Origin of the sequence: Seminibacterium arietis (assembly GCF_042675725.1) — a bacterium.
Lineage (GTDB): Bacteria > Pseudomonadota > Gammaproteobacteria > Enterobacterales > Pasteurellaceae > Seminibacterium > Seminibacterium arietis.
This window is the reverse complement of record NZ_JBHTJN010000011.1, coordinates 57,672-115,342: the sequence shown is the minus strand read 5'-3', so window position 1 is coordinate 115,342 and position 57,671 is coordinate 57,672. Positions and strand designations below refer to the sequence as shown.

Here is a 57,671-nt window from a genome sequence, read left to right as displayed (position 1 = left end):
AACTACGAGACAGAAAAAAGTAATTAATCGTTTAAAAGAAATTGCTCCCGTTTTTTATATGCATACAGATTACACTAAGTTATATGAAAGTTTTCAGCAAAACGTGAATGCATTAGGACAAATTTTCTCTAAACAGGATATAGCAAAAGAAAAATTAGCTAACCTTGAACAACGAATGAAAAGTTTAGCAGAAAAAACTAAAGGTAAGACAGCATTGGTCACATTGGTAAATGAAAGTAAAGTGAGCGTTTATGGTGACGTCTCTCGTTATGCTGTAGTGTATAATAATTTTGGTTTTACTCCAGCAGACAATGCTATTAAATCTTCTTTCTACTCACGGCATGAGTGTTGGATTCGAATATATTCTGGAAAAAAATCCTGATTATTTATTTGTAATTGATCGTACAGCCGCAATAACTGAAAAACTAAATAATGCTCAAAAAGTACTGGATAATGCTATTATTAAGAAGACAGAGGCTTATAAAAATGACCAAATTGTTTATCTCAACTCAATTAATTGGTATTTAACGTTTGGTGGATTAGAAAGCATGGGAATTATGATTGACGAAATTGAAAATGCTATTAAAAAATAACGAGTTCTGATTAATTTATTCTAATTAAATAAGTGCGGTTAAATAATTTAATATTTTTTACCGCACTTTGTTGATTCAGGCTTTTTTAACTAGCTAGCCAATCACTTTAGGTAAATAACCTGCTTCGATCAAGAAAGGAACGCACATAATTAGCAATCCAAGTAGCAGAGCAATAACTAATCCAATTGTCCCACCAAAAGCTCTGTATGACATATCTGGATAACGTCGTCTAGCTATCCATACCATACCAACAGGAAGTACAAGCCCATAGAATGTGAATAGTTGTCCTGCATAACCAAGAGCAGCAATAAATCCATCTGGATAAAAAAGAGCAAACGCTAGTGGAGGAATAAATGTTAATACTCCTAATCCGATACGACCAGCTCTAATATTAATACGTTGAAGCAAATCATTTAAACAATCAAATAGAGAGATAGCAACGCCTAAAAACGAAGTGATCAAAGCCAATGTTGAAAAAATTCGTACAGCACTACTGATAAGTTTACTGTTAGTTGCTTGATAGGTTGCAGCAATTAAGCCATTTAAAGTTGGATCCGAATTAATGATCTCTATAAATTGTGACTGTGGGAAAACACCATGAGTAGCACATTGCCATAAAATATATGCAACTAATGGGATTCCTGTGCCTAAAATAATAGCAATACGTAAGCGACGAATATCACCATCTAAGTAATTATTAATAGTTGGAATAATAACATGGAAGCCAAAAGAAGTGAAAAATACTGGACTAGCAGAAATAATCAAAAAGTCTTTTAATGGCATTGCCACAATATTTTCACTTTTGACTAATGGCAACATCATCGTTAAGACAAGGGCAAATGCAACTAGTTTAATGATGAATAATAATCTAGTGAGAGCATCAACAGCACTAGTACTGATGACGATAAATATACCAAGTATTATAGTAAATAATATAATAGAAATAGGTTTTGCAGAATCACCAAGAAAGTCAAATAAACCAGCTAGTAATGAGCCTCCTCCAGTAACATAAGCAGCTAAGATAGCGTACATAAAAATTACGAGAGATAATGTAGTAATAATACGTCCGCCCATACCGAAATATTGTTCTGCCAAAGTTGCGATACCCGCTTCTTTACGTTCAGCTTTTTGATAAACTTCAACGAATAATAAAGCACTATAAGAGAGTAAAATCCAAAGTGAAAATAACAATATTAGTGTGTAAGTGAAGCCCATTTCCGCTGATGTAAGTGGCATTGCTAGCATCCCCGCACCTATGGTTGTACCTGCAACCAATAAAGCACTACCGAAAGTTTTATTTTTCATGAATAGGTTCCTAAATTTTATGGATAACAAATTTTTTATTTAGATTCAAAATGCAGTTAGATCCCAACGTAGAGTGATGATTGTAATTATATTTTTACATCTGTCAATATTTTATTACACCTTGTGCAAGGTTAGCTTGATGTTTCTTAGGCATTTTAAAGTCGGACACTGATTATAATAGAATAAATAGGATTTATTACATGAGCAAGAAATTTTGTGGTAAAATTCGCAAAAATTTTGTTATAGATAATTTGGGAAAGAGTATGAAAACATTAGAAGGGGTAGTTGTTGCTCCTAATGCGAAAGTTGCTGTAATAGTGGCTCGTTTTAACAGTTTTATTAATGAAAGTTTGTTAGAGGGGGCATTAGATGCTTTAAAACGCATTGGTCAAGTAAAAGACGAAAATATTACTTTAGTTAGAGTACCAGGTGCCTACGAGTTACCTTTAGCAGCACGCCGTTTAGCTGAAACGGCTAAATTTGATGGTATTGTTGCATTAGGAACAGTGATTCGTGGAGGAACTGCCCATTTTGAATATGTCGCTGGTGAAGCGAGTAGTGGTTTGGGGCAAGTTTCTATTCAGTCAGATATTCCCGTCGCTTTCGGTGTACTAACAACTGAGAATATTGAACAAGCTATTGAACGAGCTGGTACTAAAGCGGGGAATAAAGGGGCAGAAGCAGCCTTAGTTGTATTAGAGATGATTAACTTATTAAATGAAATTAAGACGGTATAATTATGAAAGTACAACCTAAAAAATCTTCTCCGCGTCGTAGAGCTAGGGAATGTGCTGTTCAAGCATTATACTCTTGGTATATTTCTCAAAATTCTATTGATATTATTGAGCTGAATTTTGTAACAGAGCAAGAAATGAAAGGAGTGGATTTACCTTATTTTCGCACGTTACTTCGACATACAGTTCAATACATTGATGATATAGAAAACATTCTATCCCCTTATTTGGATCGAGATATGAATGAATTAGATCCAATTGAACGAGCGATTCTATGTTTAGCTAGTTATGAACTGAAATTCCAATTGGATGTACCCTATAAAGTTGTTATCAACGAAGCAATTGAAGTAGCTAAAGTTTTTGGTGCAGAGGAAAGTCATAAATATATTAATGGTGTTTTAGATAAGATTGCACCAGTGTTGTCACGTAAATAAAGCAATTGTTCGAGGGGAAGCATAGCGATGACTGATAGTGAATTTGATATTATTCAACATTATTTTTGTGCTTCTAAGAGACTGCCTCGTAAAGATGTACTTTTATCTGTCGGTGATGATTGTGCAATTACAGAGCATCGTGAAAATCAGAGAATTGCAATTACGACAGATACAATGGTAGAGAATACTCATTTTTTACCAGATATTAGACCAGCTGACTTAGCCTACAAAGCTGCTGCTACTAATTTGAGTGATTTAGCCGCTATGGGTGCAGAACCAGCATGGTTTTCTCTCGCTTTGATTTTACCTAAAATAGATCATCAATGGCTAACGGAGTTTAGCCATAGTTTTTTTGATGTTTTAGATCATTACAATGTTGATTTGATTGGCGGTGATACTACTAAAGGTGATCATCTAAGTATTACAATTACAGCTCAAGGTGTTGTACCTAAAGGGAAAGCATTATGTCGTCATAGTGCTAAGGCAGGAGACTGGATTTATGTTTCAGGCTTTTTGGGAGATAGTGCAGGTGGACTATCATTACTGTTGCAAACAAAAAGTGCGGTCACTAAATTTGAAAATGCTGATTGTCAATATCTTGTTAAACGTCATTTACGCCCAACGCCAAGAGTATTACTTGGTTTTGAATTGGCTGTTTCTTCTTTAGCAAATGCTGCAATTGATATTTCTGATGGTTTTGCAGCTGATCTAGGACATATTTTGCAACGCAGTCAGTGTTCAGCTGTGATTGATTTAGAGAAACTTCCTATTTCTCAATCTCTAATAAATGTATTTGGAAAAGTACAAGCTGAAAAATTTGCTTTAAGTGGGGGAGAAGATTATGAGCTTTGTTTTACTGTATCTGAATTAAATCGAGCAAAATTAGAGCGAGCTTTAACACATATAGGAGTTAATTATACTTGTGTTGGACAACTTAGACCTCAGCGTTCTTACCATAAAAAAACAATATTATTCAAGCGTAATGGTGAGCAAGTTGAACTTGATTGTAATTTAGGCTTTGATCACTTCAAAGTAGGATAATTTATGCAAAAAAAACACAATTCTAATTCTATTAAGCAGTTAAAACTGTCTAATCCAGTTTATTTTCTCGCTTTGGGTTTTGGTGCTGGATTAATTAGTAAAACACCAGGAACTTGGGGTTCTCTAGTTGGTTTATTGCTTGGCTGGGTAATATTGCAATTTATCAGTTTATCTTTTTTTATCATATTAACTATAATTTGTTTTGTTTTAGGTTGTTTGATATGCGAAAAAACATCGATAGCGCTTGGCGTGCATGATCACGGTAGCATTGTATGGGACGAGATCGTTGGTATTTTTATCGTGTTGCTAGCTATACCCGCTTTAACATGGCAATGGTGTCTGATAGCATTTGTTATATTTCGTTTTTTTGATATAACCAAATTTTTTCCGATTCGTTATTTTGACAATAAACTAAAAAGTGGTTTTGGTATTATGATCGATGATGTATTAGCAGCTATTTATAGTGTTATTGTGATTAAAATAATTTCTTTTTATTTCTTTTTATAACAATGGTTACGATTCTATTCATCAATTTTTTAGGATTGCTTAGTCCTGGACCAGATTTTATGTATGTTAGCCGTAAATCACTTAATGAAGGAAAATATCATGGTATGGCTGCTGCTTTTGGCATTGGACTAGGTATTTTCTTTTGGTCTGGAGCAAGCATACTAACTTTGTCTTTACTGAATAGCACAAATAACTTAGTACAGTATATTATTATGTGTTTAGGTGGAGCTTATTTAAGCTACAGTGGTTTGACAATAATTAAACATACCGCTAAAAATACAGCAATTGAGCATGGTATCAGTGATTTTAACCAATCCAATGACAATATATTACGTCAAGTCTTTAAGGGGTTATTAATTAATTTAAGTAATGCTAAAGTAATCGTATTTTTTGCTAGCGTATTATCTGGTTTTATAGCCGATATTTTCAGCTGGACAGATATGTTATTGATTAGCTTATTATTAGGATTAGAAACTTTTGTTTATTTTTCGATTATTGCCTTTTTCTTTTCTCGTAATAGCGTAAGAAATTTCTATGTGAAAAACAAAACTTGTGTTGATTACATTTCAGGATTAATATTTTTGTACTTTGGTTGTGGATTGATCTACACGGGAATTTCTACTTTAGTAACATTATCTTAATAAGTAAACGACAAGGAACAAATATGACAACATTGAACATTGCAATTACAGGTGCTGGTGGACGCATGGGAAGACAATTGATTCAAGCTGTTCACTGTGCTGAGGGAGTAAAACTAAGTGCTGCTTTTGAGCGTAAAGATTCCTCATTAGTTGGTACAGATGCAGGTGAGTTAGCTGGGATTGGATTTTTAGGAGTGGAAATTTCCGATAACTTAACAGCATACAAAGATAAATTTGATGTTTTAATTGATTTTACTCGTCCTGAAGGGACGCTAGAGCATTTAGAGTTTTGTGAAAAATATCAAAAAAAACTGATTATTGGTACAACTGGGTTTGACGAAGAAGGTAAATTATCAATTAGAAGAGCCGCTGATAATATTAGTATCGTATTTGCCTCAAATTTTAGTGTCGGCGTAAATTTAGTATTTAAGTTATTAGAAAAAGCGGCTAAAGTAATGGGGGACTATTGCGATATCGAAATTATTGAAGCTCATCATCGACATAAAGTCGATGCACCTTCAGGTACCGCACTTTCGATGGGAGAACATATTGCTAAGACATTAGGTCGAGATTTAAAGACTAATGGTGTGTTTGCTCGACAAGGTATTACAGGGGAGCGTAAAAGAGACGAAATCGGCTTTTCAACAATACGTGCATCAGATGTTGTAGGAGAACATACAGTGTGGTTTGCTGATATTGGCGAACGAGTAGAGATTTCTCATAAAGCATCAAGTAGAATGACTTTTGCTAATGGAGCTGTGCGTGCAGCTAAATGGATTTCAACTAAAGAAAATGGTTTGTTTGATATGACTCATGTTTTAGATCTAGATAATTTATAAATCAAGTTCTAGATCTTCTATTGCTTGACTACAGCAAAGTAAAATTTCATCTTGGTTTAAAAAAGCGAGGGGCTTTTCTTGGTAAGAAATTTCCCCTTTTTTTATTTTTGCTCTACAAGAACCACAGTAACCCGAGCGGCATTGATATTCGTGATGGATGCCGTGTCTTTCTAGGTTTTCTAATATAGACAGACTGTTGTCGAGTTCAAATCTAAGATTAGAGCGAAGCAAAGTTATTTTCATAGAATATACGACCGCACTTTTTTATTAGAAATGCAGCAGAAAATGATAAAATTACAGATCGAAATCATTGAAATCGCTAGTATCTACTTTTGAATCAATTTGACCAACTAAATAAGAGCTAACTTCTACTTCTTGTGGAGCTACTTGCACATTATCTGATACTAACCATGCATTAATCCAAGGTATAGGATTAGAGCGAGCTTCAAATGGTAGCGGTAGTCCTACAGCTTGCATACGGATATTAGTTACATATTCTACATATTGAACTAAAATATCTTTATTTAATCCAATCATAGAGCCATCTTTAAATAAATAGTCAGCCCATTCTTTTTCTTGTTCTGCAGCAGCTAAAAAGAGATCATAAGCTTCTTGTTTGCATTCTTCTGCTATTTCAGCCATTTCAGGATCATCTTGTCCTGCTGCCATAATATTTAAAATATGTTGTGTCCCTGTCAAATGTAATGCCTCATCTCGAGCGATAAACTTAATAATTTTTGCATTTCCTTCCATTAATTTACGTTCTGCGAAAGCAAAAGAACAAGCAAAAGACACATAAAAACGAATAGCTTCCAAAGCATTCACGCTCATCAGGCAGAGATAAAGCTGTTTTTTTAAATTTCGTAAACTCACTATGCAGTTTTTACCATCTACAGTATAACTTCCTTCACCAAATAAGCTATATAATTGGCTGTCACGAATTAAATCATCATAATAAATAGATATATCTCTGGCACGTTTGATTATTTCTTCATTGGTCACAATATCATCAAATACAATAGAAGGATCATTTACAATATTGCGAATAATATGAGTATAAGATCGAGAATGAATAGTTTCAGAGAATGTCCAAGTTTCGATCCAAGTTTCTAACTCAGGAATAGACACTAAAGGGAGCAGTGCGACATTTGGGCTACGACCTTGAATTGAATCTAATAAAGTTTGATATTTTAAATTACTAATGAAAATGTGTTTTTCATGTTCGGGTAGTGATTGGTAGTCAATTCTATCTTGTGATACGTCTACTTCTTCAGGACGCCAAAAGAAAGAAAGCTGTTTTTCAATTAATTTTTCAAAAGTCTCATATTTTTGTTGATCGTAGCGAGCAACGTTTACATTTTGACCGAAAAACATTGGCTCTTTGAGTTGATCATTTTTATTTTGTGAAAATGTAGTGTATGCCATAGTAGTATTCTTAATTGTTAGGAAATTAAAAGACAGTTCATTCTATCATGAAAAAAGAGAGAGATTCGAAGTTTTTGTAAATACTTTATGGCTGTATGATCATTTTTACGATAAAAAATTGCAATTGGAAAAAACTTATTGCATAATAGCGAAACTTGATTCTACTAAGTAGAAGAAATTCAATGGAGATCTTCTTGGTCTCTCGCAATGATATCTGATTTACTTGGTCAGGTTCGGAAGAAAGCAGCCAGAGTCAGAAATTTCGTGTGCCGAGATAAGCTGGGAAGGTCTCCGCCCAACATCATATTTTTTTATTAGTTTCCTTAATCAATACGTTCAATTAGTTGTCTGAAGTATCCATCTGGTTTATTACAGAGTTCAGTATAACTTCCTTGCTCAATCAATTTTGTGTCGTCAATAATACAAATTAAGTCAAATTGTTCAATAGCTGTTAAACGATGAGTGACCATTAGCAAAGTTTTATGCTGACAGTGTGCTAATATCAGTTTTAATATTTGTCGTTCAGTTTCACGATCTAAACCTTCCGTAGGTTCATCAAGTAATAAAATTGGTGCATCATTTAATAAAATGCGAGCCAATCCCAAACGCCGTTGTTCACCACCAGAAAGAGGACGCCCACCATCACCTAACCATAAATCTAAATCTTCTGGCTGCTCAAGCAAATTTTTAAGTCCAACTAGTTTTAGTATATCTCGCATTTTTTCATCGTTAATGAGTTGAGAATTGGCAATTTGCAAATTATTTCTCAATGTATCACTGAAAATATGTACTCGTTGGGTTAGCAAGCAAATATGTTGTCGTAAACTTTGTTCAGAATAAGATTGGATCGGTTTACCAGCAAGTAGAATTTCTCCTTGTATAGGATCGTAATTACGTACAATAAGCTGTAATAGAGTAGATTTTCCACTTCCAGTTTTACCTAAAATTGCAACTTTTTCTCCTTGTAAAACAGAAAAGCTAATTGTATTTAAAGCAATATCCTCACGTTCAGGATAAGTAAAGCAGACATTATTAAAAGTGATAGAAAGTGCGGTAGTATTTTCAATAGTTTCATTACCAGTAAACTGCACTAAAGGAGTTTGCTTTATGATTTCGTTCACTCGTTCAGCAGAAGCAATTAATTGACCTATATGTAAAAAGGCGGCACCTATTGGCATGAGAATTTCGAAAGCAGCGAGTGAGGCGAAAGTAAATAGAGCGATAATTGCTGTTTTATACCCTGACGTACTGAAATCTGCATCAGCAGCAAACCATAGGGTACAAGACAAAATGATACCATTAGCAAATAATAAAATTGCAGTAGATACCCCTGATAGTTTTGCTTCTTGCAGTTGATAACTTTGCCATTCTTTTTCAGTTTGATCTAGTTGTTGTTTTAATGATAGATGGGAATTGAAAAGCAGCAATTCTGCTTGAGCCTGAATGAATTCTACAAAACGAGTGCGATAGTCAGCAAGAGAAAGCGTTAGTTTATTACCAAATTTAGTACCTAGATGATAAAACAGTATTGGAATAACGAGAAGTAAGATAAGTAAACTTGAACCAATAAATAATGCAAGTGGAATATTGAATAGAGCAAGTCCTAATGTGATAAATCCAATAACTACTATTGCACTGATAATAGGTGCAAGCAAGCGTAGATAAAGTCCATCCAAAGTATCTACATCCGTCACTAAACGATTTAATAGATCGGTATTGCGATAGCGATTTAATACACTGGGGCTTAAAGGTATCAGCTTTTTGAAAACTTGTACACGAAGTTTTGCTAATATGCGAAATGTAGCATCATGTGTGACGACTTTTTCGAAATAGCGAGCAACAGTTCGACCAATAGCTAAACCTCTTACTGTTGCAGAAGGGTAAAAAAAATTGAATAATGAACCGCTTCCAGCAAGTGCTGTTGCAGCTAAGAACCAGCCAGAAATTGTCAGTAAACCAATGCTTGCGGCAAGCCCTGCAATCATGAGAATTAATCCTAAAAATAGCACTGCTTTAGCGTGAGTGAATAAACGCAGAAAAGATAGTAGGGCTTTCATTAGTGAATATCCTGTTTTCGTTGTGCTAAAAGGTCGGCAAAAAAGCCTTTATCTTTTAATTCGTCAAATTTTCCTTGCTGAATAATTTGTCCTTGTTGCATGACTAAAATATTGTCGCATCGCTTAAGATCTTCAATGCGATGAGTAATCATTAGTGTAGTTTGTAGCGAACTGAGCTTGCTTAATACTTGTAAAACTTGATTCTCAGATTGAGCATCAAGGCTTGCTGTAGGTTCATCTAAAAGTAATAATTGTCCTTTACGCAGTAATGCACGAGCTATAGCTAATCGTTGTGCTTGCCCGACTGAAAGTCCAATTCCCCCTTCTTTGATTAAGGCATTCAACCCTAATTTTTTAGTAAATTCTTTTGCTTGAGCCGCTTGTAATGCTTGATCTATTTCAGTGTCATCAACGCCAATGTTTCCAAGTAACAGATTTTCTTTAATAGTACCTTGTAATAAGAGTGGGTTTTGTCCAACCCAAGCAATACATTTTCGCCATTGTTCAAGATTGATACAACGTAGTTCAATGCCGTTGATAGTAAGTTTTCCTTGATAGGGTAGAAAACCGAGTAGTACATTGATGATAGACGTTTTTCCTGCACCGCTCTGTCCTACAAGAGCAGTGTGACTTTTTGCTGGAAGAGAAAAATTAAGAGGACGAGTTAATTTCTCCCCTTGTGGCGATAGAATAATCAAGTCTTCTACTATAATTTCTACCGCACTTTCTGACTCAATAGTTTGTGTAAAGTTAGATTGGGTAGTTAAATAATCGCCTTCTAGAAATTCAACAATTGTATCAGCAGCCCCGATTCCTGCTGCTCGATCATGATAGTAAGTGCCTAAATCTCTCAAAGGCTGATAAAATTCAGGTGCAAGAATTAAGCAAAAAAAGCCAACAAATAATGTTACAGGCGTGCTATAGCTACCAAAATTTAGTTCTCCTAAATAATTAAAGCCGAAATATACAGCCATTAACGCAATAGAAATAGAAGTAAAAAACTCCAGTACAGCAGAAGATAGAAAAGCCATTTTAAGTACATCCATTGTTGTTTCTCGGAACTCTTCAGTTTTTTCTTCAATGTGTTGAGTTTGTTCTAAAGTGCGGTCAAATAATCGTAAGGTTTCTAATCCTCGTAGTCGATCAAGGAACTGACTGCTTAATTTAGCAAGAGTATCCATATTGCGTTGACTACTATCTGCTGCAGCGAATCCTACTAGGATCATAAAAATAGGGACGAGCGGTGCAGTAAATAATAGGATTAAACCAGCCATCCAATTTAAAGGGAAAATAGCAATTAGAATCACAATAGGTACGATAGCTGAGAGTGCTTGTTGTGGTATAAAACGTGCATAAAAATTATGTAAGTTTTCTACTTGTTCCAACATTAATGTTGCCCAACTTCCCGCAGGTTTATTACTGATCGTTGCAGGACCAACTTGGTTTATTTTGTCAAAGATTTTTTGACGAATGATGTTTCGCAGTTTTTTTCCACTTTTGAAACCAATTTTTTCTCTTAACCACAAAATTAATGCTCTTAATGCAAAACTAAAGAGCAAACCAATAAAATAAGATATTAATTGAGTACGAGGTGTATTATTAATAATTACCTCATGTAGTAATGTAGCAAGCAAATAAGTTTGTATGACTAAAATAACTGAAGATATGCAAGCGAGAAGTATATTAATATTTAGTAAGTTTCTAATGGGCTTTTGTTGATTTCGCAACCACTTTTGCAAATATTTTTGGCGAGCTTTATCCATAAGTTTTCTGTTTATTTTTATTATGCTTTAAGTGCGGTAATTTTTATTTTTGTTTTACTGCGGTGATTATTTTATTACGATTTAAAAAACCACCGCTTTATATTTTAGCTTTGAGCATCTAAGAAGCGTTCAGCATCTAATGCAGCCATACACCCAGAACCAGCAGAAGTTATAGCTTGACGATAGTTGTGATCTATTACATCTCCAGCTGCAAAAACACCCTCTACTGAAGTAGCTGTAGCATTGCCTTCTAAGCCCGATTTTACTACGATGTAACCTTTATTTAAAACTAATTGTTCAGCAAAAATATCAGTATTTGGTGAATGTCCAATAGCAACAAAAACACCATCTAATTTGAGTTCTTCTGTTTTATCAGAACGGGTATCTTTTAGGCGAATACCAGTAACCCCCATATCATCACCTAATACTTCATCTAAAGTGCGGTCTGTGTGTAGAATAATTTTACCTTCTTCTACTTTTTTGTATAATCGCTCTATGAGTATTTTTTCAGCTCGAAAACTGTCACGTCGATGTACTAAATGAACTTCAGCAGCGATATTAGCTAAGTATAACGCTTCTTCTACAGCAACATTTCCCCCGCCAATAACAGCTACGGGTTTATTACGGTAGAAAAAACCATCACAAGTAGCACAAGCGGATACGCCTCGCCCTTTGTAAGTTTCCTCTGACTTTAATCCTAAGTAACGAGCGGAAGCACCTGTTGCAATAATAAGAGCATCGCAAGTAAAGGTATTTGCATCACCATAAAGTTTGAATGGTCGGTTGGAAAGATCTACTTTATTGATGTGATCAAAAATAATTTCTGTATTGAATTTTTCCGCATGTTGTAGCATACGTTGCATTAATTCAGGTCCAGTAGTATCAGTAAAATCACCTGGCCAGTTTTCAATTTCAGTTGTCGTGGTTAGTTGACCGCCTTGTTGAAGCCCTGTTACTAGAACAGGATTAAGGTTGGCTCGAGCTGCATAGATCGCCGCAGTATATCCAGCTGGTCCAGAACCTAGAATGAGAAGTTTACTATGTTTAATTGCCACTATAAAAGTCCTCGTTATACGCAATGATTGATTGTTCTATTATAGAGATTTTAAAGATTAAATCTATTAATAGAGTAACGAATATAGCAATCGGCGATATTTATGAGTCACAGGATCATGACTACCGATAGCAGATAAAATGGAGAGAAATTGTTGTTTAACTTCACCATTGGCAATATTTAAGTCTTGTTTTAATAGATTAAATAACAAAGCCAAGCTTTCTTCATTACGTTGAGTTTGATGCAGTTGTAATGCTAATTTAAGAGCGGTCTCTGTAGTAGGATTTTTTTCAAAATCTGCTTGCAATTGTTGAATTTCGGGAGTATTAGCTGCTTTCAGCAATAATTCAATTTGCGATTGTAGCCCATGCCAACGGCTATCTCTATCTTGCAGAGGAATTTTATTTAGGATTTCTTGTGCTGGCTCAATACGCTTGATTGCAATATATGTTTCGGCATAAAGAAACGCAATATCACTATTTTTATGTTCAGAAATATCCCATGCTTCTTTGAGTAGGGGTAATGCATTTTCGTAATCATCAACAGCAAGAAAATCTAGTGCTAAATTAAATTTAATTTCTTCTTCTTCTTCTTCTTTTGGTAGGATAAGAGATAGTCGTTGTTTTAAATCTTGTTCTGGAATGGCACCTTGAAATGCATCTATTGCTTGTGCTTCTTTAAATAAATAAGTTGTAGGTAAAGTCTGAATACGAAATTGTGCAGCAATTAGCTGTTCGATCTCACAATTAATTTTACCTAAAATAAATTGGCTTTGATACTTTTCAGCATAGCTCTCTAATAGTGCAGTAAATTCTACGGAATGCTGATCTGATGGCATGTGAAATAATAATACTAGCGGAGTAGATTGTGAACTTTGCAGTATTTCATTAAGGTTTTGTTCATTTATATCAATAATATAGTTTTTCATTACAGTCAAAATAGAATATGGAGTAAAATCGGTTAGATTCTAACAAAGAGCGGTATATTTTTGCAAATTTTAGAGAGAATTAAGAGTTGATATGAAACAAAAAGAATTATTGATTTATGGACGAGTGCAAGGAGTAGGTTTTCGTTACTTTACGTGGAAACAAACGAAAAATATAGGGATTAGAGGATTTGTAAAAAATTTAAATGATGGTTCTGTACAAGTGATTGCTAAGGGTAATACAGAGCAACTGACTCAATTCTGTCAAATACTTAAGAGAGGATCAATTTTTGCTAAAGTTAGTCAGATTATTGAAAAAGACTATTTAGGTGAGGTGAGTGGCGAAAAATTTTATGTTAAATACTAACCGCTCTTGTTTAGGAAGAACGGTTAGTATTTTAATTTTTGAGTTGATTTTTAAATTTAGTGTAGCTTAATGATAGGCTAAACATAATAGCTTGTAGTATGACAATACATGCTCCAGTGGAACCATTAATATGATAACTGACTATTGTGCCAAAAACGCTAGTAGTAACAGAAACAACGATGGCAATAACTAGCATCATATCGAAACGCTTAGTCAGCACAAAAGCAGTGATACCTGGTGAGATTAACATGGCAACTACTAATATAACACCAACGACTTGCATCGCAGTAACAATTGTTAGCGATAATAAAGCTAATAGGCTATAGTGTAGAACTCTAGGGGATAGACCACTGACTTTAGTGTGCGTAGGATCAAAGCAATAAAGCAAAAAATCACGTCGCTTTAGTACCACAATTAAAAAAATTATTGTGGAAATAATCAGCGTTTGAATTACTTCGGCTGTGCTGACTCCAAGTAAATTACCAAATAAAATATGAGTAAGGTGCTGAGCAGGTTTTGCTTTAACAAACATTACCAGACCGAGAGCGAACATTCCTGAGAAAACGATTCCCATAACAGTATCTTCTTTAATACGACTATGTTCTTTTAAATATCCAATAGTTAGCGAGCAAATTACTCCTGCTCCAAAAGCCCCCGCAATTAGTGGAATGCCTGTAGTATAAGCGATTACTACACCTGGTAAAATAGCATGAGAAATAGCATCGCCCATCAATGCCCAACTTTTTAAAATTAAATAACAAGATAATACAGCACAAATTACTCCTACTATTAATGCAGTCCATAACGCATTTTGCATAAAAGTATAGGCTAAAGGTTCAGCAAACCAATTAATAATATTATTCATCACGTTTCTCTAATTTTATGATCTTTTTTTGTTGTAGTAAGCCGTATTTCGGTGATAAACAAAAGGCTAATAAGAAAAGTGCGGTTTGAAAACACACAATTAATCCCCCTGTTGCTCCATCTAAATAGTAACTAATGTACGATCCAAGCACACTAGTTAATATGCCAATAGATACTGCAATTTTGACCAAAGTTTTAAATTTATCTGTTAATAAATAAGCAGTTGCACCAGGGGTAACTACCATAGCGATTACTAAAATTGCCCCTACTGTTTGTAAAGCAGCTACTACACAAGCACTTAATAATGTAAAAAATAGAACTTTGTAATAAATTGGTTGGAGACCAACGGATTTTGCATGCGTTTCATCAAAAAAGATTAATAATAAATCTTTCCAAAAAATGAGTAATAAAGCTAAACAAATACCAGCAATAATTGCTACTTGAATAATATCTTCATCTGCGATACTTAAGATGTTTCCCAAAATTATATCTTGTACATTAACGGAAGTGGGGTTTAACGAAACTATTAGCAGACCAATAGAGAAAAAAGTGGTAAAAATAAAACCGATAATAGCATCTTCTCGAAGCTTCGAAATAGCCTTAATCCATAAAATAGAAATTGCAGCTAAAATGCCAGAGAAAAATGCACCTAAAGCATAAGGCAGTTGGAGAGCATAAGCAATAGCAACACCAGGCACCACTGAGTGAGAAAGTGCATCACCAATTAAGGACCAACCTTTTAACATTAAGTAGCATGATAAGAATGCACAAATTCCACCAACAACACCACTTATTAAAATAGCTTTTAGCATATAATTGTAACTAAAAGGCTCAAGTAATATATCTAACATTTTGATATTCCTTAAGTATTTTTAGTACAATCTAAATTGTTGTCACGATTTTCTTTGGTGATAGCTATTGGAGGATCATTTTTAGTCTGACCATAGAATATGAGTGGTAATTCTTCATCACTAAGTACAGTTACTGAGCGATCATCTTCATCATCATGTAACTCATTGCCTTGTAATTTTACATTACGTAATACACCACCAAAGGCTAATTCTAAGTTTTTTTGCGTAAAGGTCGTTTTAGTACTGCCTTTAGCCAAAATAGTGCGGTTGATCATTACAACCTGATCGCAATAATCAGGTACTGAACCTAGATTATGAGTTGAAACTAAAATTAAATAGCCTTCATTACGTAATTGTAATAAAAGCTCCATGATGGCATTCTCTGTTTTAACATCAACACCAGTAAAGGGTTCATCTAATAAAATGATTCGACTTTGTTGCGTTAAAGCACGTGATAAAAACACTCGTTTTTTTTGTCCACCTGAAAGTTCGCCGATTTGGCGATGAGCTAGATGTTCTATACCCAGTCGTTGCATGGCACGATGTACCTGTTCTTTATCAATAGCTTTTGGGATTCGTAAGAAATTCATGTAACCATATCGTCCCATCATCACGACATCATAAACAGAAACAGGAAATTGCCAGTCTACATCTTCAGTTTGAGGAACATAAGCAATAAGATTTTGCTTTAACGCTTTATTAATGGGGAGACCACATAATTGGATGTTACCCCGTTGAGGGGTAACAAGTCCCATAAGGCTTTTGAATAAAGTGGATTTACCACTGCCATTCACTCCGACTAAGGCACAAATTGTACCCTCATTTAATTGGAATGAGACATCATGAATTGCCGTATGCCCATTATTGTAGCGTACGGTTACATCTTCAACATAAATGGAAGCCGGAGTGTTAGACATATTATTTTTCAAATCCTTTTACAATAGTACTTACAGTTACTTTTAGTAAATCGATATAAGTTGGTACTGGCCCACCTTTTTTAGAAAGAGAATCCACATATAACGCACCGCCATATTTTGCACCGCTTTCTTTTGCTACTTGTTTAGCTGGTTTTGGTGAAATAGTACTTTCGCTAAATACTACAGGAATATTATTCTTACGTACTAAATCAATCAAATTACGAACTTGTTGTGGTGTACCTTGTTGTTCTGCATTGATAGGCCATAAGTAAGCTTCTTGGAAACCATAATCTTTTGCTAAATAGCTAAATGCACCTTCGCTTGTAGCTAACCAGCGTTGAGTTTCTGGCACTTGAGCTAATTTTTCACGTAAAGGTTTATCTAAATCTTTAATTTTTTGTGCGTATAATTCTGCATTTTTACGATAAACATCAGCATTTTTTGGATCGTATTTTACGAAAGCATTTTTGATGTTTTCAATATAAATTAAAGCATTGCTTGTTGACATCCATGCGTGCGGATTAGGCATATCTTTGTAAGGACCTTCAGCAATTGCAATTGGTTCAATACCTTCAGTTACTACAACAGAAGGTCTGTCTTTAATGTTTTGGAAGAAACGCTCAAACCAACGTTCTAAATTAAGGCCATTCCATAAAATAAGATCAGCAGATTGAGCTTTTACAATGTCTTTTGGAGTAGGTTCATAATCATGAATTTCAGCACCAGGTTTAGTAATAGACTCAACTGTGGCTGCTTTACCAGCGATATTTTGAGCAATATCTTGAATAACAGTAAATGTTGTTACCACTTTAAATTTAGCGTGGCTTGGTAAGCTAAATAAGCTGAAAGCAGTTAAAGTGATAAGCATAATTAGACGTAACATAAATTCTCCTATAATTGAAATCTAATCGCACGACGAGTATAGCCAAAATATGCCTAGTTGTAAATACAAATAATTATCAAATAATTTACAATAGCATATATATTGTTTCAAATTTATAAACATTTTGCAGGTTTTGGTAATCCAGCAAGTTTTGTAGCCTGTTTGGCTGGACCTTGAGGAAAAAGTTTCTGTAAATAGCGACTATTACCTTTTTCCTGTCCTAGCTTTTGAGCTATCGCTTTCACCAGTAGGCGGATTGCTGGAGAGGTGTGGTATTCTTGATAAAAAGAGCGAACAAAATAAATGACTTCCCAATGTGCAGGCGTCAGCTTTAAATTGTCTCGTTGAGCAATCTGTAAAGCGACTTCTTCGTTCCAATCACTAAGATTAAGAAGATATCCATCTTTGTCAGTGTCGATAGAGATTTGATTGATTTTTAACATAATGTAAACAAGAAAAGAAATATACATAAAAGTATATTTCTTTGATAAATTAATTATTCATCTCGCATAATACCTAGTAAATTTAGCAAGCTAACGAAGATATTATACAATGATACGTATAAGTTGACGGTTGCTCGGATATAATTTGTTTCACCACCATGAATAATATTGCTTGTTTCATAAAGAATTCCCATTGATGAGAATAAAATAAATAAAGCACTTAAAGCAACATGAAGTGCGGTCATATTAAAGAAAATACTTGCAATCATACCGATAAGTAAAACAATAAATAAGGAAAACATCATACCACTAAGGAAAGACAAATCTTTTTTAGTAGTAAAGACGTAAGCAGAACAAGCAAAAAATACAGCAGCTGTTCCTCCCAATGCAAGCACAATTAAGTCACCTAAACCAGCTCCTACATAAGCATTTAAAATAGGACCTAGTGTGTATCCTAAAAAGCCAGTAAGAGCAAAAGTTGAAAGAATTCCCCAGCCACTATTAGCCAACGAATTGTTAAGAAATAATAAACCATAAAATCCAACTAGCATAACAATGATATTAGGGCGAGGTAAATTTAAGCTCATTGATACAAAAGCAATGAATGCTGAGAAAGCAAGGGTTAATGCGAGTAAGAAGTAAGTGTTTCTTAATACTTTGTTTGTTGTTAAAAGTGACTCTTTTTTTGTGTTAATAATAATTTGTGATTGCATGAAATCTCCTAGTAATAACAAATTCCTTGGTTTATTAAAGTAATAGTTGGATAATTAAAAGTCAATTAAGTTCAGTAATTTTTTATCTGATGGGAGTGATTTTTATCCTATGTGTATAAACAATCAGCTTTTGTTTTTATAATATATTAATTTTGATTTACTCGAACAAAAATTTATATTATATTATCCTTTCAGATAAATGGAGGAATGGTCGAGTGGTTGAAGGCACCGGTCTTGAAAACCGGCGAGGGTTTACGCCCTCCGTGAGTTCGAATCTCACTTCCTCCGCCATTCTTTAGCATGAAACCGCAAGTTATTTGTTTGAGATAGAGCTTGCGGTTTTTTATTTTCTGCTATTCTACTTTAATCAATTACTTACCTGATATTTTGACTTATCCTGATATGACGGCTTTGTGGTTCGAGCAGCAGCGAGAGATAGAACAAGATAATTTGACTGTAAACGAGTTTTTAGACGGTATTGAAAAATTCATTGAAGAACAATTAAATCAAGCTGAAAACATCAAAATAGAAGCAAAAGGCGAGCCGTGCGAGTGTGGAAAAGGTGTTTTAGTATTGAGAAGATCAGAAAAAGGCTCATTTTTCGCTTGTTCAGCTTATCCAGCATGCAAAATAACACTTTCAGCATTAAATAATGCCCCAATCACAGAATAAAAAAAGACAGCTCAAACAATCAGCAAACAATAAAAAAGCCCTTAAAAATCAAGGGCTTTTAATAAAAAATGCTTGCAAGCATCAGTAAACCGATGTATAATATAATCACTTTCAAGAAAGGCTTGAAAGTGAGTGTAAGGCTGATTCCTTGCGTAATTCGAAGAGATTAAAAAGATGAAATATTTAATATTAATTCTAATAATCTTTTTGTTAGTTTATAGCACCCCTGCTTACTAACAAAAAATAAATGATGAGGGAGAGAAATCCCCTCATCTCTTCGAATAATCAAATAATAGGATTTTTATATGGCATTGTCAACAAATGAAATAAAAGCACGTTCAGACAAAAAAAGAGGCGTGAAAGCACAAGCCTACAAATTACCGATCACGGTAGTGAATGAGATTAAGCAATTGGCGGAGCAACACGGCATACCGCAAAACCAATTAATCATTCAAGCCGTTGAACTATTTAAAAAATCAAAAGGGTGATATAATATTCACTCAAATACCGTATAAAGCCTATTTAAAAATAGGCTTTTTTTTGCCGTTTAGAAAGAACAGGAAGAAACACTAGAATGCGAAAACAACTCTTTTTGAGCAGCTATCGCAAGAAAATGACTACGGTCTCTATATAGAGAATTGTTGGCAACTCTATTATCAATACTACTCAATAGATATTGAGATAGGCTAATATTTAACCGTTATTTTTTCAAGGAAGTCAGATATATCAATATCAACTAATAACCATAAATTACAATGTTTATAATCTTCCTGTTTTTTATATTCATTAACTCCTAAATCTTTGATAGTCGAAAAATCAAACCCCGTTTCCGTCATATCTTCCAGTACAGAGTGAATGGCGTCAGTAACCGCAGGTAAAATATCATTAAATTCATCAACGGCACTAACACAACTGTAAAGCTCATTAGATAATGCAGGTACATAAAGACCTATTGCAGTTTTCTCATTTTCAGGATTTTCAATACCAATAGTAAATAACATAGCAAGCTCCTTATTAAGCTAGCGGAGCTAAAGCCCCGCTGCTTTTTTAAGAAAAGGATAAATAGCTCTAAAGGGTTGGCTGCAAGCCTATAAAAACAGCCACTAAAAATAACGTGATGTTTGTAACACACTGAAATATTAAATAAATTTAAGATATAATTTATTTGCTCATTTAATTTAAGTAATTAAACACTTTAACTACTTTTGATACGCCAGAAACTCTACGAGCTATTTCTGTAGCGGCATCGGCTTGTTGCTGTGTAAGATTTCCCATTAGAAAAACTTCATTATTTTCAGTGATAACTTTAACATCGGTGGCTTTTACACCAGTTGATGTAGTAAATATTTTTGTTTTGATTTGAGTAGTAATCCAGCTATCTTTGCTTATTTGAGTAAATGGGATTTTTTTGCCCAAGCGAATTTCATTGTAAATTTTTTTTGTTCCTTCAACACCTTCAGTAAGTTGAGTGGCAAGCTCTTTCAAATTATGGTTGGGAACTTGTCCAATTAATAAAACTTGTCCACTATAGGAAACCACATTAATACGGGCTTCAGTTTTTAACTGTTGGTCTTTATTGATTGCGAATAAAATTTTTTCTTCTAAAGTTTCATCATCAATTTGTGTACCCACTGTACGAGGATCTGTGGCAACTTTTGTGGCTACAGCAACTGTTGTCCCAACTACAGCGGCACAGCCTTGTAACAAAATAGCTGCACCAAGAATTAAAGCATATTTTTTTAGCTGATTTGTTTTCATTTGTTAATCCCTTTAGGCTGATAAATGTTGAATGTAATATTTGCTTAATTCTAACTTAAAATTTAAGTATGAGGAAATAAAGTATAGTCAATTAACTCACAGATTGTATTTACGATAAATAAATGATGTTCCAAAATACGACTTTCTTTTTTACAAGGTACAGTAATTTTTAAGTCATTCTCTGTCAAGAAACCTTGAATGTAATCATTATCTGCACCAGTGAAAACTATGACATTAATTTCTTTATTTAGTGCTGCATTTATTGTTTCTAAAATCATTTCTTCGTTACCAAAAGGAGAAAATGCAACCAAAATATCGCCTTGCTGTGCTACAGCATGAAACTGTCGTTGATAGAAATTAGCGATTCGATTATCAGAAACAATAGCAGAGCCTACCGCACTATCAAGGCTTAGTAAAACTGATGGGAAACTTGGTCGTTCTATTTCATAGCGATGTAATAAGTTAGCAACTAATAGTTGAGCGTTGATGTAAGATCGACCATGACCACATACAATAATTTTATGACCTTGTAAAAGGCAATCTACAATACGTTGTGCTGCTTGAGAAATACACTCAGGTAGTAAGCTAGAAGCGGAAATATGAGTCTGTATACTATTGGAATATAAATCTGTAATTTTTTGTAACATATTAATTAATCAAGAAAATTATAAAACCATTGAATATCATTTGCATTTTTACCAAAAGCAATGAGATCGAAACGACAGTCGGTGTCTTCTAAACTGCGGTCGTATTTTGCTAGCCAAAGAGCCGCACTATCAAGCCATTTTTGCTGTTTTTGCCAATCTACACTGTCTACAGCTGAGCCAAAGCAATTATTTTTTCGTTGGCGAACTTCAACAAAGACAATAGTTTCACCTTCTTGCATAATTAGATCAAGTTCACCACACTTAAAATATTGATTAGCGGCAATAAAAGTTAATCCTTTTGATTCCAAAAAGAGACGGGCTTGATGTTCAAACTCCGCCCCTTGACTGCGTCTAGATGAACTCATATTAGTAATTTAATACCGCAATTGCTGCATTTTGATACTGAAACCAAGTCATATTGCGTTCGATATTGCAATTTGGTCCAGCACTTAAAGTACCAGTTAAACCATCAATTTTAAAACCAGGTACTTGGCGTAACTCATTAAACTGATTAATTAACAACCATGCATCTGAACCCATAGCGTAAAGACGCATAAGTGAATAATCTCCTCCAGTTAATGAAATAATTCGGCTATATTGATCTGTGTTCATATCTTTGAATAATGGAATATCACTAAAAGTTAGCCCATTCATTAATAAACGAAATTCTGGTCCATTATTAAACGAATTGACTCGTGATGTTGCATAAAGTTTTAAGTGTGGTGCGTTATTATCAATTACAGTTTTGAGTTCTGTTAATTGTGCTGGCGTTGCTACGATATATACCGCTTGCGTTTCATTTAGACCTGATTGTAGTGCGGTAATAATATCTTCCGCTTGATTATAAAATTTAGTATCTACATCAGTAGCAGAAAGTTGTTGCCAGCGTACATTGAAAGCGGAAGCAGAACGTTGCCCTAGGTCGTTTTGAGGCATGATCAGTAGTGGTTTTCGAATATTGTCTTGCCAAATTCTATCAGCAGCAGATTCAGCTTCATCTTCAGGAGACAATCCATAGTAGCAAAGTTGTCCAACTGCTCTTGAATTTGCAGTTGAATTTAAAGCTAATATATTGAGTCCTTGTACTAATTGGGGTTCATTTAAAAGGGTATCGACATTTTTTTTCAGTAATGGTCCCACTACAGCAGTGATTCCTTGTTGTTTAATTTGAGTCATAATACTATCTATTGGTGTTGTGATAGTATCAAATACTTGAATTTGAACAGGTGAAGCTCCTCGAGCGTCATCAAACCCTTGCTTAATTATTTGTCCAATTTGTTGACCATTTCCACTGAGAGGTAGCAATAAAGCAACTTGATTAAAACCTGTTGGTTTAAAATCAAATAATCCTTTTAATTCAGTTGGGAACAAGTAAGCGGCAGTGTGATTTGGATAGAGATTTCGCCATTGTTGTAATGACTGTATCAAAGTTGCTGGCTGATTAATATTATCATTGTACGTTTTAGTGAGAGCCAGCCAACCACCTAGAGCGATGTTACCTTCTGCTTGAGCATTGGCTATAACACCCTTATTGGTTTTGCGTAGCAACGCCCAAGTGCGGTCATTATTTTGCTGTTTTCGTTGATTATCAGTCAAAAAATTATCTACTATGATTCGAGCTTTTACTGCTTCAATGGGCTGATTACGGTTTTCTGCAATGCGAGCAACGATAAGATAGTAACGAGATTTTTGTGAATTGCTCAATGAAGATAAATTAATAGTTTTTAGATTATTTTCTGCTATTTTGTTATTCTTTTTGATAGCTAAAATATGAGATTCAACGAGAGTTTTATCTAATAATTGTTCTGGTTTTAGATTGTTTAACTCATTTAACAAGGCTTCAGCTTGCAAAATTTTATTTTCAGTGACTAACACTCGAGCTGCAAGTAATTTATAAGTTTGCTTATCTTCTAGATTTTGAGTTTGTGCAATTTTATTGAGGTAAAAATCAGAGTTTGCATTGGCATCATTTTTTAAAACATTAGTAAATGCACTGTCAAACAAACTTAAATGAGTACAGCCGCTAAGAAAAAGAATTAATAAAAAAAGGATTAATCGATTTTTTAAATTTATGGGTTGTAATAAAATAGGCATAATGACTCCATTACTAAGAACAATTATAGAGATCTTACTTATCTCAATAATTAAAAGCAAATAAAAGACGTTAAAAAATGAATAAATCAATAGGAAACTTGTATATTGTTGCTACACCGATAGGAAATTTGCAAGATATAACTCAACGGGCGTTAACTATTTTTAGCGAAGTAGATTTAATTGCTGCCGAAGATACTCGCCATAGTGGATTGCTGTTAAATTATTATGGGATAAAAAAAGCTTTTTTTTCTCTACATGATCATAATGAACAACAGAGAACGGCATTATTAGTAGATAAATTAAAGCAGGGTATGAATGTTGCGTTAATTTCTGATGCTGGAACACCTTTGATTAGTGATCCAGGATTCCATTTGGTGAGAAAATGTCGTCAAGAAGGTATTAAAGTGATTCCACTGCCAGGAGCTTGTGCTGCCATTAGTGCTTTATGCGTATCTGGTATTGCCTCTGACAGATTTTGTTTTGAAGGTTTTTTGCCAGCGAAAGAGAAAGCACGTTGTGATAGGCTAAAAAATCTTGCAAAAGAAGACCGCACTTTGATTTTTTATGAGTCAACTCATCGCATTTTAAATACGCTGGTTGATATGGAAAAGATTTTTGGAGCAGAACGCTATATTGTGTTAGCGAGAGAAATGACTAAAACTTGGGAATCAGTGCATGGAGATTGTCTTGGTGATTTGCGTAAATGGTTAGAAGAAGAACCCAATCGGATAAAGGGCGAAATCGTTTTAGTAGTTGAAGGTAAAACAAGTTCTGAAGAACAAGAAATTTCTCCACAAGCAGAAAAAGCCTTACGTTTAATTGCACAGGAATTGCCACTTAAAAAAGCTGCCGCTATTGTTGCCGAGCTTTACGATTGTAAAAAAAATGCTCTATATCGTTTTGGGTTATCATATTTAGCGTAGAAAAATCATTATTTAGAGTAAGTATATAAAGTTTATTGTTATAATGTAGCAATATAATCAGGGGAGCATGACTATGAGTCAATTTTTTTATATTCATCAGGAAAATCCTCAAGTACGCTTGATTCATCAGGCAGTTGAGATTTTGCGTAAAGGAGGAGTGATTGTTTATCCAACAGACTCGGGTTACGCTTTAGGCTGTATGTTGGGAAATAAACATGCTATGGATCGTATCGTCGCAATTCGTAAGTTACCAGAGGGACATAATTTTACTTTAGTTTGTAGTGATTTATCAGAATTATCTACTTATTCACTAGTAACTAATCGAGCGTATCGTCTAATTAAAAATAATACACCAGGAAGTTATACTTTTATCCTCACCGCAACTAAAGAGCTGCCACGTCGTTTGATGACATCGAAGCGAAAGACGATTGGTATACGAGTTCCCAATAATCAAATTGCACTGGATTTATTGAAAGAATTAGGCGAGCCGATCTTGTCTTGTTCATTGATGCTACCAGGTGAGGAATATATCACTCAGTCTGATCCAGAAGAAATTAGAGAACGTTTAGAACATCAGGTAGAATTGATAATTCATGGGGGCTACTTAGATCAGAGACCAACAACAGTAGTTGATCTGACCGAAGATACGCCAGTTATTTTGCGAGAAGGTAGTGGCCCAATTACCCCCTTTATTTAATGAATAATAAGACGCTTGTGAAAGCGACGGAGAAAAAAATGAAGACATATAAAACCAAATCTATCCCTAAAAAGTTAAATTCAAAACAATTTAATTCGTCTGGGAAGACAGGCAAGTCGGCAGAAAAACAGTCCCAAAGTGTAAGTAAACTTAAAATCGCTAAATCAACACGAAAATCAGAAGCTTTAAGTGCGACAATCAAAGGTGAAAAGCTGCAAAAAGTGCTAGCTAGAGCAGGTCAAGGAGCTAGACGAGAAATAGAAACAATGATTGAAGCAGGACGTATCAGTGTTAATGGAAAAGTTGCAACTTTAGGGGATCGTATAGATGTTAACAACTCAATAGTTGTTCGTATTGATGGGCATATTGTGAATTTATCGCCTTCTCAAAAAGATATTTGTCGAGTACTAATGTACTATAAACCAGAGGGAGAGGTTTGCACTCGTCACGATCCTCAGGGAAGAGCAACAGTGTTTGATCGATTACCAAAATTAACTGGATCTCGTTGGATTGCAGTCGGGCGATTAGACATCAATACTTCAGGCTTATTATTATTTACTACTGATGGTGAATTGGCAAATCGTTTAATGCATCCAAGCATGGAAGTAGAACGAGAATATTCTGTGCGAGTATTCGGTCAAGTAGACGATGCAATGTTAAATCGTTTGAAAAAAGGTGTCCAGTTAGAAGATGGATTAGCAAATTTTAAAACAATCAAAGCTGTTGGTGGAATGGGGATTAATCAATGGTTTGATGTGGTATTAACAGAAGGTAGAAATAGAGAAGTTAGACGTTTGTGGGAATCCCAAGGAATTCAAGTTAGTCGCTTAATTCGTATTCGTTACGGTAATATCCGACTAATGAAATCATTGCCACGAGGTGGCTGGGAGGAAATGAATTTAGAAAATGTGAATTATTTACGTGAATTAGTTGGACTACCAGCAGAAACACAGAGTAAATTGGATTTAACTAAACAACGTCGTCCAAAAACAGGACAAATACGTAAAGCAGTTAAACGTTATCAAGAATTAACGAAACGTTATAAAAAACAGTAGAATCTAGTCGCATTAAATAAGCAAAATAATAAAGTGCGGTTCATTTTAGGAGTATTTATGAAAATACAACAGCTACGTTATATTGTTGAAATAGTTAATCAAAACTTAAATGTGACAGAAGCTGCACATACATTATTTACTTCGCAACCAGGTATCAGTAAACAAGTTCGTCTGCTTGAAGATGAACTTGGATTAGAGATTTTTGAGCGTAATGGTAAGCATATTAAATCGCTTACTCCTGCTGGGAAAAAAATAGTCTCAATTTCTCGCGAGTTATTGGTAAAAGTACAAAGTATTAAGTCTGTAGCAAGCGAATATACTCAACCGAATAAAGGTATATTACGAATCGCTACAACCAATACACAAGCTCGTTATGTTTTACCTTCGGTGATAGAACGTTTTTCTAAGCGTTATCCTGAAGTTAGTTTGCATATTCATCAAGGATCACCGACTCAGATTTATGATGCATTGCTTGCTGATGAAGTTGATCTTGCAATTGCTACAGAAGCGCAATATTTGTTTGATGATGTTATTTTGTTACCATGTTACATGTGGAACCGTTCAGTTATTGTGCCAAAAGAGCATCCTCTTACAAAGATCCAATGTTTAACTATTGAAGAATTAGCTAACTATCCTTTAGTCACTTATACCTTTGGATTTACTGGAAGTTCAGATTTAGACTATGCTTTTAATAATGCGGGACTATTGCCGAATATCGTGCTTACTGCAACAGATGCAGACGTAATCAAAACTTATGTACGTTTAGGGTTAGGCGTAGGAATTATGGCATCTATGGCATATGCTGATAGCGATTTTGATTTAGTATCGATTCCAGCCATACATTTGTTTCGTCCCAGTATGACCCAAATTGCTTTTAAGCATAGTATTTTTTTACGTAATTACATGTATGATTTTATTAATCATTTTTCACCTCATTTAACGCGTCCGTTAGTTGAGCAAGCAGAAAAATTACGTGATAATATGGCTGTCAAAAAGTTATTTGAAGCAGTACAACTAGAAGTGCGGTAAACACTTGCAACAAGTTTATAGAAGATAATGTGTTGTACTACTTGTGTTATATTTCAGTTTATTTTTTTATGGTGCATGTGTAGAATAGTCTGAGAACTAGAGTAAACATTTTATAGGGAAGGAAATATGTCAAGTTTACAATCTATTATTGAATCGGCTTTTGAACGCCGTGCTGAAATTACACCAAAAACTGTTGATGAACAGACTCGAGTAGCGGTGGAAACAGTGTTAGAAGGGCTAGATAGTGGAAAATATCGTGTTGCTGAAAAGATTGATGGTAATTGGGTTACTAATCAATGGTTAAAGAAAGCCGTGCTTTTATCTTTTCGTATTAAAGATAATCAAATAGTTGATGGTGCCGAAACTAAGTATTATGACAAAGTGCCGTTAAAATTTGCAGATTATACTGAAGAGCGTTTTCAGCAAGAAGGTTTTAGAGTTGTTCCATCGGCTACTGTCCGTAAAGGTGCTTTTATCGCTAAAAATGTTGTTTTGATGCCATCTTATGTAAATGTGGGAGCCTATGTTGGCGAAGGTAGTATGGTGGATACTTGGGCAACGGTAGGATCTTGTGCTCAAATTGGAAAAAATGTACATCTATCAGGTGGTGTAGGGATTGGCGGTGTATTAGAACCTTTACAAGCTAATCCTACAATTATCGGTGATAATTGCTTCATTGGTGCAAGATCAGAAATTGTAGAGGGCGTAATTGTTGAAGATGGCTGTGTAATTTCGATGGGCGTGTTCATCGGACAAAGTACTAAAATCTATGATCGAGAGACGGGCGAAATTTTTTATGGTCGTGTACCAGCTGGTTCGGTAGTGGTTTCAGGTAGCCTACCATCAAAAGATGGTAAATATAGTCTTTACTGTGCAGTTATTGTTAAGAAAGTTGATGCAAAAACACTTGGAAAAGTAGGAATTAATGAATTACTGCGAACTATTGATGAATAACTAAAAGTTATTAACATTGTCAAAAAAGGCGGTTATTCCGCCTTTTTTAATAGAAAAAATTGAATAAGTTACTCTGAAAGCCAAGTGAGATAATATATTTAAATCTGCGAATTATAAAAAGCTACCGCTTTTTATGCGACTCTTCTATCAATATATCTATAGTAATCTTTCAAATCCTGCTTTAAGGTCAGCAATAAGTTCGTCAACATTTTCTAGTCCCACATGAATACGGACTAGTGTACCAGTGATTTTACGCTTAATATTAGGGCGAATTTTAGAGATTTCTTCAGGTTGATTGTACAAAATTAAAGATTCAAATCCTCCCCATGAATATGCCATACTAAACAGCTCAAAATGATTCATAAAATTTTCTAACTGAAGTGTGGTGAGTTTTTGCTTTAATTCGAAAGAAAATAAACCGCTTGCTCCAGTGAAAGTTTGTTTAAAATTTTCATGACCAGGGCAACTTGGTAGAGCAGGATGGTATACTGCTTTTACTTCAGATCGCTGACTTAACCATTGAGCTATTTTTATACTGTTTTCTTCATGTTGTCGTAGACGTAATGCTAAAGTGCGGATTCCTTTTGCTGTATTGTAAGCGGTATCAGCATCAACCATTTGTCCCATCAAATAAGAATGTTCTCGTAATTGATTCCAGCACCGCTTATTTGATACAGCCGTACCAATCATTGAATCAGAATGTCCTACTAAATATTTTGTTCCAGCTTGGATAGAAATATCTACGTCATACTGAAGTGGGTTAAAAAACAGCCCAGCACTCCAAGTGTTATCCATCATAATCACAATATTGGGATTTTTTGACCGCACTTTTTTTACAATAGCTGGCACATCAGGAACTTCCATTGTAAGAGAACTAGGAGATTCTAAAAAAACAACCTTAGTATTTGATTGAATCAAGTCGATAATATTCTCACAATCAAGGGGATCATAATAAGTAGTGGATACTCCTATTTTTTGTAAAATAACATTACAAAAATCTTGTGTTGGCTCATAGGCGGCTCCACTCATTAAAATATGATCACCAGTAGCTACGAAAGATAGTATACTATTTGTAACCGCAGCAGCTCCACACGGATATAAATAACAGCCCGCTCCGCCTTCTAGATCACACATTAAATCTTGCAAAGCAAAATGTGTGAGTGTCCCTCTCCGTCCATAAAATAATGCTTTGTTAGCCCGATTCTGTGTTGCTTGATTTTTTTCTTCTATAGAATTAAATACTAAAGAGGATGCTCTTTGAATGACTGGATTTACGCTGCCCATTGTCCATTTTCTATTACGTCCACTATGGATTAATTGAGTTTGCATAGAGTATGATTTTTTCATAAAAATTCTCTTTTTTATTTTTTTAATTAGAATAATTAATTTAATAGACAAAAACAACTATTCAAGCATGATTAATTTTCATAAAATACAGCCACTATTTTGTAGCGATTTATCTACAAGATGGCGTAATTTAAAATCGTTTTTTACAGGAGATTTATATGGTATTAGTAACTCGTCAAGCACCTGATTTTAACGCTGCTGCAGTATTAGGAAATGGTGAAATTGTTGATAATTTTAACTTCAAAAAACATATTTCTGGTAAAGCGGCAGTTGTGTTTTTCTACCCATTAGACTTTACTTTTGTTTGCCCTTCAGAGTTAATTGCATTTGATCATCGTTACAAAGAGTTTCAAGCTCGTGGTGTGGAAGTTGTAGGTGTATCTATTGATTCACAATATACTCATAACGCATGGCGTAATACTGAAACAGATAAAGGTGGTATCGGTCAAGTTCAATATGCTTTAGTTGCAGACGTTAAGCACGAAATTGCACAAGCATTTGGTATTGAGCATCCAGAAGCTGGTGTAGCTTTACGTGCATCTTTCTTAATCGACAAAAATGGAATCGTGCGTCACCAAGTAGTTAACGATCTTCCATTAGGTCGCAATATTGATGAAATGTTACGCATGGTTGATGCATTGCAATTCCATGAAGAACATGGTGATGTTTGTCCTGCTCAATGGGAAAAAGGGAAAGAAGGAATGAAAGACAACCCTGAAGGTGTTGCAAAATATTTAAAACAAAATGCTGATAAGCTTTAATTCATTCTAAAATAATAGATGAGCCACACTTGTTGTGGCTTTTTTTATAACAAAAAAAGCAGCGTCTCTTTTGTGGGGGGAGAGACGCTGAAAAATGTTGGAGTGATTACCTATTATTGTTTTAACGGTTTAGATGATAATGCTTCTCAATAATGATGTCAATAATTTAATGAAAATAATTCTCAAAATATTTTAAATTTACCTTATTTAAGGTAAGGCACTGAGTTTGTCAGGAAAAGTGCGGTCGGTTTGTCGTGTGAAAATTCAAACTTTCCTGCATAAGCATAAACCTCAACACCTTGATGAATAGCTTTTTGTAGTAATTTTGCATATTCAGGATCAATATATTCAGCAATTTTAAATTGATTAAAACCGTCATGTAGACCAGCAAAAAAAATTACAGCTCTATAGCCTTGCTGTTTCATCGCTATTAATTCACGTAAGTGTTTTTGTCCTCTAGTAGTGACAGCATCAGGAAACATGCCAAGAGAATTTTTTACTAGTGTAACTGATTTAACTTCTAAGTAGCAGTCAGGCAAGTTTTTTCCTTTCAATAGAAAATCAATGCGACTATTTTCTGTGCCATATTTTACTTCAGGTAAAATCTCGTCATAGTCTGCAAGTTCCTTAATAACTTTATTTTGTAACGCTTCTAAAGTTAATTGATTTGATCTATGAGTGTTAATACACACCATTTGCCCGTTTTGTAATTGAGTTAATTCCCAAGATTGAGGATACTTCCTTGTTTGACTATTAGAGTTTGAATACCAAATAATATCACCTTTTTCGCCACACCCTGTCATTGCACCTGTATTTGCACAATGAATAGTGCGTATGTCACCGTTGAGTAATTCTATATCAGCTAAAAAACGTTTGTAACGACGAATTAACACGGCTGATTCTAATGGTGGTAGTTGCATAATAAATAGTCCTTCAAAGTTATTTCAGGGGTAACATTGTACTGTTTTTTATTTAAAATAACTGGATAAATTTAATTAGTTTCATTTATTTAATTGAGAGGTACAAAAATTAGGTAAAAATTTTTTAATTTTACTTAATTAGTGATAGAGTTAAACAGATTTGACAATAGTCATATTTTTTATGGGTGAGCATTTCTTATTGCTCAAATTATTATTAACCAATTTTGAAGGAAACATTATGTTAATTGGTGTACCAAGAGAGCGGCTAGATAGTGAAAGTCGTGTGGCAGCGACGCCGAAGACGGTTCAGCAAATTTTAAAACTAGGTTTTGACGTAATTATTGAACAGGACGCTGGTTTTAAAGCTAGTTTTGAAAACAATGCGTTTATTGATGCTGGAGCGAAAGTTGGCACCGCAGAAGAAGTCTACAGTGCTGATATTATATTTAAAGTAAATGCCCCGACAGATGATGAAATTGCAATGATTAAAGATGGAGCAACTTTAGTCAGTTTTATTTACCCAGCTCAAAATACTGAGTTAATGAAAAAGTTATCTGCTAAAAAAATTAATGTATTAGCAATGGATGCTGTACCTCGTATTTCAAGAGCTCAATCACTAGACGCATTAAGCTCAATGGCGAATATTGCAGGGTATCGTGCGGTTGTGGAAGCAGCTCATGAATTTGGTAGTTTTTTTACAGGGCAAATTACAGCCGCAGGTAAAGTTCCACCAGCTAAAGTGTTGGTAATTGGTGCGGGAGTTGCAGGCTTAGCAGCTATTGGAGCTGCAAATAGTTTAGGTGCCATTGTACGTGCGTTTGATTCTCGTCCAGAAGTTAAAGAGCAAGTAGAAAGTATGGGGGCATCATTCCTTGAATTAGATTTTAAAGAGGAAGGTGGGAGTGGAGATGGCTATGCTAAAGTCATGTCTGAAGAATTCAACCGACGGGCTTTAGCACTTTATGCTGAACAAGCAAAAGAAGTGGATATTATTATCACTACTGCATTAATACCAGGTAAACCTGCTCCACGTTTGATTACTAAAGAAATGGTTGATTCAATGAAGCCAGGATCAGTTATTGTTGATTTAGCTGCGGCAACAGGTGGTAATTGTGAATATTCTAAGGCTGGTGAGGTAGTAATTACTAGCAATCAAGTGAAAGTTATTGGATATACTGATTTACCAAGTCGTTTACCAACACAATCTTCTCAACTTTATGGTACAAACTTAGTTAATTTATTGAAATTACTATGTAAAGAAAAAGATGGTAATATTGATATTAATTTTGATGATGTAGTACTGCGTGGTGTAACTGTGATTCGAGATGGAGAAGTTACATGGCCAGCTCCACCTATTCAAGTATCTGCACAACCGCAACAAAAACCGACCGCACTTGTTACTGAGAAGAAAGAAACAAAGCCAGTAAATCCCAATATTAAATATGCTGTAATGGCAGTAGTTGCTATGTTATTTCTATGGTTGGGTTCGGTGATGCCTGCCGCATTTCTATCTCACTTTACTGTATTTGTGCTAGCTTGTGTAGTTGGTTATTACGTAGTGTGGAATGTTACACATGCCTTACATACACCTCTTATGTCAGTAACTAATGCAATTTCAGGAATTATTATTGTCGGAGCCGTGTTACAAATTGCTAAGGGTAATTCATTTATTAGTATTTTGGCGTTTATAGCGATTTTAGTGGCCGCGATCAATATTTTTGGTGGTTTTAAAGTTACACAGCGTATGCTCGCGATGTTTAGAAAAGGTTAAGGAGTAAATGATGTCTGAAGGTTTAGTACAAGCTGCATATATTATATCGGCATTACTTTTCATTATGAGCTTGGCAGGTCTTTCTAAACATGAAACTGCTAAAGCGGGTTGCCTATATGGCATTGTAGGTATGGCTATTGCATTAGTTGCAACTATTTTTAGCCACAATACAGATGGTCAAGGGTGGATCATTGTTGCAATGATAATTGGAGCTACTATTGGTATTCATCGTGCATTAAAAGTAGAAATGACAGAAATGCCAGAGTTAGTAGCAATTTTACATAGCTTTGTTGGGTTGGCAGCAGTCTTAGTCGGTTTTAATAGTTTTGGTTTACACGATATTACTCCATTTACTGCTCCTGATGGAATTAGTGGAGAAATGATGAATGCTGCTAAAGCTAAGTATTATGCTGAGCAAGCAGTATTAACTAATATTCATAATGTGGAAGTGTTTTTGGGGATTTTCATTGGAGCAGTAACTTTTACTGGATCAATCGTAGCATTTGGTAAATTGCGTGGTATTATCAATTCTAAAGCCTTAATGCTACCACATCGTCATAAACTTAATTTGACGGCTGTAATTGTATCTCTGTTATTAATGGTAGCTTTTTTAAACTCACCTGATAACATTTTCCCTGTTTTATTAATGACGATTATTGCACTAGCATTTGGTTGGCATTTAGTGGCATCAATTGGCGGTGCTGATATGCCAGTTGTAGTATCAATGCTTAATTCGTATTCTGGTTGGGCAGCAGCTGCTGCGGGCTTTATGTTAAGTAATGATCTATTGATAGTAACAGGGGCTTTAGTTGGATCATCTGGGGCGATTTTATCGTATATCATGTGCAAAGCAATGAACCGCTCTTTTATTAGTGTCATTGCAGGTGGATTTGGTAATGATGTTCAAATATCTAGTGATGAAGAGCAGGGAGAGCATCGAGAAACTACTGCAGAAGAAGTTGCTGAAATGTTAAAAAATGCAAGTTCTGTTATAATTACACCTGGCTACGGAATGGCTGTAGCTCAAGCCCAATATCCTGTTGCTGAAATTACGCAGAAATTACGTGAGCGTGGTGTAAATGTTCGTTTTGGTATTCACCCTGTGGCAGGGCGTTTGCCTGGACATATGAACGTATTACTCGCAGAGGCAAAAGTACCTTATGATGTAGTGCTAGAAATGGACGAAATTAACGACGATTTTGCAGAAACAGATGTAGTTTTAGTTATTGGTGCGAATGATACTGTAAATCCTGCGGCTATGGATGATCCAAATAGCCCGATTGCAGGTATGCCAGTATTAGAAGTGTGGAAAGCTGCGAATGTAATTGTGTTCAAACGCTCAATGGCGGTTGGCTACGCAGGGGTGCAAAATCCATTATTTTTCAAAGACAATACACAGATGCTTTTTGGTGATGCTAAGGAACGTGTAGAGGATATATTGAAGGCATTGTAAAAATAATAGAGACTAAGAAAAACCACTCAAAATTTGAGTGGTTTTAAAAATTTAAGACCTTAGCTATTTTTAATTAAGCGTTTTCTAAGTAAAAATAGCTTTGAGTATATAGAAAATAATTACAGCAAGAAAAGCACCTACAGGTAAAGTGATTATCCAAGAAGCAACAATATTACGGATTACAGAGAGATTAAGAGCTGCAATACCTCGAGCAAAACCAATACCTAAAATTGCTCCTACGAGTGTCTGAGTAGTAGAAATTGGTAATCCCGTTCCTGATGCTAAAACTACAGTGATAGCAGTAGCAAATTGAGCTGCAAAACCACGGCTTGGAGTGAGATCGGTAATTCCTGTACCTATAGTCGCCATTACTTTGTATCCCATCACGATTAAGCCAAGAGCAATTCCAGCTGCGCCTAACGGTAAAATCCACCAAGCAAGCGGACTTCTAGCCATAATTTCACCACCATTGTCTACAATAGAAACTACGGCAGAAAGAGGACCAATAGCATTAGCAACATCATTTGAACCATGGGCAAATGCCATTGCACAAGCAGTCAATAACATTAGAATGCTGAATATTTTTTCTACTCCACCGAAAGTTCCAGATCTTATTGTTTGTGCAAACTTCTCACTACGAAAGTAGAAGTAGCTTGCAACCACAGAAATCCCAGCAAGGATAGTAGAAATAATAGCTGTTTCAAAACCAGTTAAATGTAATCCAACGTGTTTAAGACCTTTTGTCATTGTGACCAAGGATAAAATTAATATAGTACAGCCCATGTAGTAAGGACCAAATTTTTGAGCATTCTCCAGTGGTTTTTCTGTATCAAAAATTAATTTTTGTGTACTGAAAAATATTCCATAAGCGACAATTCCTGCGATTACAGGTGTGATAAACCAGCTACCTACAATATTACGAATTTCGCTCCAGTCAACGGCCTGTTTGCCAACAGTTACGCAAGCAAAACCGACAATTGCCCCAATAATTGTATGAGTAGTTGAAACAGGCCAACCCATTTTAGAAGCAATTAATAACCATAAGCCAGATGAAAATAGAGCTGCCATCATGCCTAAAGCTAAAATTTCTGGATTAGCAACAAACTCCATTGGATTAATTACACCGCTTTTGATTGTTTCTGTTACTTCTCCACCTGCTAGATATGCACCAGCAGATTCAAAAATCATTGCGATGAAAATTGCTTGTTTAGCTGTAATCGTTCCAGAACCAACAGATGTTCCCATCGCATTTGATACATCATTTGCTCCTACACCAAATGCCATAAAAAAACCGAATACTGCAGTAACTAGGACAAGTAATGTGCCATATTCTTGAATAATTTCCATTGTTTAATCCTTTATGATGACAAAATTATGAGCGAGCTAACATTAACTCAATGCGAGAACCTACACGTTGTGCTTGGTCAGCAACAACTCCAACCCATTCTAAGATTTGATACAAAAAGATAACATCAACTGGATTGTATTGATCTTCTACTTTACGTAACATTTGGCGTAATTGAATTTGCATATGATCAGTATCATCTTCAATATCATCTAAAGCTTGAATCATGTCATTTACTAAATCTAATTCACGACCTTTGAAACCTGTTTCTAGCAATTTATCCATTTCATTGATAACTTTATTAGCTTGTTTCGCTGCATCTAAGTTACGACGAACAAATTTCATAAAATCCTCTTTCATTTCTTCAGGAAAAGAAAATTGACGTCCAATCATTCTTCCAGCGATGTCTTTGGAATAATTAGCAAGTTTATCTTGTTGGGTCACTAGTTCGAGTAGATCGACACGGTCAATTGGCATAAATAAACCGCGTGGTAATTTTAATCGAATTTCACGTTTTAAACTGTCTGCACGACGTTCAGTTTCTGAAATTTTATACCGCACTTCTTCAGCTTTTTCCCAATCTCCAGAAAATGTGTGCTCAAAAAATGCCACTAACAAATTACAGCATTCTGTTACTTTATTTGAGTGCCGCTGTAATGGCTTCAGAGGGGAATGAGCAAATAATCCTAAAATATGATTGACTGCCATAACAAACTCCTTATAAATGGTAGTAGTAATTTCTGCGAGCATATTACCTTATTTTTTAAAATAATTCATAAATTAATCGAAAAAAAGATGATTTAGAGCATAATATTGTTATATTTATCATTATTCACATGGCATTATAAAATAATATTATTATTGATTTAAAAGAGTTTTTTGAAATGAACGAAATTGAATTAAAATTGTTGATAACGGAAGAAAGTGCGGTCGATTTTATTAAAAAAATGGATTCATTTGCTTTTTTACAAAAGGAAGAACAATTTTTGACTAATTGTTATTATGATACTGCGGATAATTTTTTTGCTAGTCATAAAATGGGGTTAAGAGTTAGGGGAAAAAATCAACAGTTTGAATTAACGTTAAAAACAAATGGTGAAGTAGAAAATGGATTACACATTCGTTCTGAATATAATATCGCTTTAACTGATTCCACTCCAGATCTTAACAAGTTAGTGAAAAAGTACAATCTAGAGTTTGACTGGATAAATCTACCCTTATTACCAGTTTTTTCTACAGATTTTCATCGTACTATATGGTTAGTTAAAATGCCTAATTGTAGTGAAATTGAAATTGCATTAGATTTAGGGTGGATTTGTGCGGGAACAGTAAAAGAGAGAATTTGTGAAATTGAACTAGAATTAAAAAAAGGTGAAAAAGCAGATTTATTTTTACTTTTACAAAAGCTAAATTTAGTAGACGTAGCATTTTATGATTTAAGCAAAGCCCAACGAGGTTATGCCTTAGCAAAAAATTGTAATTAACTTATTATCAACCTAAATTAAGAGAATAAAAAATGGCAAAATCACCTAAACGAGCTTATGTATGTAATGATTGTGGAGCTGAGTTTTCTCGCTGGCAAGGACAGTGTTCAGCTTGTAAAGCATGGAATACTATCAGTGAAGTGCGGCTGGTTTCTGTACAGAATAATAAAGGAGATCGTTTTAGTGGATACGCAGGGGAAACGAAAGCAAAAATCCAAACTCTTGCACAAATTAGTTTACAAGAAGTCCCCCGTTTTGGCAGTGGCTTTAATGAGTTAGATCGTGTATTGGGTGGGGGTATTGTACCAGGTAGTGCTATTTTGATTGGAGGACAACCTGGTGCTGGCAAAAGTACTTTGTTACTTCAAGTAATGTGTAATTTAGCAGAAAAAATGACCGCACTTTATGTGACTGGAGAAGAATCGTTACAGCAAGTAGCAATGCGAGCTAATCGTTTAAGTTTACCAACTGAAAAATTAAATATGTTGTCAGAAACGTCAGTGGAACAAATTTGTAATTTAGCTGATCAACTTAAACCACAAATTATCGTAGTGGATTCTATTCAGGTCATGCATTTGTCTGATATTCAATCTTCTCCAGGTAGTGTTGCTCAAGTTCGTGAATGTGCTTCTTTTCTTACTCGTTATGCAAAAACTCGTCAAATTGCAGTTATTATGGTGGGACATGTAACTAAAGATGGTACATTGGCAGGACCTAAAGTGCTAGAACATTGTATTGATTGTTCTATTTTATTAGAAGGCGAAGCTGATTCTCGTTATCGCACTTTACGCAGTCATAAAAATCGCTTTGGTGCAGTGAATGAATTAGGTGTGTTTGCAATGACAGAGCAAGGTTTGCGAGAAGTGAAAAATCCTTCTGCAATTTTTTTAAGCCGTAGTGAAGAACAAACAGCAGGAAGTTCAGTAATGGTCTTATGGGAGGGAACTAGACCATTGTTAGTAGAGATTCAGGCTTTAGTTGATCATTCTATGCTAGCAAATCCAAGAAGGATTACTGTTGGATTAGAGCAAAATAGATTGGCATTATTATTGGCAGTATTGCACCGTCATGGAGGTTTACAGATGTCTAATCAAGATGTTTTTGTTAACGTAGTAGGAGGTGTAAAAGTAACAGAAACTAGTGCTGATCTCGCTTTGTTATTGGCATTGATTTCCAGTTTTCGTAGCCGTCCTTTACCATTAGATTTGGTCATTTTTGGTGAAGTGGGATTAGGTGGTGAAATTCGACCTGTACCCAGTGGTCAAGAACGCATTATTGAAGCCGCCAAACACGGATTTCGTCGGGCTATTGTTCCTTTTGCCAATAAACCAAAGAAATCCATCGCTAATATGCACGTTTTTACTGTAAAAAAATTAGCAGATGCACTGAATGCCTTAGATGATTTTTAGAGAAAAATCTTGTAAACTGCAACGAATAGGGATAGATTTTTTTAAATAAATAGGGATATACGGTAAAATTATCATGTTTTATATGAATAAGTCGTTATTTTTTACTAGGTGGAAAATATTATGGAGAAAAAACCGATGAAAGCCCTTGACAGTATTGATTTGAAAATTCTGGATGAATTACAACACAATGGCAAAATTTCTAATATTGACCTATCAAAAAAAGTAGGGTTATCTCCCACACCTTGTTTAGAAAGAGTAAAACGCCTTGAAAGACAGGGTGTTATCATGGGATACCGAGCGTTACTGAATCCTGAATTATTGGATTCACCTTTATTAGTGATTGTAGAAATTACGCTAGTGAGGGGACGACCTGATATTTTTGAACAATTTAATGAAGCAGTGCAACAACTTGATGAGATTCAAGAATGTCATTTAGTCTCAGGAGACTTTGATTATTTATTAAAAACTCGAGTTGCAGATATGGCAGCTTATCGTAAGTTATTAGGTACAACTTTATTGCGTTTACCTGGAGTAAATGACACTCGCACTTATGTTGTAATGGAAGAAGTAAAACAAACGAATTATTTGCAATTAAAATAATCAAAAAATTAACAAAATACTAATTAAATTTAAATAATGATTAAACGTATTACAGGACATTTTTATCCTAAATTTTATGTATCAAAATGCTTATTGGTTTTGATTGCCTTTTTAGGGCTTTATTTGCTTTTTGCATGGTCAAGCTATAGTCCATTGGACAGTTCGTGGGCGGTTTCATCTTCACAACATCAAACTATTAATAAAGCAGGTTCTTTGGGAGCTTGGATTATTGATTTATTTTTTGTGTTATTTGGTCAAGTTGGTAATATTTTTCCATTTATTATCTTTTTCTTGCCTCTGTATTGGATAAAGACAAAAAAAATACCGCACTTTTCCTTGGCTAAATTATCATTTCATTTATTTGGATTTGCGATGTTATTGTGCGGTTTAACCGTGTTGGCAAGTTTTTTATTATCTAGTACACCTTACTATTTATCTGGTGGTGTGTTAGGTGGTTTTTTAGTGCAGTTTTTCTTTCCTAAGCTTGATTTTGTTGGAGTAATATTAGGAGCTGTTATTTTTACGGTAGTTGGCTTTATTTGTTGTTCTGGTCAAGTGCTAATTGGAATGTTGTTCCGTTTTTATCGTTGGCTGACAATGACAAATAATGATCAACTTACAGATGAGAATGTTCAACCAGAAGCTGTGGATCAGCAACAATTTGAATTAGAAGAAATTATTGTTGACAAAAGCGTAATGGAAAGAGAACAGAATGTTCAATTCAGTGAGCATTCTAGCAATATAGTAAATGTAGAATCTTTTGTTGATATTAGTGGATTAGATGAAAATACTCATAAAGATCAAGAAAATTCATTACAGATAAAGAACTTGCACCTAACAGATACGTTAAGTACAAATGAAATCTGTGAAGATAGAATAACAAGAGAATCTCAATTATCTGATCATATCAAGACAAGTGAGGATCATGTTTTAAATTTTACTAAAACCCTTTATTCGCATGAACAATATGATGAGTTACCAAACGTTTCTTTAGAAGCAAATAACATGCCTAAAGCATCTAAAATTGCTCATACGCAAGAGCAAGATGCCACTACGCTTAGCCATGTGTTACCGATTTTTTATGATTCTTCACCTTTAAATGTTAGCATCCCACTAAAACAAAAAACAGATGAAAAGATAACCGCACTTATCAAAGATAGTAATCAGATTTCGATAGAGAATTTTGAACAATTAGCTACGCAATTTGATAATTTAGAAAAGCAACGTTTGATCGAAATGGAAAAACAATCTGAAGTGTTGGATGCTAAGGATGCTTTAGCTTGGATTCTATCTCAATCAAGCGATACAGTGGATACACAAGATGATAAACTTTTGCAAACAGCAGAAACAGAGGAAAATATATTATCAACACCTAAATACAAATCTTATGGTGAAACACTAATTCATCCCGCACTACAGAAAAAAATTACGGTAAACAATAAACCGACCACACCTTTGCCGTCGTTAGATTTATTAGAGCATCGTTTAACAGTTGCACAAGAGATCACTAGAGAAGAACTAGTGGAAACATCAAGAAATATTGAACAACAATTACGCAATTTTAATATAAAAGCAACAGTGAAAAATGCATTAGTTGGACCTGTAGTAACACGCTATGAATTAGAATTGCAACCTGGTGTGAAAGCAGCCAAAGTAACGAATATTGATCGAGATCTTGCTAGGGCACTGATGTTTCGTTCAATTCGAGTAGCAGAGGTGATTGCGGGAAAACCTTATATTGGTATTGAAACACCAAATGTGAAGCGACAGATCGTACCATTACGAGACGTGTTGGATAGCCGCGAATTTAAAGAGGCAAAATCTCCTCTTTCTATGGCATTAGGAAAAGATATTAGCGGAAATCCTGTGATTGTTGATTTGGCAAAAATGCCTCATTTACTAGTGGCAGGTTCCACAGGTTCGGGTAAGTCTGTTGGTGTGAATACAATGATTTTAAGTTTGCTATTTCGTGTTCAGCCTGAACAAGTTAAATTTATCATGATCGATCCAAAAGTGGTTGAGTTATCAATTTATAACGGTATCCCTCATTTACTAACAGAAGTAGTGACAGACATGAAAAAAGCAGCAAATGCGTTACGTTGGTGTGTTGATGAAATGGAACGTCGTTATCAACTACTATCAGCTTTGCGAGTGAGAAATATAGAAGGCTATAACGATAAAATAGATGAATATGAAAGAATGAACATGCCAATTCCAAATCCAATTTGGCGACCAGGCGATACTATGGATACTCTGCCTCCTCCGTTACAAAAGTTAACTTATATTGTAGTCATTGTTGATGAATTTGCAGACTTGATGATGGTAGCAGGCAAACAAGTAGAAGAGTTAATTGCACGCCTTGCTCAAAAAGCACGAGCTATTGGTATTCATTTGATTTTAGCAACTCAACGACCTTCTGTTGATGTGATCACAGGGTTAATTAAAGCCAATATTCCAAGTCGGATTGCATTTACTGTAGCGAGCAAAATAGATTCTCGCACGATTCTTGACCAAGGGGGAGCTGAAGCATTATTAGGGCGAGGTGATATGTTGTACTCAGGTCAAGGTTCATCAGAACTGATACGAGTTCATGGGGCATTTATGAGTGATGATGAAGTATCAAGAGTAGCAGATGACTGGAGAGCTAGAGGTAAACCTGATTATATTGAGAGTATTTTAGACGGTGCTGATGAAAATGATGATAAACATGACCGCACTTTTGATAATGATGAGCTTGATGATTTATTTGATCAAGTAATGGAATTTGTGATTAGCACAGGTACCACTTCTACATCAGCTGTTCAACGTCGGTTCCGAGTAGGTTTTAATCGCGCTGGACGAATTATGGATCAACTTGAACAACAGGGAATTGTGTCGCCATTGCAAAATGGTAAACGAGAAATTTTGGCTCATCGTACAGAATATTGAAAATTATTTATCAATCACATTGTCTAATTAATGCTTAATAACATTTATACAAAATAAATAAAGAGAGAACATCATGGAAACAAGTTTATTAACTGATATTCTAGTTGATGCAGAACAACAAGTAGAACATTTAGTGCCAGCGAAATATAAAAGTTGGGCTGACTTTCTTTTGAGCAGTGAAATGATTACTACTTATCTCTTTTTGATTACGTGTTTAATTTGTTATTTTATTTTACGTCGTAAGTATCATTCAAAAAAGACACATGTTGAGCATAATGAACAAGATGAGATTTTAGAAGAAATTGATAAAGATAGAGTTAAGTTTATTTTTTTACGTAATGGATTAATTATTTTTGTCTTTATTGGGTTATTCCTCATCTGGAAAGAAGAAATTAAAACCACATTTTTTTCTATTTCTTTTGCAATTATGGCAATTGTAGTTGCATTTAAAGAAATGTTATTAAGCATTACATCTTCTTTTATAGTGAAAAGTTTTAATATTGGCGATGTGATTGAATTTAAGGGTAAAGTAGGAACAGTAATTGATCGTACTATGTTGACTACTAGAGTAATGACGAAAAAAGATGGTTTAAATACAGGGCAAGAATTTGTTATTCCGAATGGAAATTTTTTAACTAACGAATTAACTGTCTTAACAAAATTAGGAAATTACACAACTCATTTTATTAATGTTTATGTAGATCATCGTAGCGAATTATTAACAGCTTCTCAATTGTTAAAAGAAATTGCAGAGGAAATTACGATCATGGATCGTTGCCGTGGTGATAAATTAAATAATTAGAAGAAAGAGTTGAAGAAAACAGAAGGGTTTGATATTCCATCGCATAAACCTTTCACTATTATTCACCCTGATGAAAAACCTTATATTACATTGAAATTTACTTGTGATTTAAGATATGCATTTATTTTACAACAAGAAATTATGGATACTTATTTAACTCGTTTACCTATAGAATTGGAAAAACAAAATAAATTAAAAATTAAGGAAAAAGTATGAAATTAATTATAAAACTAACCGCACTTTTTTTATTCTTTTTCAGTTCAAATATTTTTGCTGATGCAACTATTGAATTGCAAAATAGATTAGCAAAAACGACGAAATTAAAAGCAGATTATACACAAAAAATTAGTAATTCATCGGGTAAAGAAATTCAGCAAGGTAGTGGAAAATTTTATATTAAACGTCCTAATTTGTTTAGAATGGATAATCAGTCTCCGCAACAGAATTACATTATTTCTGATGGAAAAAATCTATGGTTTTACGATCCTTTTGTTGAGCAAGTTACAGTTAATGATTTAACTAAATCAATAAATAACACTCCTTTTATTTTATTGACAGGAAATGACCGCACTTATTGGCAGTATTACGCAGTAAAACAGCAAGGCGATAATTTTACGTTAACGCCAACATCAGATAAAAGTAATATTAAACAGTTTACGATCCGTATTGATAAAGATGGGATGCTAAAAAATTTCAGTACAATAGAAAAAGATGGACAAGTAAATTTGTATATTTTACGTAATATTACCAATCAAAATATTCAGGAACAGTTATTTCAATTCGTCGTACCCAAAGGCGTAGAAGTGGATGATCAACGTAAAAAATAGTTGAATTGTTTATAAGAGCGAAGTAGAAATGACAAATTTAAATTTGGATTTTGCAGAAAATGATTTTCGTCCTTTAGCTGCTCGTATGCGACCACAATGTTTAGAACAATATTACGGTCAGTCTCATTTGCTTGGTAAAAATAAGCCGTTACGCCGAGCTATTGAAGTTGGTCATGTTCATTCAATGATTTTATGGGGTCCACCAGGTACTGGTAAAACTACATTGGCTGAGATTATTGCCCACCGAATTAATGCAGAAGTGGAGCGAATTTCTGCAGTAACTGGTGGGATCAAAGAAATTAGAGAATCTATTGAACGAGCGAGACAGAATCGCTTAAGAGATCGTCGCACAGTCTTATTTGTTGATGAAGTTCATCGTTTTAATAAGAGTCAACAAGATGCATTTTTACCACATATTGAAGATGGAACAGTGATTTTTATTGGTGCTACTACTGAAAATCCTTCTTTTGAATTAAATAGTGCATTACTTTCAAGAGCGAGAGTATATCTGCTGAAAGCATTAACAGCCGTAGAAATTGAACAAGTTTTACAACAGGCATTACAAGATAAGCAGCGTGGTCTAGGAAAAGAGTCATTAATATTACGAGATAATGTATTGCATCTGTTGGCGGAATATGTTCATGGTGATGCGAGATTAGCGTTGAATTGTCTTGAATTAATGGCAGATATGGCAACAGAAAATGAAAAAGGTAAAATTTTAGACCGCACTTTATTGACGGAGATTTTAGGAGAAAAACATTTTCGTTTTGACAAACGAGGAGATCGTTTTTACGACTTGATCTCTGCTTTACACAAATCAATTCGTGGTTCAGCCCCTGATGCTGCATTGTATTGGTATGCGAGGATTATTACTGCGGGAGGAGACCCTTTGTATGTTGCAAGGCGTTTGTTAGCTATTGCATCAGAAGATGTGGGAAATGCCGATCCTAAGGCTATGCAAATTGCGTTAGCTGCTTGGGATTGTTTTACTAGAGTAGGTGCTGCGGAAGGGGAGCGAGCAATTGCTCAGGCTATTGTTTATTTGGCTGTTGCTCCTAAAAGTAATGCAGTATATTTAGCATTTAAGGCTGCGAAAAAACACGCCCTTGAAAATGCTGATTATGATGTGCCATTGCATTTACGCAATGCACCGACGAATTTAATGAAAGAACTTGGTCATGGAACAGAATATCGCTATGCCCATGATGAAGTTAATGCTTATGCGGCTGGTGAAAATTATTTTCCTGAACCATTGAAAAATACGCGATATTATTTTCCTGTACAACGAGGAATGGAGATTCAAATCGCTGAAAAATTGCAAAGATTGCGGGATTGGGATAAGCAAAGCAATAATATTCGTTATAGAGAGTGAGTGTTAGCTAGTTTATTTCACTAATTCGATCTAAAATGATGAAGTTATAGTTTAAAAAGTAAAAGTATTAATGTTAGCAAAGGGAAAGTTATGATAGATCCTAATTTATTACGTAATAATTTAGCAGAAATAGCAGAAAAATTAAAAGTTAAGCGTAATTTTATTTTAGATGTAGAAAAATTGATCGCACTTGAAGAACAACGAAAAGTATTACAAGTGCAAACAGAGACATTACAGTCAGAACGTAATTCTCGCTCTAAAGCTATAGGGATTGCTAAAGCAAAAGGTGAAGACATTGCCCCACTGTTATTAGAAGTTGAGCATATTGGTACAGAGCTTAGTGTAGTAAAAACAAAATTAGATAATGTACAAGCAGAAATCTATCAAATTGCTTCAACTATTCCTAATTTACCAGCAGATGAAGTACCGATAGGCAGAGATGACACTGAGAATAAAGAAATTTTACGTTGGGGAGAACCAAAACATTTTGATTTTGAAGTGAAAGATCATGTTACTTTAGGGGAAACTTTAAAGGGGTTAGATTTTGCTGCTGGAGTAAAATTAAGTGGTGCAAGATTTGCAGTAATGAAAGGACAAATTGCTAGAATGCACCGTGCATTAGCCCAATTTATGTTGGATCTACATACACAGCAACATGGTTATTTAGAAACTTACGTACCTTATTTAGTTAATCACTCTACACTATTTGGTACGGGGCAGTTGCCCAAATTTGGGGAGGATTTATTTCATACTGATCCACTTGAAGGAGAACAACCTTATGCCCTTATTCCAACGGCAGAAGTACCAGTTACTAATCTTGTACGTGACCAAATTTTAACCGAGGCAGATTTGCCCGTAAAAATGACCGCACATACACCTTGTTTTCGCTCAGAAGCAGGTTCTTATGGTCGCGATACACGTGGATTAATTCGGATGCACCAGTTTGATAAAGTGGAACTAGTGCAAATTGTGGAACCTGAAAAGTCTATGCAAGCGTTAGAAGAGTTAACAAGTCATGCAGAAAAAGTATTACAATTGTTACAGTTACCATATCGCAAAATGTTGCTTTGTACAGGAGATATGGGCTTTGGTTCATGCAAGACTTATGATTTAGAAGTGTGGTTGCCCGCTCAAAATACTTATCGTGAAATATCTTCTTGTTCTAATATGTGGGATTTTCAAGCTCGTCGAATGCAAGCACGTTTTAAAGGAAAAAATGACAAAAAACCGCGTTTAGTACATACTTTAAATGGTTCAGGTTTAGCTGTTGGACGTACATTAGTTGCAGTGTTAGAAAATTATCAAAATTCAGATGGTACTGTCACAGTACCCGAAATATTGCGACCTTACATGAATGGTCTAGAAGTGTTAGGAAAATAATTTTACTTTGTTGATAAGAATGAATGCAAAATTTGCATTCGTTCTGTGTTATGTCTTGAGAAATAAAAATGAGTGAAAATGAAATAGTTTTAAATTTAAAAGAACTATCTTGCCAGCACTGTATTAAAGCAGTAAAAAAAGCATTAGAAGCTATTGATGGTGTGGAAAGTGCAGAAGTCAGTTTACAACAAGCGATCATTAAGGGGAATGCTGAGCCTCAAAAACTCGTTAAAGCCATTATGGAAGCTGGTTATTACGCTGAAATTGCCATACAGTAGATTCGCTGTCAAACACTGGAAAGCCAGTGGATTTTTCTGATCCTGTGGCAGCGGAAAACTTAATAAAATCGCAGGATCAGATTAATTTACAATTAAATGGATTGAATTGTGCAACTTGTGTCGTTAAGCTACAAAATGCCTTGCAGAGTGTGGACCAAGTAGAGTTTGTACAAATTAATTTAGCAGAACAAACAGCATTAATTAAAGGGAAACCGAATACTGAACAATTACTCAATGTTATTCATCAAGCTGGTTATAGTGCTGAAATTATAGTTGATGAACAGCAGTATCGACAAATAAATAAGCAATATATTCAACAGGAAATTAAAAATCGAAAGTGGCAAGGTCTAGTCGCATGTTTCTTTGGTTTTTTAATGATGATTTGGAGTATATTAGATAATGAAATGACGGTTAATCAGCATAATCGTTTGTTTTGGCTAGTCATCGGTTTTTTTACATTGATTATTATGCTCTATAGTGGTCGTCATTTTTATCAAAGTGCGGTAAAAAATCTTAATAAAGCGACTTTAACTATGGATACTTTAGTTGCACTTAGTACGGGGGTAGCTTGGCTTTACTCTATGCTATTGTGTGCTTTTTATACTGATTTTCCTGAACAATCACATCATCTTTATTTTGAGTCCAGCCTAATTATTCTTGGTTTAATTAATTTTGGTAAAGCACTTGAAGCTAAAGCTAAAAAACGGTCTTCTGTTGCCCTAGAACGATTGTTAAACTTAACTCCTCCTACAGCTTTCGTTGTTGATAAGCATGGTGAACGGGAGATCCCGTTAAGTGCGGTGCAAAAATCAATGATTTTGCGTTTAAAAGTGGGTAATAAAGTGCCTGTTGATGGTGTTATTGTACAGGGTAATGGTTGGTTTGATGAATCAATGTTAACGGGAGAGCCTTTACCGTTACAAAAAAAACAAGGTGATAAGATCAATGCTGGTACAATTATTACGGATGGTACTTTATTATTTAGAGCTGAACAAGTTGGTAATCAAACAAGGCTGGCAAATATTATTCATTTGGTGCGACAGGCACAGAGCAGTAAACCTAAAATAGCATTATTAGTAGATAAAATTGTAGCTTGGTTTGTCCCTACAGTACTCGTGATTGCAAGTCTATCTAGTGTAATTTGGTTTTATTTTACAGCTCAAATTTCTTATGCATTAGTTATTTTCACTACTGTGCTGATTATTGCTTGTCCTTGTGCTTTAGGGTTAGCAACACCGATGTCAATTATTGGTGGCGTCGCTAGGGCGGCAGAGCTTGGCATTTTAGTGCGTGATGCTGATGCTATACAAAAAGCAACCACTGCAAACACACTTGTTTTTGATAAGACGGGTACAATAACACAAGGTAAGCCAAAAGTAGTGGCACTTTATTGCGTTGATGATAATGAAAATGATGCACTGAGGTTAGCTGCAAGTCTTGAGCAAGGATCTACTCATCCTTTAGCTAAAGCCATTTTAGATTTGGCAGATAATCGCTCTTTATCAACGTTACCTGTATCACAATTTCAAAACTTAGTTGGTTTAGGAGTGCAGGGCTATGTTCATGAACAACATTTGTTGTTGGGTAATAGAGTGTTAATGGAAAAAGAATATGTTGATTTAAAAGATTTTTTATTTATTGATGAAAGGAGCTCTAGACAAGGTGCGACAACAGTATTTTTAGCAATAGATAAGAAAATTACCGCACTTTTTGTCATCCAAGATCCCATTCGAGAAGATAGTTTTGCCAGTCTGCAACAATTAAAAAATCAAGGGTATCAACTTATTATGCTTACTGGCGATCAGAAAAAAACAGCAGATTTTATAGCCAAAGACTTACCTATTCAACAAGTGATTGCAAATGTAATGCCTGAAGATAAAGTTAAAGTAATCAAGCAATTACAGACAGATGATTGCAAAGTGATAATGGTGGGTGATGGTATAAATGATGCTCCAGCTTTAGCTCAAGCCAATGTTGGTATTGCCATGAGTAGCGGCTCAGATATTGCAATAGAAGTAGCCGATTTGACCCTTATACGACATAGTATAAGTGCGGTTGCAGATAGCTTAATTTTATCAAAAGCGATTGTGCGAAATATGAAACAAAATCTTTTTGCTGCGTTTATTTACAATATTATTTGTATCCCAGTAGCAGCTGGTGCACTATATCCGACATGGGGTATTCTACTCAATCCAATGATTGCTGGAGTTGCTATGGCACTATCTTCTATTTCAGTCGTTACTAACGCTAATCGTTTGCTAAAGTTCAATATTCCAAAAATTAAAATATAGAGATAATTATGTCCTTACAAATTAATTATATAGCACTATTATTAGTTGTACTGATTTTACTTGGTGTACTAGGTAATAATCATTCAATTACTATTTCCGCTACTATTTTGTTGTTAATGCAACAAACTTTTTTAGCTAAATATATTCCATTTATGGAAAAATATGGTTTAAGTATTGGTATTATTATTTTGACTATTGGAGTACTAAGTCCAATTGTGTCAGGTAAAGTTCAATTGCCAAATTTAGCCGCATTTTTTCACTGGAAAATGTTATTATCAATTGTAGTTGGAATTGTAGTTGCTTGGTTTGGTGGGCGTGGAATTACTTTGATGGGTTCTGAACCCTTATTATTAACAGGGCTACTCACAGGGACGATAATAGGCGTTGCATTTTTTGGGGGAGTGCCTGTAGGTCCTTTAATTGCAGCTGGTATTTTATCAATGTTGATAGGAAAATTTTAAATTATTCAAGGAATTATCATGAGAAATAAATGGTTATTTATTGTCGCCATAAGTGGTTTTTTTTGTGTTGCTTTTGGTGCCTTTTCTGCTCATGGGCTAGCCAAAACACTTGAACCTAAATCACTTGCTTGGATTGAAACTGGTTTAAAATATCAAATTTTTCATACAGTTGCTTTAATGGGGCTTAGCATCCTGCAATTATGCAACAAGAGGTTTTCAGCAAATAAATGGCTAAATTGTACTGCACTTAGTTGGGTTATTGGTATATTGCTGTTTAGTGGTAGCTTATATTTGTTTGCATTAGGTGTAAGTTTATCTTTGGTTTGGATCACTCCTATTGGTGGTACATCATTTTTAATTGGTTGGGCATTGTTATCGTATAGCTGTTTGAAAAAGATTTAATAACAAGATTTTTATGAAAAAGACAACTCAATTTCAGAACCTTAGTTCGTTACAAAAGAATTTGCTTGCTCAGTTGGCACACATGATGATAGTGGATTCGCGTCGTTTGTCTGCAAAAATTAAAGGATTGAATAATATTAGAAATGCAGAAGAACAACAGAAAGTTGTTGACGAGATCAAAATTGAAATTAAGTTAGCTCAAGAACGATTACAGCAACGAAAAAGTGCGGTAGAAAAAATAGTATTTCCAGAAAATTTACCCGTTAGTCAGCGAAAAGAAGAAATCTTAACTGCTATTGCTAATCATCAAGTGGTAGTCATTGCAGGAGAGACTGGATCTGGAAAAACTACACAGCTGCCAAAAATGTGTCTGGAATTAGGACTGGGTAAAAAAGGTTTTATTGGACATACTCAACCACGACGAATTGCTGCTCGTTCAGTAGCTACTCGGATTGCTGAAGAGTTAAATACACCACTAAGTCATTTAGTAGGGTATAAAGTGCGATTTAGTGATCAAATTAGTGAACACACGCAAATTAAATTAATGACTGACGGTATTTTATTAGCAGAAATTCAACAAGATAGATTTTTAAATCAATATGATACTCTAATTATTGATGAGGCTCATGAACGTAGTTTGAACAATGATTTTATTTTAGGTTATCTTAAGCAATTATTACCTAAACGCCCAGATCTGAAAGTCATTATTACTTCTGCTACTATTGATGTGGAACGATTTTCACGACATTTTAATAATGCCCCGATCATTGAAGTATCAGGTCGAACATATCCTGTAGAAGTTCGTTATCGTCCTATCTGTGATGATGAAGAGCAAGATCAACTGCAAGGCATTTTAAATGCGGTTGATGAGTTGCAAAGAGAGGGACGTGGCGACATTTTAGTTTTTCTTAATGGTGAACGTGAAATTAGAGATGTGGCAGAAGCCTTACAAAAACAACAATTACACCATACGGAAATTTTACCGCTATATGCTCGTTTGTCAGCACAAGAACAGAATAAAATTTTTTACTCTACTGGTATAAATCGTATTGTTTTAGCAACTAATGTAGCAGAAACATCACTCACTGTACCTGGTATTAAGTATGTTATTGATCCAGGTACGGCAAGAATATCTCGTTACAGTTATCGTACTAAAGTTCAGAGGCTACCTATTGAGCCTATCTCAAAAGCTTCAGCAAATCAGCGGAAAGGTCGATGTGGACGGGTATCAGAGGGGATTTGTATTCGCTTATATTCGGAAGAGGATTTCAATAATCGTCCAGAATTTACAGATCCTGAGATTTTACGTACAAATTTAGCTTCTGTTATTTTGCAAATGACAGCACTTGGGCTTGATGACATTCAATCTTTTCCTTTTGTAGATAGCCCAGACAAACGTCATATTCAAGATGGTATCAAATTGTTAGAAGAGCTAGAAGCATTTCGGTGGATAAAAACTAGAAATGGGAAAAAACGAGTTTTAACGGAAAGCGGTCGTCAACTTGCTCAATTACCCGTTGATCCTCGTTTAGCCAAAATGTTATTAAGTGCAGTAAAATTTAATTGTTTACATGAGGTAATGGTAATTGTATCTGCACTTTCTATTCAAGATCCGAGAGAACGTCCGCAAGAAAAACAAAAGTCTGCGGATGATAAGCATCGCCGCTTTATTGACAAAAAATCAGATTTTTTAGCTTTTCTTAATTTATGGCACTATATCCAAGCTAACCAAAAAGAATTGACTAAAAATCAATTTCGTCGTCTATGTCAAAAAGACTATTTAAATTACTTGCGAATACGTGAATGGCAGGATATTTACCATCAAATCCGTCTTACAGTTCGTGAAATGGGATTACCAATCAATTCCGAACCAGCAAAATATGATCAAATTCATACCGCACTTTTAGGTGGTCTGTTATCACATATTGGGCAGAAAGAATCAGAAAAACAACAATATTTAGGTGCAAGAAATGCACACTTTGCGATTTTTCCTAACTCGGTGTTATTTAAAAAACAGCCGAAATTTTGCATTGTTGCAGAATTAGTGGAAACTTCAAAATTATGGGGACGTATTGTGGCAGAAGTTGAGCCAGAATGGATTGAGCCACTGGCAAGCCACTTAGTGAAAAAATCCTATTCAGAACCACATTGGTCAAAATCTAAAGGAGCCGTATTAGCTTCAGAGAAAGTTAGCTTATACGGTATTCCAATAGTTGTTAATCGCCTAGTCAATTATGGCAACATAGACCCCGTAACCAGTCGTGAAATCTTTATTCAGTCGGCATTAGTAGAAGGGAATTGGTTCACTAAACATAAATTTTTTCATGAGAATTGTCGCTTAATTCGAGAAATTGAAGAACTAGAACATAAAACTCGTCGCCGTGATATTTTAGTAGATGATAAAACTTTATTTGATTTTTATGATCAACGTATTGGTACGGAAGTAGTATCACAGAGACATTTTGATGCATGGTGGAAAAGTGCGATTAAAAAAGATTCTGAATTTCTAAATTTTGAAAAAGCATTTTTAACTAATGAAAATGCTCAAGTGAGTGAGTTAGATTTCCCAAATTTTTGGTATCAAAATAATCTTAAATTAAAACTAAGTTATCAATTTGAACCAGGAACAGAGGCAGATGGTATGACTGTACATATTCCTTTAGCTTTGTTAAATCAAATTGAAAACATAGGATTCGACTGGCAGATCCCTGCTTTGCGAAAAGAGCTAATAGTAACGTTGATTAAATCTTTACCAAAAAATTTGCGTCGTAACTTTGTACCAGCTCCTGACTATGCAGAAGCATTTTTAGCTCGTATTAATGACTTTAATAAACCGTTAATAGATTCACTATGCTATGAATTTAAACGGATGACGGGCGTTAATTTGAGTAAAGAAGATTGGAATTTCGCACAAATTCCATCGCACCTGAAAATGACTTTTCGTGTGATTGATGATAATGGTAAAAAGATAGCAGAAAATTTTAGCTTGGATGAGTTGAAGTTTAATTTAAAAGATCAAATTCAACAAAGCATTTCCGCTATTGCTGACGATGGTATTGAGCAAAGTGGAATTCATCTCTGGAATTTTGCAGATTTGCCAAAATGCTATGAACAACAAAAAAGAGGATTTACGATAAAAGCTTACCCTGCGATTGTTGATGAAAAAGATGCTGTAGGAATTAAGCTATTTGAAACAGAATTTGAGCAGGCTGTTGCGATGCAACAAGGTTTACGTCGTTTATTATTACTTAATGTACCTTCACCGATTAAATATTTACACGAAAAATTACCAAATAAGTCTAAATTAGCTTTGTATTTTGCTTCTTTTGGTAAGGTGTTAGACTTAATTGATGATTGTATTGCTTGTGCAGTAGATAAATTGATTGCTGATTTTGGTGGTGTTGTTTGGCATCAACAAGATTTTGAAAAATTGCGGGACTACGTGCGATCAAATTTAAATGAAGTCACAGTGGAAATAGCTAAACAGGTAGAATTATTACTTACTAAAGCGTTTGAGCTAAGCAAACGTTTGAAAGGTAAAATGGATTTTACTATGGCATTTGCATTATCAGACATTAAAACTCAGTTAAATCAACTAATTTATGCAGGTTTTGTAGAAAAAACAGGTTATCAACGATTATCTGATTTATATCGCTATTTACAAGCGATTGATAAACGTATTGACAAGTTATCGCAAGATAGTAATCGTGATCGTGCTTTGATGTTGCGGGTGGAACAAGTAGAAAAGGCATATCAACTTTTGCTAAATAAATTACCAAAATCTAAGCCAATTCCTAGTAATATTGCTGAGATTCGCTACATGATAGAGGAACTTCGAGTAAGTTTATTTGCTCAACAACTAGGAACAAAATATCCTATTTCTGATAAACGTATTTTGAATTTAATTGAAACTATTCACTAGTTTAACCGCACTTTTACTTAATTCTATACAGTAGTTATGTGGAGATAAAGTGCGGTATATTTTTTGGCATTTGGCATTTGGCATAGAGTACATATTACTCTATAATGCGACTATACAAATAACTTAGATCGCACTTCATAATCAAGATGCAATGAGCTAAAAAAGTGCGGTCGTTTTTAATTACAAGTCAATATGAAATTATATGCAAACAATAAAGAATTAGATCTTTCCCAGCCCCAAATTATGGGAATTTTAAATTTTACGCCCGACTCTTTTTCTGATAGTGGAAAGTTTTTTCGGTTAGACAAAGCGTTATTACAAGTAGAGAAAATGCTACGAGCTGGAGCAACGATTATTGATGTTGGTGGGGAGTCGACAAGACCAATGGCTGATGAAGTCACATTAGAGCAAGAACTTGATCGTGTTGTTCCGTTAGTTGAAGCTATTCGTCAGCGTTTTGATTGCTGGATTTCAGTTGATACGTCTAAGCCTCAAGTAATGTTGGAAAGTGCTAAAGTTGGAATGGATTTAATTAACGATATTCGAGCGTTAAGTGAATTGAATGCGTTGCAAACTGCGGCGAGATTAGATTTACCTGTTTGTATTATGCATATGCAAGGAGAACCACGTACTATGCAAATGGCACCACATTACGATGACGTAGTGAAGGAAGTATTAGATTTTTTGCAAAAACGTACCGCACTTTGCTTACAAGCAGGAATTCGCAAAGAAAATATCATTTGGGATACAGGATTAGGGTTTGGTAAAAGCGTACAGCATAATTATAAGTTACTCCAACAAACTACATTATTTGCTAAACATTATCCCGTATTGATTGGTCTTTCCCGTAAATCAATGATTGGAGCTGTCCTAGATAAACCGATAGAGCAGCGAACAATTGGGAGTGCGGCAGGTGCATTAATAGCAGTAATGAATGGTGCATCAATTGTGCGAGTACATGATGTAGAAGAAACTTCTGATGTACTAAAAATTTGGCAAGCAACCCAACAAGCTTAAGTAAAGAATATTAATAGGAAGCAAAAATGACAGCACGTAAATATTTTGGAACAGATGGTATTCGCGGCAAAGTTGGAACATCGCCGATTACACCTGATTTTGTGTTAAAACTTGGTTGGGCTGCAGGAAAAGTGCTAGCTACACAAGGATCTCGCAAAGTAATAATTGGTAAAGATACAAGAATTTCAGGTTATATGTTGGAGTCTGCCCTAGAAGCTGGATTAGCTGCAGCAGGGCTTTCAGCTGCTTTTACGGGTCCTATGCCAACACCAGCGATAGCCTATTTAACTCGGACTTTTAGAGCTGAAGCGGGGATCGTTATTTCTGCTTCACACAATCCCTATTATGATAATGGGATCAAATTTTTCTCAATGCAAGGAACAAAACTACCTGATGATGTTGAGGAAGCTATCGAGGCTATGTTAGATCAACCGATGGATTGTGTAGAATCAGCTGAGTTAGGGAGAGCAAGTCGTATTACTGATGCTGCTGGGCGTTATATAGAATTTTGTAAAAGTACATTTCCATCACATTTAAGTCTTGAAAATTACAAAATTGTAGTAGATTGCTCCAATGGAGCAACATATCATATTGCACCCAATGTAATGCGAGAACTTGGTGCTGATGTGATTGAAATAGGTACTGATCCTGACGGTATGAACATCAATCAAAAATGTGGAGCTACTGATATTAAATCTTTACAAGATAAAGTGTTAGAAGCTAAAGCTGATGTGGGGTTAGCATATGATGGTGATGGTGATCGCTTGATTATGGTAGATCATAAAGGCAATAAAGTTGATGGTGATCAGATTTTATTTATCATTGCTAGAGAAGCCTTACGAGCTGGCAATTTACAGGGCGGTGTAGTTGGGACATTAATGAGCAACATGAGCCTTGAGATCGCTTTAAAACAGCTTGCAATTCCTTTTGTTCGTGCAAGTGTAGGAGATCGATATGTACTTGAAAAAATGCAAGAAAATAATTGGAAATTAGGTGGTGAAAATTCAGGACATATTATTATTGCAGATAAAAATACGACAGGTGACGGTATTATTGCTTCTCTTGCTGTACTAGCAGCAATGGTTCAGCATAGTTTATCTCTTAATGAGCTAGCAAGTGCGGTTAAGTTGTTTCCTCAAGTATTAATCAATGTACGCTTTTCTGGAGGGAAAAATCCACTAGAAACTGAAGAAGTAAGAAAAATTTCTGCTGAAGTTGAGAATTTATTAGCAGGTAAAGGTCGGATTTTATTGAGAAAATCAGGTACAGAACCTTTAATTCGTGTAATGGTAGAATGTGAAGATGGCGATTTAGCACAAACTTGTGCTGAGAAAATTGCTGATGTAGTGAGAGCAAATTAATATTAGTTGAAAATTAACTTACTTAAGCTGAAGGAAAATAGAGTGAAAATATTTATTATGCGTCATGGTGAGGCAGAAGCGAGATCGACATCTGATGAAGAAAGACATCTAACAATGAGAGGAAAAACTCAAGCAAAAGAGCAAGGTCAGTGGCTAAAGTCTATGAATGTAGAATTAGACAAAGTATTGGTTAGTCCCTATGTTAGAACTCAAGACACTTTTTTTCAAATTAATGAAATATACCAAAATAGTCTAATAGATAAACAAGAAATTTGGAAAGGGATTACGCCTGACGGTAATAGCAGTAATGTAGTAAATTATTTAATCCTATTGTTCAAGCAAAAATATCAGTCAGTGTTGCTACTTTCTCATTTGCCCTTAGTGAGCGAAATTGTTACAGAATTATGTGGCAAAAATCCAGCTAGCTTTTATCCTTCTACGATTGTGCAAATTGAGTTTGATGGACAAAATGCTATAGTGGAACAAATTAAATACCCGAATTAAGCTTATAATACAAATTATTTAGAAATTAACCGCACTTAGGTGTTATATTGTTATTAACCAGTGCGAATATGAAGTGATGCTCTTCACAATAACTCTTCCCTAGTTAAAGATTGACGTTCTCTCAGCTTTAAATAAGAAAATGTCAATCTTTTATGTTAATTGATCGGATATTCTTCAATTGTAACAGGTAAAACTAAAGTCTTTCCTAAACGAGAAATCTCTACTTCAATAATAGTATTAGGCTTAATATTACTGATAATATCCATCATTTGTACAGGAGATATGGCTTCAGTATTACCAAATTTTAAAATCATATCACCGGGACGAATGCCAGCTTTTGCAGCGGGACCATTATCCATTACGCTAGTAATTAGTACACCTTTTTGATGATTACTAATAGCACCTTGTCCATTACTGAATAAAATGTCACTTTGAACACCAAAGAATCCTCGAATAACTCGTCCATCACGAATTATCTTTTTCATCACTTGGTTGGCGAGTTCAATTGGAATAGCGAAATTTAGTCCTTCAGCAATTTCATTTGCATTTTTACCAATACTTAATGTACTGATCCCAACTAATTCCCCTGCTGAATTAATTAATGCTCCCCCAGAGTTACCTCGATTAATAGAAGCATCAGTTTGAATAAAATTTTGGCGGACAATAAAATCACCAAAGGCATTACGTCCTAACGCACTGATAATTCCTTGTGATACGCTTTGTCCTAAATTGTAAGGGTTACCAATAGCTAAAACAACATCTCCCACATGAGCCTCACGTTTTGGATTTTGTGGAATAGTAGAGAGGTTATTTGTTTTAATTTTTAATACAGCAAGATCTGTTAAATTATC

At 34.9% G+C, this 57,671-nt stretch carries 56 protein-coding genes, 1 tRNA gene, 1 other RNA gene and 2 pseudogenes (2 of these 60 cut by a window edge); 37 read left to right on the top strand and 23 right to left on the bottom strand.

Annotation, left to right across the window (positions count from 1 at the left end):
• Positions 1–593: pseudogene (locus ACFQ02_RS06180) on the top strand (siderophore ABC transporter substrate-binding protein) (it extends 326 nt beyond the left edge of the window).
• 93 nt (positions 594–686) lie between these two features.
• Here the strand turns inward: ACFQ02_RS06180 and ACFQ02_RS06170 are convergent.
• Positions 687–1,898, bottom strand: a complete 1,212-nt coding sequence (locus ACFQ02_RS06170; protein WP_380820655.1) for an aromatic amino acid transport family protein — start codon at positions 1,896–1,898, stop codon at positions 687–689.
• A 263-nt stretch (positions 1,899–2,161) separates the two neighbouring features.
• Between ACFQ02_RS06170 and ribH the strand changes: the two genes are divergently transcribed.
• From ribH to dapB, 6 genes are read left to right on the top strand one after another with little or no spacing between them, the layout of a single operon-like run.
• Positions 2,162–2,635, top strand: a complete 474-nt coding sequence (gene ribH / locus ACFQ02_RS06165) for a 6,7-dimethyl-8-ribityllumazine synthase (RefSeq protein ID WP_380820653.1) — start codon at positions 2,162–2,164, stop codon at positions 2,633–2,635.
• A gap of 2 nt (positions 2,636–2,637) precedes the next feature.
• Entirely contained in the window at positions 2,638–3,066 is a 429-nt protein-coding gene (gene nusB, locus ACFQ02_RS06160) for a transcription antitermination factor NusB (RefSeq protein ID WP_380820651.1), read from the top strand.
• Positions 3,067–3,093: 27 nt separating this feature from the next.
• Entirely contained in the window at positions 3,094–4,107 is a 1,014-nt protein-coding gene (gene thiL / locus ACFQ02_RS06155) for a thiamine-phosphate kinase (RefSeq protein WP_380820649.1), read from the top strand.
• Positions 4,108–4,110: 3 nt separating this feature from the next.
• The gene (locus ACFQ02_RS06150) at positions 4,111–4,614 is read left to right on the top strand and encodes a phosphatidylglycerophosphatase A family protein (protein ID WP_380820647.1); all 504 of its coding nucleotides are present in this window, start codon (positions 4,111–4,113) and stop codon (positions 4,612–4,614) included.
• Between the two features lie 2 nt (positions 4,615–4,616).
• The gene (locus ACFQ02_RS06145) at positions 4,617–5,255 is read left to right on the top strand and encodes a LysE family translocator (RefSeq protein WP_380820644.1); all 639 of its coding nucleotides are present in this window, start codon (positions 4,617–4,619) and stop codon (positions 5,253–5,255) included.
• Between the two features lie 23 nt (positions 5,256–5,278).
• Entirely contained in the window at positions 5,279–6,094 is an 816-nt protein-coding gene (gene dapB, locus ACFQ02_RS06140; protein ID WP_380820642.1) for a 4-hydroxy-tetrahydrodipicolinate reductase, read from the top strand.
• Here the strand turns inward: dapB and yfaE are convergent.
• Both yfaE and nrdB read right to left on the bottom strand, forming a co-directional pair.
• The gene (yfaE, locus tag ACFQ02_RS06135; RefSeq protein ID WP_380820640.1) at positions 6,089–6,337 is read right to left on the bottom strand and encodes a class I ribonucleotide reductase maintenance protein YfaE; all 249 of its coding nucleotides are present in this window, start codon (positions 6,335–6,337) and stop codon (positions 6,089–6,091) included. The genes dapB and yfaE overlap by 6 nt on opposite strands.
• A gap of 51 nt (positions 6,338–6,388) precedes the next feature.
• Complete coding sequence (nrdB, locus tag ACFQ02_RS06130) at positions 6,389–7,519, bottom strand: class Ia ribonucleoside-diphosphate reductase subunit beta (protein ID WP_380820638.1); 1,131 nt, start codon at positions 7,517–7,519, stop codon at positions 6,389–6,391.
• 191 nt (positions 7,520–7,710) lie between these two features.
• Between nrdB and ffs the strand changes: the two genes are divergently transcribed.
• Positions 7,711–7,808, top strand: an RNA gene (ffs, locus tag ACFQ02_RS06125) — signal recognition particle sRNA small type.
• A 34-nt stretch (positions 7,809–7,842) separates the two neighbouring features.
• Here the strand turns inward: ffs and cydC are convergent.
• The 4 genes from cydC to ACFQ02_RS06105 all read right to left on the bottom strand — a co-directional run bounded on the left by cydC (position 7,843) and on the right by ACFQ02_RS06105 (position 13,321).
• Complete coding sequence (gene cydC, locus ACFQ02_RS06120) at positions 7,843–9,576, bottom strand: heme ABC transporter ATP-binding protein/permease CydC (protein WP_380820636.1); 1,734 nt, start codon at positions 9,574–9,576, stop codon at positions 7,843–7,845.
• Positions 9,576–11,339, bottom strand: a complete 1,764-nt coding sequence (gene cydD / locus ACFQ02_RS06115) for a heme ABC transporter permease/ATP-binding protein CydD (protein ID WP_380820633.1) — start codon at positions 11,337–11,339, stop codon at positions 9,576–9,578. The genes cydC and cydD overlap by 1 nt, the downstream gene beginning before the upstream one ends.
• A 104-nt stretch (positions 11,340–11,443) precedes the next feature.
• Positions 11,444–12,397, bottom strand: coding sequence for a thioredoxin-disulfide reductase (gene trxB / locus ACFQ02_RS06110; protein ID WP_380821017.1), 954 nt, complete (start codon positions 12,395–12,397; stop codon positions 11,444–11,446).
• A gap of 63 nt (positions 12,398–12,460) precedes the next feature.
• A complete protein-coding gene (locus ACFQ02_RS06105; RefSeq protein WP_380820630.1) occupies positions 12,461–13,321 on the bottom strand; it encodes a co-chaperone YbbN in 861 nt (286 codons plus the stop codon).
• Positions 13,322–13,412: 91 nt separating this feature from the next.
• On the opposite strand from ACFQ02_RS06105, the gene ACFQ02_RS06100 reads away from it, so the two are divergent.
• Positions 13,413–13,685, top strand: a complete 273-nt coding sequence (locus ACFQ02_RS06100; protein WP_380820628.1) for an acylphosphatase — start codon at positions 13,413–13,415, stop codon at positions 13,683–13,685.
• Between the two features lie 31 nt (positions 13,686–13,716).
• Here the strand turns inward: ACFQ02_RS06100 and ACFQ02_RS06095 are convergent, their stop codons facing one another.
• The 6 genes from ACFQ02_RS06095 to ACFQ02_RS06070 all read right to left on the bottom strand — a co-directional run bounded on the left by ACFQ02_RS06095 (position 13,717) and on the right by ACFQ02_RS06070 (position 18,356).
• The gene (locus tag ACFQ02_RS06095; RefSeq protein ID WP_380820626.1) at positions 13,717–14,550 is read right to left on the bottom strand and encodes a metal ABC transporter permease; all 834 of its coding nucleotides are present in this window, start codon (positions 14,548–14,550) and stop codon (positions 13,717–13,719) included.
• A complete protein-coding gene (locus ACFQ02_RS06090) occupies positions 14,543–15,400 on the bottom strand; it encodes a metal ABC transporter permease (protein ID WP_380820624.1) in 858 nt (285 codons plus the stop codon). Before ACFQ02_RS06090 ends, ACFQ02_RS06095 begins: the two co-directional genes overlap by 8 nt.
• 11 nt (positions 15,401–15,411) lie before the next feature.
• On the bottom strand, positions 15,412–16,317 hold the full coding sequence (locus ACFQ02_RS06085) for an ATP-binding cassette domain-containing protein (protein ID WP_380820621.1): 906 nt from the start codon (positions 16,315–16,317) through the stop codon (positions 15,412–15,414).
• 1 nt (position 16,318) lies between these two features.
• The gene (locus tag ACFQ02_RS06080; RefSeq protein ID WP_380820618.1) at positions 16,319–17,200 is read right to left on the bottom strand and encodes a metal ABC transporter substrate-binding protein; all 882 of its coding nucleotides are present in this window, start codon (positions 17,198–17,200) and stop codon (positions 16,319–16,321) included.
• Positions 17,201–17,313: 113 nt separating this feature from the next.
• Positions 17,314–17,643, bottom strand: a complete 330-nt coding sequence (locus tag ACFQ02_RS06075; RefSeq protein ID WP_380821014.1) for a TusE/DsrC/DsvC family sulfur relay protein — start codon at positions 17,641–17,643, stop codon at positions 17,314–17,316.
• Positions 17,644–17,696: 53 nt separating this feature from the next.
• Positions 17,697–18,356 (bottom strand): Bax inhibitor-1 family protein, encoded by a 660-nt coding sequence (locus tag ACFQ02_RS06070; protein ID WP_380820615.1) that lies wholly within the window; start codon positions 18,354–18,356, stop codon positions 17,697–17,699.
• A 201-nt stretch (positions 18,357–18,557) separates the two neighbouring features.
• On the opposite strand from ACFQ02_RS06070, the gene ACFQ02_RS06065 reads away from it, so the two are divergent.
• The 3 genes from ACFQ02_RS06065 to ACFQ02_RS06055 all read left to right on the top strand — a co-directional run bounded on the left by ACFQ02_RS06065 (position 18,558) and on the right by ACFQ02_RS06055 (position 19,516).
• Positions 18,558–18,647, top strand: a tRNA-Ser gene (locus ACFQ02_RS06065).
• Positions 18,648–18,689: 42 nt separating this feature from the next.
• The gene (locus tag ACFQ02_RS06060) at positions 18,690–19,028 is read left to right on the top strand and encodes a topoisomerase DNA-binding C4 zinc finger domain-containing protein (RefSeq protein WP_380820612.1); all 339 of its coding nucleotides are present in this window, start codon (positions 18,690–18,692) and stop codon (positions 19,026–19,028) included.
• 305 nt (positions 19,029–19,333) lie between these two features.
• Positions 19,334–19,516, top strand: coding sequence for a ribbon-helix-helix protein, CopG family (locus tag ACFQ02_RS06055; RefSeq protein WP_380820609.1), 183 nt, complete (start codon positions 19,334–19,336; stop codon positions 19,514–19,516).
• A gap of 59 nt (positions 19,517–19,575) precedes the next feature.
• Here the strand turns inward: ACFQ02_RS06055 and ACFQ02_RS06050 are convergent.
• The 5 genes and pseudogenes from ACFQ02_RS06050 to ACFQ02_RS06030 all read right to left on the bottom strand — a co-directional run bounded on the left by ACFQ02_RS06050 (position 19,576) and on the right by ACFQ02_RS06030 (position 23,527).
• Positions 19,576–20,029, bottom strand: a pseudogene (locus ACFQ02_RS06050) (type II toxin-antitoxin system HicB family antitoxin).
• 172 nt (positions 20,030–20,201) lie between these two features.
• Positions 20,202–20,786: a division/outer membrane stress-associated lipid-binding lipoprotein gene (gene dolP, locus ACFQ02_RS06045; RefSeq protein ID WP_380820606.1), complete on the bottom strand. Its 585-nt coding sequence runs from the start codon at positions 20,784–20,786 to the stop codon at positions 20,202–20,204.
• Positions 20,787–20,848: 62 nt separating this feature from the next.
• Positions 20,849–21,433 (bottom strand): D-sedoheptulose-7-phosphate isomerase, encoded by a 585-nt coding sequence (locus tag ACFQ02_RS06040; RefSeq protein WP_380820603.1) that lies wholly within the window; start codon positions 21,431–21,433, stop codon positions 20,849–20,851.
• A 5-nt stretch (positions 21,434–21,438) separates the two neighbouring features.
• Entirely contained in the window at positions 21,439–21,798 is a 360-nt protein-coding gene (locus ACFQ02_RS06035) for a YraN family protein (protein ID WP_380820600.1), read from the bottom strand.
• Position 21,799: 1 nt separating this feature from the next.
• Positions 21,800–23,527, bottom strand: coding sequence for a penicillin-binding protein activator (locus ACFQ02_RS06030; protein ID WP_380820597.1), 1,728 nt, complete (start codon positions 23,525–23,527; stop codon positions 21,800–21,802).
• 77 nt (positions 23,528–23,604) lie between these two features.
• Here ACFQ02_RS06030 and rsmI point away from each other — a divergent pair, with 77 nt between their 5' ends.
• From rsmI to dapD, 5 genes are all read left to right on the top strand, one after another.
• The gene (gene rsmI, locus ACFQ02_RS06025) at positions 23,605–24,450 is read left to right on the top strand and encodes a 16S rRNA (cytidine(1402)-2'-O)-methyltransferase (protein WP_380820594.1); all 846 of its coding nucleotides are present in this window, start codon (positions 23,605–23,607) and stop codon (positions 24,448–24,450) included.
• Positions 24,451–24,523: 73 nt separating this feature from the next.
• A complete protein-coding gene (locus ACFQ02_RS06020; RefSeq protein ID WP_380820591.1) occupies positions 24,524–25,147 on the top strand; it encodes an L-threonylcarbamoyladenylate synthase in 624 nt (207 codons plus the stop codon).
• 62 nt (positions 25,148–25,209) lie between these two features.
• Positions 25,210–26,202, top strand: a complete 993-nt coding sequence (gene rluB, locus ACFQ02_RS06015) for a 23S rRNA pseudouridine(2605) synthase RluB (protein WP_380821011.1) — start codon at positions 25,210–25,212, stop codon at positions 26,200–26,202.
• 57 nt (positions 26,203–26,259) lie between these two features.
• A complete protein-coding gene (gene cysB, locus ACFQ02_RS06010; RefSeq protein WP_380820588.1) occupies positions 26,260–27,231 on the top strand; it encodes an HTH-type transcriptional regulator CysB in 972 nt (323 codons plus the stop codon).
• Positions 27,232–27,357: 126 nt separating this feature from the next.
• The gene (dapD, locus tag ACFQ02_RS06005) at positions 27,358–28,185 is read left to right on the top strand and encodes a 2,3,4,5-tetrahydropyridine-2,6-dicarboxylate N-succinyltransferase (RefSeq protein WP_380820584.1); all 828 of its coding nucleotides are present in this window, start codon (positions 27,358–27,360) and stop codon (positions 28,183–28,185) included.
• A gap of 156 nt (positions 28,186–28,341) precedes the next feature.
• Here dapD and metC read toward each other — a convergent pair whose 3' ends face one another.
• Complete coding sequence (gene metC, locus ACFQ02_RS06000) at positions 28,342–29,514, bottom strand: cystathionine beta-lyase (RefSeq protein WP_380821008.1); 1,173 nt, start codon at positions 29,512–29,514, stop codon at positions 28,342–28,344.
• Positions 29,515–29,690: 176 nt separating this feature from the next.
• Between metC and ACFQ02_RS05995 the strand changes: the two genes are divergently transcribed.
• Positions 29,691–30,293: a peroxiredoxin C gene (locus ACFQ02_RS05995; protein WP_380820581.1), complete on the top strand. Its 603-nt coding sequence runs from the start codon at positions 29,691–29,693 to the stop codon at positions 30,291–30,293.
• Positions 30,294–30,496: 203 nt separating this feature from the next.
• Here ACFQ02_RS05995 and sfsA read toward each other — a convergent pair whose 3' ends face one another.
• Positions 30,497–31,213, bottom strand: coding sequence for a DNA/RNA nuclease SfsA (sfsA, locus tag ACFQ02_RS05990; protein ID WP_380820578.1), 717 nt, complete (start codon positions 31,211–31,213; stop codon positions 30,497–30,499).
• 238 nt (positions 31,214–31,451) lie between these two features.
• Here sfsA and pntA point away from each other — a divergent pair, with 238 nt between their 5' ends.
• Positions 31,452–32,984, top strand: coding sequence for a Re/Si-specific NAD(P)(+) transhydrogenase subunit alpha (gene pntA, locus ACFQ02_RS05985; protein WP_380820574.1), 1,533 nt, complete (start codon positions 31,452–31,454; stop codon positions 32,982–32,984).
• 10 nt (positions 32,985–32,994) lie between these two features.
• Positions 32,995–34,437 (top strand): Re/Si-specific NAD(P)(+) transhydrogenase subunit beta, encoded by a 1,443-nt coding sequence (pntB, locus tag ACFQ02_RS05980; RefSeq protein WP_380820571.1) that lies wholly within the window; start codon positions 32,995–32,997, stop codon positions 34,435–34,437.
• Between the two features lie 84 nt (positions 34,438–34,521).
• Here the strand turns inward: pntB and ACFQ02_RS05975 are convergent, their stop codons facing one another.
• Positions 34,522–35,784 carry an inorganic phosphate transporter gene (locus ACFQ02_RS05975; RefSeq protein ID WP_380820568.1) on the bottom strand — a complete coding sequence of 421 codons (1,263 nt, stop codon included), beginning with the start codon at positions 35,782–35,784 and terminating at the stop codon, positions 34,522–34,524.
• A 25-nt stretch (positions 35,785–35,809) separates the two neighbouring features.
• On the bottom strand, positions 35,810–36,490 hold the full coding sequence (locus ACFQ02_RS05970) for a TIGR00153 family protein (protein WP_380820565.1): 681 nt from the start codon (positions 36,488–36,490) through the stop codon (positions 35,810–35,812).
• A 176-nt stretch (positions 36,491–36,666) separates the two neighbouring features.
• Here ACFQ02_RS05970 and ACFQ02_RS05965 point away from each other — a divergent pair, with 176 nt between their 5' ends.
• The 17 genes from ACFQ02_RS05965 (at position 36,667) to sixA (ending at position 56,820) form a co-directional block, all read left to right on the top strand.
• Entirely contained in the window at positions 36,667–37,266 is a 600-nt protein-coding gene (locus ACFQ02_RS05965) for a CYTH domain-containing protein (protein WP_380820562.1), read from the top strand.
• Between the two features lie 32 nt (positions 37,267–37,298).
• Positions 37,299–38,675, top strand: coding sequence for a DNA repair protein RadA (radA, locus tag ACFQ02_RS05960; protein ID WP_380820559.1), 1,377 nt, complete (start codon positions 37,299–37,301; stop codon positions 38,673–38,675).
• A 120-nt stretch (positions 38,676–38,795) separates the two neighbouring features.
• A complete protein-coding gene (lrp, locus tag ACFQ02_RS05955; protein WP_380820556.1) occupies positions 38,796–39,275 on the top strand; it encodes a leucine-responsive transcriptional regulator Lrp in 480 nt (159 codons plus the stop codon).
• 36 nt (positions 39,276–39,311) lie between these two features.
• The gene (locus ACFQ02_RS05950; protein ID WP_380820553.1) at positions 39,312–42,203 is read left to right on the top strand and encodes a DNA translocase FtsK; all 2,892 of its coding nucleotides are present in this window, start codon (positions 39,312–39,314) and stop codon (positions 42,201–42,203) included.
• Between the two features lie 73 nt (positions 42,204–42,276).
• Entirely contained in the window at positions 42,277–43,005 is a 729-nt protein-coding gene (locus tag ACFQ02_RS05945) for a mechanosensitive ion channel domain-containing protein (protein ID WP_380820548.1), read from the top strand.
• Between the two features lie 9 nt (positions 43,006–43,014).
• The gene (locus ACFQ02_RS05940; RefSeq protein ID WP_380820544.1) at positions 43,015–43,221 is read left to right on the top strand and encodes a hypothetical protein; all 207 of its coding nucleotides are present in this window, start codon (positions 43,015–43,017) and stop codon (positions 43,219–43,221) included.
• Positions 43,218–43,832 (top strand): outer membrane lipoprotein chaperone LolA, encoded by a 615-nt coding sequence (lolA, locus tag ACFQ02_RS05935; RefSeq protein WP_380820541.1) that lies wholly within the window; start codon positions 43,218–43,220, stop codon positions 43,830–43,832. Before ACFQ02_RS05940 ends, lolA begins: the two co-directional genes overlap by 4 nt.
• A gap of 28 nt (positions 43,833–43,860) precedes the next feature.
• Positions 43,861–45,204, top strand: coding sequence for a replication-associated recombination protein A (locus ACFQ02_RS05930; RefSeq protein ID WP_380820539.1), 1,344 nt, complete (start codon positions 43,861–43,863; stop codon positions 45,202–45,204).
• 90 nt (positions 45,205–45,294) lie between these two features.
• Positions 45,295–46,584, top strand: a complete 1,290-nt coding sequence (gene serS / locus ACFQ02_RS05925; RefSeq protein ID WP_380820536.1) for a serine--tRNA ligase — start codon at positions 45,295–45,297, stop codon at positions 46,582–46,584.
• A 68-nt stretch (positions 46,585–46,652) separates the two neighbouring features.
• Entirely contained in the window at positions 46,653–46,862 is a 210-nt protein-coding gene (locus ACFQ02_RS05920; RefSeq protein ID WP_380820533.1) for a cation transporter, read from the top strand.
• Between the two features lie 26 nt (positions 46,863–46,888).
• Complete coding sequence (locus tag ACFQ02_RS05915; protein ID WP_380820530.1) at positions 46,889–49,153, top strand: heavy metal translocating P-type ATPase; 2,265 nt, start codon at positions 46,889–46,891, stop codon at positions 49,151–49,153.
• A gap of 8 nt (positions 49,154–49,161) precedes the next feature.
• Positions 49,162–49,614, top strand: coding sequence for a DUF441 domain-containing protein (locus ACFQ02_RS05910; protein WP_380820527.1), 453 nt, complete (start codon positions 49,162–49,164; stop codon positions 49,612–49,614).
• An 18-nt stretch (positions 49,615–49,632) separates the two neighbouring features.
• Positions 49,633–50,016: a DUF423 domain-containing protein gene (locus tag ACFQ02_RS05905; RefSeq protein WP_380820524.1), complete on the top strand. Its 384-nt coding sequence runs from the start codon at positions 49,633–49,635 to the stop codon at positions 50,014–50,016.
• A gap of 13 nt (positions 50,017–50,029) precedes the next feature.
• Complete coding sequence (hrpA, locus tag ACFQ02_RS05900; protein ID WP_380820520.1) at positions 50,030–53,938, top strand: ATP-dependent RNA helicase HrpA; 3,909 nt, start codon at positions 50,030–50,032, stop codon at positions 53,936–53,938.
• Between the two features lie 192 nt (positions 53,939–54,130).
• A complete protein-coding gene (gene folP / locus ACFQ02_RS05895) occupies positions 54,131–54,955 on the top strand; it encodes a dihydropteroate synthase (protein ID WP_380820517.1) in 825 nt (274 codons plus the stop codon).
• A gap of 26 nt (positions 54,956–54,981) precedes the next feature.
• A complete protein-coding gene (glmM, locus tag ACFQ02_RS05890; protein ID WP_380820514.1) occupies positions 54,982–56,316 on the top strand; it encodes a phosphoglucosamine mutase in 1,335 nt (444 codons plus the stop codon).
• A gap of 57 nt (positions 56,317–56,373) precedes the next feature.
• Complete coding sequence (gene sixA / locus ACFQ02_RS05885) at positions 56,374–56,820, top strand: phosphohistidine phosphatase SixA (RefSeq protein WP_380821005.1); 447 nt, start codon at positions 56,374–56,376, stop codon at positions 56,818–56,820.
• A gap of 155 nt (positions 56,821–56,975) precedes the next feature.
• Here the strand turns inward: sixA and degS are convergent, their stop codons facing one another.
• On the bottom strand, positions 56,976–57,671 hold the 3' portion of the coding sequence (gene degS, locus ACFQ02_RS05880) for an outer membrane-stress sensor serine endopeptidase DegS (protein ID WP_380820511.1). 342 nt of this gene lie beyond the right edge of the window; only the last 696 of its 1,038 coding nucleotides appear in the window; its start codon lies off the right edge, out of view; it ends in the stop codon at positions 56,976–56,978.

What these genes read in the sequence shown, in the direction of transcription:
- ACFQ02_RS05975 (WP_380820568.1), bottom strand. Translation starts at nt 35,784, where the DNA reads ATGGAAATTATTCAAGAATATGGCACATTACTTGTCCTAGTTACTGCA.
- ACFQ02_RS05995 (WP_380820581.1), top strand. Translation starts at nt 29,691, where the DNA reads ATGGTATTAGTAACTCGTCAAGCACCTGATTTTAACGCTGCTGCAGTA.
- ACFQ02_RS06170 (WP_380820655.1), bottom strand. Translation starts at nt 1,898, where the DNA reads ATGAAAAATAAAACTTTCGGTAGTGCTTTATTGGTTGCAGGTACAACC.
- pntB (WP_380820571.1), top strand. Translation starts at nt 32,995, where the DNA reads ATGTCTGAAGGTTTAGTACAAGCTGCATATATTATATCGGCATTACTT.
- folP (WP_380820517.1), top strand. Translation starts at nt 54,131, where the DNA reads ATGAAATTATATGCAAACAATAAAGAATTAGATCTTTCCCAGCCCCAA.
- yfaE (WP_380820640.1), bottom strand. Translation starts at nt 6,337, where the DNA reads ATGAAAATAACTTTGCTTCGCTCTAATCTTAGATTTGAACTCGACAAC.
- ACFQ02_RS05930 (WP_380820539.1), top strand. Translation starts at nt 43,861, where the DNA reads ATGACAAATTTAAATTTGGATTTTGCAGAAAATGATTTTCGTCCTTTA.
- rsmI (WP_380820594.1), top strand. Translation starts at nt 23,605, where the DNA reads ATGAATAAATCAATAGGAAACTTGTATATTGTTGCTACACCGATAGGA.
- dapD (WP_380820584.1), top strand. Translation starts at nt 27,358, where the DNA reads ATGTCAAGTTTACAATCTATTATTGAATCGGCTTTTGAACGCCGTGCT.
- thiL (WP_380820649.1), top strand. Translation starts at nt 3,094, where the DNA reads ATGACTGATAGTGAATTTGATATTATTCAACATTATTTTTGTGCTTCT.
- sixA (WP_380821005.1), top strand. Translation starts at nt 56,374, where the DNA reads ATGCGTCATGGTGAGGCAGAAGCGAGATCGACATCTGATGAAGAAAGA.
- cydC (WP_380820636.1), bottom strand. Translation starts at nt 9,576, where the DNA reads ATGAAAGCCCTACTATCTTTTCTGCGTTTATTCACTCACGCTAAAGCA.
- ACFQ02_RS06035 (WP_380820600.1), bottom strand. Translation starts at nt 21,798, where the DNA reads ATGAGTTCATCTAGACGCAGTCAAGGGGCGGAGTTTGAACATCAAGCC.
- ACFQ02_RS06095 (WP_380820626.1), bottom strand. Translation starts at nt 14,550, where the DNA reads ATGAATAATATTATTAATTGGTTTGCTGAACCTTTAGCCTATACTTTT.
- ACFQ02_RS06080 (WP_380820618.1), bottom strand. Translation starts at nt 17,200, where the DNA reads ATGTTACGTCTAATTATGCTTATCACTTTAACTGCTTTCAGCTTATTT.
- ACFQ02_RS05945 (WP_380820548.1), top strand. Translation starts at nt 42,277, where the DNA reads ATGGAAACAAGTTTATTAACTGATATTCTAGTTGATGCAGAACAACAA.
- pntA (WP_380820574.1), top strand. Translation starts at nt 31,452, where the DNA reads ATGTTAATTGGTGTACCAAGAGAGCGGCTAGATAGTGAAAGTCGTGTG.
- ACFQ02_RS05920 (WP_380820533.1), top strand. Translation starts at nt 46,653, where the DNA reads ATGAGTGAAAATGAAATAGTTTTAAATTTAAAAGAACTATCTTGCCAG.
- glmM (WP_380820514.1), top strand. Translation starts at nt 54,982, where the DNA reads ATGACAGCACGTAAATATTTTGGAACAGATGGTATTCGCGGCAAAGTT.
- ACFQ02_RS06070 (WP_380820615.1), bottom strand. Translation starts at nt 18,356, where the DNA reads ATGCAATCACAAATTATTATTAACACAAAAAAAGAGTCACTTTTAACA.
- ACFQ02_RS06055 (WP_380820609.1), top strand. Translation starts at nt 19,334, where the DNA reads ATGGCATTGTCAACAAATGAAATAAAAGCACGTTCAGACAAAAAAAGA.
- serS (WP_380820536.1), top strand. Translation starts at nt 45,295, where the DNA reads ATGATAGATCCTAATTTATTACGTAATAATTTAGCAGAAATAGCAGAA.
- ACFQ02_RS06030 (WP_380820597.1), bottom strand. Translation starts at nt 23,527, where the DNA reads ATGCCTATTTTATTACAACCCATAAATTTAAAAAATCGATTAATCCTT.
- lrp (WP_380820556.1), top strand. Translation starts at nt 38,796, where the DNA reads ATGGAGAAAAAACCGATGAAAGCCCTTGACAGTATTGATTTGAAAATT.
- ACFQ02_RS06085 (WP_380820621.1), bottom strand. Translation starts at nt 16,317, where the DNA reads ATGTCTAACACTCCGGCTTCCATTTATGTTGAAGATGTAACCGTACGC.
- radA (WP_380820559.1), top strand. Translation starts at nt 37,299, where the DNA reads ATGGCAAAATCACCTAAACGAGCTTATGTATGTAATGATTGTGGAGCT.
- ACFQ02_RS05970 (WP_380820565.1), bottom strand. Translation starts at nt 36,490, where the DNA reads ATGGCAGTCAATCATATTTTAGGATTATTTGCTCATTCCCCTCTGAAG.
- sfsA (WP_380820578.1), bottom strand. Translation starts at nt 31,213, where the DNA reads ATGCAACTACCACCATTAGAATCAGCCGTGTTAATTCGTCGTTACAAA.
- ACFQ02_RS06020 (WP_380820591.1), top strand. Translation starts at nt 24,524, where the DNA reads ATGAGTCAATTTTTTTATATTCATCAGGAAAATCCTCAAGTACGCTTG.
- dapB (WP_380820642.1), top strand. Translation starts at nt 5,279, where the DNA reads ATGACAACATTGAACATTGCAATTACAGGTGCTGGTGGACGCATGGGA.
- ACFQ02_RS05910 (WP_380820527.1), top strand. Translation starts at nt 49,162, where the DNA reads ATGTCCTTACAAATTAATTATATAGCACTATTATTAGTTGTACTGATT.
- ACFQ02_RS06040 (WP_380820603.1), bottom strand. Translation starts at nt 21,433, where the DNA reads ATGTTACAAAAAATTACAGATTTATATTCCAATAGTATACAGACTCAT.
- cydD (WP_380820633.1), bottom strand. Translation starts at nt 11,339, where the DNA reads ATGGATAAAGCTCGCCAAAAATATTTGCAAAAGTGGTTGCGAAATCAA.
- ribH (WP_380820653.1), top strand. Translation starts at nt 2,162, where the DNA reads ATGAAAACATTAGAAGGGGTAGTTGTTGCTCCTAATGCGAAAGTTGCT.
- ACFQ02_RS06145 (WP_380820644.1), top strand. Translation starts at nt 4,617, where the DNA reads ATGGTTACGATTCTATTCATCAATTTTTTAGGATTGCTTAGTCCTGGA.
- lolA (WP_380820541.1), top strand. Translation starts at nt 43,218, where the DNA reads ATGAAATTAATTATAAAACTAACCGCACTTTTTTTATTCTTTTTCAGT.
- dolP (WP_380820606.1), bottom strand. Translation starts at nt 20,786, where the DNA reads ATGAAAACAAATCAGCTAAAAAAATATGCTTTAATTCTTGGTGCAGCT.
- cysB (WP_380820588.1), top strand. Translation starts at nt 26,260, where the DNA reads ATGAAAATACAACAGCTACGTTATATTGTTGAAATAGTTAATCAAAAC.
- ACFQ02_RS05965 (WP_380820562.1), top strand. Translation starts at nt 36,667, where the DNA reads ATGAACGAAATTGAATTAAAATTGTTGATAACGGAAGAAAGTGCGGTC.
- ACFQ02_RS05950 (WP_380820553.1), top strand. Translation starts at nt 39,312, where the DNA reads ATGATTAAACGTATTACAGGACATTTTTATCCTAAATTTTATGTATCA.
- ACFQ02_RS06090 (WP_380820624.1), bottom strand. Translation starts at nt 15,400, where the DNA reads ATGTTAGATATATTACTTGAGCCTTTTAGTTACAATTATATGCTAAAA.
- nrdB (WP_380820638.1), bottom strand. Translation starts at nt 7,519, where the DNA reads ATGGCATACACTACATTTTCACAAAATAAAAATGATCAACTCAAAGAG.
- ACFQ02_RS06075 (WP_380821014.1), bottom strand. Translation starts at nt 17,643, where the DNA reads ATGTTAAAAATCAATCAAATCTCTATCGACACTGACAAAGATGGATAT.
- ACFQ02_RS05905 (WP_380820524.1), top strand. Translation starts at nt 49,633, where the DNA reads ATGAGAAATAAATGGTTATTTATTGTCGCCATAAGTGGTTTTTTTTGT.
- hrpA (WP_380820520.1), top strand. Translation starts at nt 50,030, where the DNA reads ATGAAAAAGACAACTCAATTTCAGAACCTTAGTTCGTTACAAAAGAAT.
- nusB (WP_380820651.1), top strand. Translation starts at nt 2,638, where the DNA reads ATGAAAGTACAACCTAAAAAATCTTCTCCGCGTCGTAGAGCTAGGGAA.
- ACFQ02_RS06105 (WP_380820630.1), bottom strand. Translation starts at nt 13,321, where the DNA reads ATGAAAAACTATATTATTGATATAAATGAACAAAACCTTAATGAAATA.
- ACFQ02_RS06150 (WP_380820647.1), top strand. Translation starts at nt 4,111, where the DNA reads ATGCAAAAAAAACACAATTCTAATTCTATTAAGCAGTTAAAACTGTCT.
- ACFQ02_RS06100 (WP_380820628.1), top strand. Translation starts at nt 13,413, where the DNA reads ATGAAACAAAAAGAATTATTGATTTATGGACGAGTGCAAGGAGTAGGT.
- metC (WP_380821008.1), bottom strand. Translation starts at nt 29,514, where the DNA reads ATGCAAACTCAATTAATCCATAGTGGACGTAATAGAAAATGGACAATG.